Origin of the sequence: Brevundimonas sp., assembly GCF_046295595.1 — a bacterium.
GTDB lineage: Bacteria > Pseudomonadota > Alphaproteobacteria > Caulobacterales > Caulobacteraceae > Brevundimonas.
Genome location: NZ_JBKBMX010000006.1, coordinates 1 through 57048 on the forward strand (window position 1 = coordinate 1; position 57048 = coordinate 57048).

The window sequence follows — 57048 nt, forward strand, 5'->3', positions numbered from 1 at the left end:
GGCGCCCGCCGCCGCGCCGGCGGCCGCGCTCCGCGCCGGCCTGTGGATACAGGCCGGGACCTGGCCCGACGCCCGCGAGGCGCGCCGCGCCGCCGACCGGCTGGGCGGCAGCGCCACGGTCGAGGAAGCCGCCCCCGGCCGTTACCGCGTCCTTGTCGGCCCGTGGGCCGACGCCGGAACAGCCGAGCGCTCCCGCCGCGCCGTCATCTCGCGCGGTTATCCCGAAGCGACGATGATTTCCGGCGGCTAGACCCTTGCGCCCCGGGCCGGCGCCGCCATTGTGCGCCGGTGACCCAGGGCCAATTCATTACATTCGAGGGCGGCGAGGGGACGGGCAAGTCGACCCAGGTCGCCCGCCTGGTCGAACGGCTGCGCGCCCGCGACCTCGACGTCGTCCAGACCCGCGAGCCCGGCGGCTCCCCGGGCGCCGAGGAGATTCGCGCCCTCGCCCTCAACGGTGACGCTGGCCGCTGGTCGCCGATGACGGAAACCCTGCTGATGTACGCCGCCCGCTCGGACCACCTGGAGCGCACTGTGCGCCCGGCGCTCGCGGCCGGCCGCTGGGTGGTCTGCGACCGATTCGCCGACTCCAGCCGCGCCTATCAGGGCGTCGGCGGCGGCGCGCCGGCCGCGTTCATCGAGACCCTCGACGCCGCCGTGGTCGGCGCCACCCAGCCGGACCTGACCCTGATCTTCGACCTGCCGGTCGAGGTCGGGCTCAGGCGCGCCTTCGGCCGCGGCCTGTTCGAGACCCGCTTCGAGTCCAAGGGGCTGGCGTTTCACGAACGGCTTCGGCGCGGCTTCCTCGACATCGCCGCCGCCCATCCCGACCGCTGCGTCGTGATCGACGCCGACGGCGATCAGGATGCGGTCGAGGCCCGGGTCTGGGCCGCCGTCGAGGCGCGCCTGCCGTGAGCGAACACCCGCGCGACCGCTTCGACCTGGTCCCCGATGCGGCCGCCGAGGCCGCCTTCCTCGACGCCTTCGACAAGGGCCGGCTGCATCACGCCTGGCTGCTGTGCGGAGTCGAGGGCTCGGGCAAGGCGACCTTCGCCTGGCGCGCCGCCCGCCGCCTGCTGGGCGCCGCCCCCGACCCGTCGCGCGGCCTGCTCGGGACCCGGCCCGACGACCCCGTCGCCCGGCTGATCACCGCCCAGTCCCACCCCGACCTGCTGATCCTCGAACGCGCCGTCGAGGGCGGCAAGACGAAGAAGTCCATCTCCGTCGACCAGGCCCGCGACCTGCCGGAGTTCTTCTCCAAGAGCCCATCGCAGGCGAAGTATCGCGTCGCCATCATCGACGCCGCCGACGACCTGAACCTCAACGCCGCCAACGCCTTGCTGAAGGTTCTCGAGGAGCCGCCCGAGCGTGGTGTGCTGTTCCTCGTCACCCATGCCCCTGGCCGGCTGCTGGCCACCATCCGCTCGCGCTGCCGCCGGCTGGCCTTCCCGGTCTGGCCGCAGCACGCGCTGGAGGAGCTGGTCCGCAACCAGACCGGCGTCCCCTCGGCCGAGGCTGTGCGCATCGCTGGCATGGCCGCCGGCTCGCCCGGCCAGGCCCTCGCCCTCGCCTCGGGCGCGACGCTCGAGGCCGATCAGCTGGCCCAGGCCTGGGTCGCCGCGCCGGATCTCGACCGCGCCGCCGTCATGGCCGTGGCCGACAAATTCCGCGGTCCCGAAGGGCAGGAGCGGTTCGAGACCCTGATGGACCGGCTGATCGCCGCGGTGAAACTGCGCGCGCTGGAAGAGGGCAAGTCGGGCGCCCGCTGGGCCGAGCTGTGGGAGCGGCTGTCCGACCTGCCCGACCGCGCCGCCGCCATCAACCTCGACCGCGCCGACGTCCTCGCCGGGGCGCTCGCCGACCTGCAACGCACCAAGGCCCGCGCCTGATGCTGATCGACAGCCACGTCAACCTGCACGCCCCCCAGTTCGACGACGACCGCGACGCCGTCATCGCCCGCGCCCGCGCCGCCGGCGTAGGGCTGATGGTCGAGATCTCCGACAAGCTGTCGACCTTCGAGGCGACCCACGCCCTGGCCATGGCTCATGACGACATCTGGGCCACCGTCGGCGTCCATCCGCACGAGGCGAAGGATTACGCCGACCTGACCGCCGACCGGCTGGTCGAGCTCGCCGCCCGTCCCAGGATCGTCGGCATCGGCGAATGCGGCCTCGACTTTCACTACGACCTTAGCCCGCGCGACGTCCAGGCCGCCGTCTTCCGCCAGCATATCGCGGCGGCTCGGGGCGCCGGCCTGCCGCTCGTCGTCCACACCCGCGAGGCCGACGCGGTCATGGCCGACATCCTCGCCGAAGAGCAGACCAAGGGGCCCTTCCGTTTCCTGATGCACTGCTACACCAGTGGTCCCGAACTGGCGGAAAAGGCGGCGCAAATGGGCGCATGGTTCTCCGTCTCCGGAATCGCCACCTTCAAGGCCGCCGCCGACGTCCGCGAGATCATCGCCGCCATGCCGGCCGACCGCATCATCGTCGAGACCGACTGCCCCTACCTCGCCCCCGTGCCCCATCGCGGCCGCCGCAACGAGCCGGCGTACGTCGGCCACGTCCTCGACAAGCTGGCCGAGATCCGCGGCTGGTCGCGCGACGAGGCCGAGGCCCGCACCACCGACGCCTTCTTCGCCCTGTTCGACCGCATTCCGCGGCCGCCGGAAGCTGGGGGCGCCGCATGAGCGATCTGGAAGTCGTCATCCTTGGCTGCGGCTCGTCCGGCGGCGTGCCGCGCGGCGACGGCGACTGGGGCGACTGCGACCCGTCCGAGCCGAAGAACCGCCGCACCCGCTGCTCGGCCCTGATCCGCCGCCACGGCCCCGAGGGCGTCACCAGCGTCCTGATCGACACCTCGCCCGACCTGCGCCAGCAGATGCTGGCCGCCGACGTCCGTCACATCGACGCCGTCCTCTACACCCACGACCACGCCGACCAGACCCACGGCGTCGACGACCTGCGCGTCTTCGCCATGCGCACCCGCCGCCGCATCCCCGCCTTCATGGACGCCGCCACCCATGAGGCCCTGCACGGCCGCTTCCGCTACATCTTCGAGAGCGTCGAGGGCTATCCGGCCATCCTCGACGCCCGCCCGATCCCGCCGCACGGCCAGGCCTGGTCCGTCGACGGCCCCGGCGGCCCCATCCCCGTCGTCACCTTCGACCAGGCCCACGGCCCGATCCGCTCGGTCGGCTACCGCGTCGGCGGAATCGCGTACTCCAGCGACGTCTCCGACCTCGACGACGCCGCCATCGACGCCGTGCGCGGCTGCGACCTGTGGATCGTCGACGCCCTGCGCTGGACGCCCCACCCGACCCACGCCCATGTCGACAAGACGCTGGGCTGGATCGCCCGGGCGCAGGTCAGGCGCGCGGTGCTGACCAATCTGCACATCGATCTGGATTACAACGTCCTGGCGGCGGCCGTTCCGCCAAATGTCGAGGTAGCCTTCGACGGCTGGAGCGCGCGCCTGCCGCTCTGACGCGCCCCCGACCTGTCAGACGGCCTGGAGGCCGAGGTGCTCGACGAATGGCTGGAAGTCGCGATCGCTGAACAACAGGGCATGACCGCTCTCGATACAGCGCGTGGCGATCAGGCAGTCGATGGTCTTGCGCACCGTCACGCCGCGCTGACGCAGGGCGCGGAAATTTCGCGCCGCCTGAACGGCGATGTCGACGCCGCCGATGTCGATGACCGTCAGGGTGAGCAGCAGCCGATACGCTTCGTTGAACGCGCGGTCCGACCCGAACCCCTGCAACACCTCCGCCAGAATGAGGTCGCCGATCGCCACTGGCTCGACGGCCAGCAGATCGTCCAGCCGGTCGGTTTCAGGGGTCGGCGCGCCGTTGAAATAGTCGATCCAGACGCTGGAATCGACGAGGATCACGCGACGTCGGTGCGCAGGGCGTTAAGGTCGCCCTGCCAGTCGAGCTTGCCGCGGAAACGGCGGATTTCGGCCTGTTTGCGCAGACGCAGCAGAGTTTGCAGGCCCAGTTCCACGGCTTCCCGCTTGGTCTTGAGCCCGGTGACACGAAGGGTTTCGTCCATCAGGGCGTCGTCAATGACGATATTGGTGCGCATGATGTGTATCCAGTCAGACAAATGTACACATAACACAGGCCAGACGGAACGGCCAGAGGCCGGTCAGGCCCCCAGCAACCGCGCCGCCTGCGGTGCGAAATAGCTCAACACGCCCACGGCCCCGGCCCGTTTGAAGGCATGCAGGCTCTCAAGGATCGCCCGGTCCTCCTCGAGCCAGCCATTAGCGATGGAGGCCCGCATCATCGCGTATTCGCCCGACACCTGGTAGGCGAAAGTCGGGACTTTGAAGTTGTCGCTAACCCGCTGAACAATATCGAGATACAGCATTCCAGGCTTGACCATGACCGCGTCGGCCCCCTCGGCGATGTCCATCGCCACCTCGCGCAGCGCCTCGTCGGAGTTGGCGTAGTCCATCTGATAGGTCTTCTTGTCGCCCGTCAGCGCCTTCGCAGACCCCACCGCGTCGCGATACGGCCCGTAGAAGGCCGAGGCGTATTTGGCCGCATAGGCGAGGATCATCACATCCTGCAGGCCATTGGCCTCCAGCGCCTCGCGGATGGCCTGGACCCGCCCGTCCATCATGTCCGACGGCGCCACCACATCGGCCCCGGCGTGGGCGTGGATGAAGGCCTGTTCGGCCAGCCGCTCCAGCGTCGAGTCGTTGACGATCCGGCCGTCCTCCAGCACCCCGTCGTGGCCGTGGTCGGTGTAGCAGTCCAGCGCCACATCGGTGATCACCCCGACCTCCGGCGCCGCGTCCTTGATCGCCTTGATGCACTCCGGGATCAGGCCGTCGGGATCGGTCGCCCCCGTGCCGACGCAGTCCTTGATTGCCCCGTCGACATTGGGAAACAGCGCCACCGCGAGAATGCCCAGATCGCGCGCCTCGACCGCCGCCGCCGCGGCCGCCTTGGGGCTGAGCCGGAAGACGCCAGGCATCGAGGCCACCGGCAGCCGGTCGTCGGCCCCGTCGTGCACGATCAGCGGCCACACCAGATCGGCCGGCGTCAGCGTCGTCTCGGCCACCAGCCGCCGCACCCACGGCTGGCTGCGCAGCCGGCGGGGACGGGCATAGGGAAAGGCGGCGGGGGCGAAGGGCTGGGTCATGGGCGGTGCCTTATCCCACACCCACGCTTTCGTCATCCTCCGGCAAGCCGCGAAGCGGCGCAGACCGGGGGACCCAGCGGCGCGCGTGAGCGCGAACCTGTCGGGAGCTCGCGGTGTGCGGCAGCCTGCGTGAACAGATCGCCTTCGGCGCAGCTGGGTCCCCCGGTCTCGCTGCGCTCGCCGGAGGATGACGAAAGCAAGGGGGTGTGGTGACGCCAACCACTGGTCCCGATAGAAGCCCACGAAAGACTCGCAGGAAACGCTTCATGGACTTCGCCCTCACCGACGACCAGCGCGCCATCCAGGACGCCGCCCGCGCCTTCGCAGACGCCGAACTGGCCCCCCACAGCGCCGAATGGGACGAGACCAAACACTTCCCCGTCGACGTCATGAAACACGCCGCCGAAATGGGCTTCTGCGGCATCTACACCGGCGAGGAGCACGGCGGCATGGCCCTGGGCCGGGTCGAGGCCGCGGTCATCTTCGAGGAGCTGTCGCGCGGCGACGTCTCCACCGCCGCCTTCATCTCGATCCACAATATGGCGACGTGGATGATCGACAAATTCGGCTCCGACGACCTGCGCGCCCGCTATGTCCCGTCGCTGGTGTCGATGGAGCGGATCGCCTCCTACTGCCTGACCGAGCCCGGCTCCGGCTCCGACGCCGCCGCCCTGCGCGCCACGGCGAAGCTGGACGGCGATCACTGGGTCCTGAACGGCTCCAAGGCCTTCATCTCCGGCGCCGGGACTTCGGACGTCTATGTCGTCATGGCCCGCACCGGCGCCGACGGCCCCAGGGGCATCTCGACCTTCGTCGTCGACAAGGACGCGCCCGGCCTCAGCTTCGGCGCCCAGGAGAAGAAGATGGGCTGGAACAGCCAGCCCACCGCCATCGTCGCCTTCGACGACTGCCGCATCCCCGCCGCCAATCTGCTCGGCAAGGAAGGCGACGGCTTTCGCTACGCCATGATGGGCCTCGACGGCGGCCGGCTGAACATCGCCGCCTGCTCGCTGGGCGGCGCCCGCCTCGCCCTTGAAACCGCCATCGAATACGTCGCCAGCCGCAAACAGTTCGGCAAGCCGATCGCCGACTTCCAGAACACCCAGTTCAAACTGGCCGACATGGCCACCCAGCTGGAGGCGGCCCGCCTGCTGGTGCTGCGCGGCGCCTGGGCGCTCGACACCAACCACCCCGAGAAGACCAAATGGTGCGCCATGGCCAAGCGCTTCGCCACCGACGCCTGTTTCCAGATCGCCGACGAGGCCCTGCAGCTGCACGGTGGTTACGGCTATCTGAAGGACTATCCGCTGGAACGCATCGTCCGCGACCTGCGCGTCCACCGCATCCTCGAGGGCACCAACGAGATCATGCGCGTGATCACCGCGCGGGAGATGCTGCGGCAGTAGCGCCAGCAAGATCGTTCCGCTATTGTGGTCAGAACTCTGGTCAGGAGGGTGGAATGCGAACCGTGGGCGTGCTTGAGGCCAAGACCAATCTGTCGGCCCTGCTGGACGATGTTGAGCACCGGGGCGAGGTCATTGTCATTACGCGCCATGGAAGACCGGTGGCCCGGCTGGCCCCGGAGCCCACAGCGCGCCGGATCAAGGCGACGGAGCTCGCTGAGCGAACCCGCGCCTTCCGTGACCGCCAGGCGCCGGATCCCGATTGGGCCGCCCTGTCATGGGAACAGTTGAAGGCGATCGCCCGCGATGAAGACCCTGGTCGTTGACGCCTCCGCCGCGGCATCGTGGCTGCTGGCCTCGCAGGCGACCCGTCCGGCGCTTGAGCTGCTCGACCAGCTGGACGCCTGGCGTCTCGTCGCCCCCTACGTGTTTGACTGGGAGGTCGGCAATCTGTTGGTCCGGCAAGCGCGGCGGGAGGCGGCGTTCGACCTGACCGAGGCCTTTGCCCAGTTGGCGGCGTTCGAGATCGACACGGCGCCCGCCCCGGACCGCGACGAAATCAACAGGCTGGCGTCCATCGCAGCGGCGAAGCGCCTGAGCCTGTTCGACGCCAGCTATCTGTATTTGACCCTCGGGCTTGACGGCGCACTGGCGTCCCGGGACGGATCGCTTCTCGCCGTTGCGCTGGCCGCCGGCGTGGACGTGTTCGACCTGCGCGGCTAATCCCCCGTCATGACCTCCGAACCCGAAGTCCTCGTCCGCGTCCAGTCCGGCGTCGGCCGCCTGACCCTCAACCGCCCCAAGGCGCTGCACGCGCTGAACCGCGCCATGTGCGAGACGATGATCGAGGCGCTCCTCGCCTGGCGCACCGACGACGCGGTCAAATCCGTGCTGATCGACCACGCCGGCGAGCGCGGCTTCTGCGCCGGCGGCGACATCCGCATGATCGCCGAAAGCGGGGCAGGGGACGCTTCGGAGGCGAAGGCCTTCTTCGACACGGAATACAAGCTCAACCACCTGCTGTTCGACTATCCCAAGCCGGTCACCGCCCTGGTCGACGGCATCGTCATGGGCGGCGGCGTCGGCATCAGCGAGCCGGCCGTGGTCCGCATCGCCACAGAACGCACCACCTACGCCATGCCCGAGACCGGCATCGGCCTGTTCCCCGATGTCGGCGGCGGCTGGTTCCTGCCGCGCCTGCCGGGCCAGACCGGCGTCTGGCTGGCCCTGACCGGGGCCCGGCTCAAGGCCGCCGACACCGTCTTCCTCGGCATCCACAGCCACTATCTGCCGTCTGACGCCCTCGACGCCTTCCGCGCCATCCTCGCCGCCGACCCGGCCCATCCGGTCGACGTCGCCGACGGCCTCGAGACCGACGCCGGCGAGCCGCCGATCGAGCCGCACCTGCCGGCCATCGAACGTCTGTTCGCCCACGACACCGTCGAGGCGATCTTCGCCGCCCTCGAGGCCGACAGCTCCGACTGGGCCCTGACCCAGTTGGCCGCGCTGAAGACCAAGTCGCCGCAGTCGCTGAAGGTCACCCTGCGCCAGCTGCGCACTGGCGCGGCGCTGGAGTCCTTCGCCGACAACATGGCCGTGGAATACGCCCTCGGCGGCCGCGTCGTCCGTACCCACGACTTCCAGGAGGGCGTCCGCGCCGTCATCGTCGACAAGGACAACGCCCCGATATGGTCGCCCGCCGACCTGTCGGGGGTCAGCGACGCCGACCTCGACGCCCTGTTCGCGCCGGCGCCGACCGGTGAGGCATGGACGCCGCTGGCCTGATCCGAAGGGGCTTGCATCCGGGCTGAAAGCGGGGGCGTATCGGGGTCGCCAGAACAGGGGAGGCCGCCATGCGCCAGATTTCGACTATTGCACTCACGCTCGCCGCCGCCGTGGCGTTGAGCGGCTGCATCATCGTCGCCGACGGCGGGACCACGACCGTGGTCCACCACACGACGCCGGCGGAAGACACTTACGCCGCCGCCCTGGTCCACCCCGACCGGCCCGAGGCCGACCGCGCCCGCGATGGCCTGCGCCGCTCGGCCGACATGCTGGCCTTCATCCGGCTTGAGCCGGGCGACGTCATCGCCGACATCCGGCCCGAGGAGGGCTTCTTCACCCGCCTGTTCGCCCCCGTCGTCGGCCCCGCCGGCCACGTCTACGCCTTCGTGCCGAACCAGACTTCGGAGCGCGAGAACGCCTACGCGGACAGCCTCTCGGCCACCTATCCCAACGTCAGCCGCGTCACCGGCGCGCTCGAGACCATGGCCTTCGACCGCCCCCTCGACGTCGTCTTCATGGGCGAGGAATACCACGACTTCGTCATCCCCCGCTTCGGCGTCGACGTCCCGACCATGAACGCCGCCGTCTTCCGCGCCCTCAAGCCGGGCGGCCTCTATGTCCTGCTCGACCACCAGGCCGCCGCCGGCACGGGCGTATCGGTCGCCGGAACCCTGCACCGTATCGAATCGGCCGAACTGCGCCGTCAGGTCGAGGCCGCCGGCTTCGTCTTCGACGGCGAGACCCGCGTCGTCGCCAACCCCGCCGACGACCACAGCCTCAGCGTCTTCGACGAGAGCATCCGCGGCCGCACCGACCGCTTCGTCCTGCGCTTCCGCAAGCCGGGCTGAGCGAATTCCCGCGGCGCCGCTGGCGAGCGGGCGGGCGACGGGCTAACCCTCCCGAAAATCATTCGGGAGAAGACGCCATGACCCACACCATCGCCTTCATCGGCCTCGGCAACATGGGCGGCGGCATGGCGGCCAACCAGGCGAAGGCCGGTCACACGGTGCGCGCCTTCGACCTGTCGAAGGTCGCGCTCGACCGTGCCGCCGCCGCCGGCTGCACCCCGACCGGCTCGGTCGTCGAGGCGGTCAAGGCCGCCGACGTCGTCATCACCATGCTCCCGGCCGGACCGCATGTGCTCAAGGTCTATGCCGAGCAGATCATCGGCGCCGCCCCGTCCAGCGCCCTGCTGCTCGACTGCTCGACCATCGACGTCGACACCGCCCGCAAGGTCGCCGGCCTGGCCAAGGACGCCGGCTACGCCTTCGCCGACGCGCCCGTGTCCGGCGGGACCATGGCCGCCGACGCCGGGACCCTGGCCTTCATGGTCGGCTGCGACGAGCCCGACTTCGGCCGCATCGAGGCGGCGCTGGAGCCGATGAGCCGCGCGACCTTCCGCGCCGGCGACCACGGGGCGGGGCAGGCGGCCAAGATCTGCAACAACATGATCCTCGGCATCACCATGCTGGGCACCTGCGAGGCCATCGGCCTGGCCGAGAAGCTGGGCCTCGATCCGGTGAAGATGTTCGACATCGTCGCCAAGTCGTCGGGCCAGAGCTGGTCGACGACCACCTACTACCCGTGGCCCGGTCCGGTCCCGACCGCCCCCTCGAACCGCAACTACGAGGGCGGTTTCGCCGCCGCCATGATGCTCAAGGACCTCAAACTGGCCCAGGACGCCGCCGCCAAATCCGGCGCCTCGACCCCGCTGGGGGCCCAGACCGAGGCCCTGTTCCAGATGTTCAACGGCCTCGGCTACGGCGGCCGCGACTTTTCCGCCATCCTGCAGATGCTGCGCGGCAAGCTCGACGAACTGCCCCGGGACTAACCGGGCCGCGTCGGGTCGGGAGGTCCGGAAGGGCTGACGAGCGCGGCCAAAGAATCTGAGAACCATTATCAATTAAGGGTTTGCGGCGTTTTGTCCGGCCCGTTTCATGGACAAATCGGCCTGATCGGCGCATCACCCCGCAAGTTTTCGCCGCCGCAGAGCTGTTCGCTTGTACGACTACAAGGCCGCCTTCCAGACCGCCGTTGAGCAGGTCAAGAGCGAGGGACGCTACCGCGTCTTCGCCGACCTGAAGCGCGTGCGCGGCCAGTTCCCGAAGGCGATCCGCCGACGCGAGGACGGAACCTCCCAGGACGTGATCGTCTGGTGTTCGAACGACTACCTCGGCATGGGCCAGCACCCGGCCGTGCTCGAGGCCATGCAGGCCGAGATCGACCAGGTCGGCGCCGGCGCCGGCGGCACCCGCAACATCTCCGGCACCACCCGTTCGGCGGTCGACCTCGAGGCCGAGCTGGCCAGCTGGCACCGCAAGGAGGCGGCGCTGCTCTTCACCTCGGGCTATGTCGCCAATGAAGCGACCCTGACCACGCTGCAGCGCATCCTGCCCGGCCTGATCGTCTTCTCCGACAGCCTCAACCACGCCTCCATGATCGCCGGCATTCGCAACGGCGGCTGCGAGCGCCACATCTACGCCCACAACGACCTCGAACACCTCGAGACCCTGCTGGCCGACGCCCCGGCCGAGGCGCCCAAGCTGATCGCCTTCGAGAGCGTCTATTCGATGGACGGCGACATCGCCGACCTCGCCGGGACCATCGCCCTGGCCAAAAAATACGGCGCCATGACCTATCTCGACGAGGTCCACGCCGTCGGCCTGTACGGCCAGACCGGGGCGGGCGTGGCCGAGCGCGACGGCGTTCTCGACGGCATCGACATCGTCGAATGCACCCTCGGCAAGGCCATCGGCGTCATGGGCGGCTATATCGCCGCCGACGCGGTCATCGTCGACGCCGTGCGCAGCTGGGCCTCGGGCTTCATCTTCACCACCAGCCTGCCGCCGGCCCTGACCGCCGGAGCCCTCGCCTCGGTGCGCCATCTCAAGGCCCACCCGGAGCTGCGCGAGGCCCACCAGGAGCGCGCCGCCGCCCTCAAGGCCCGCTTCCGCGCCGCCGGCATCCCGGTGATGGAGTCGGTCAGCCACATCGTCCCGGTGTTCGTCGGCGATCCGGTCCACGCCAAGATGATCTCCGACATGCTGCTGGAAGACCACGGCGTCTATGTCCAGCCGATCAACTATCCGACCGTGCCCAAGGGCACCGAACGGCTGCGCTTCACCCCGTCGCCCAACCACACCGACGCCATGATGGACGACCTCGTCCGGGCCATGGACAAGCTGTGGACCCACTGCAACGTGGCGCGTCTCCCTGCCGTCGCCTGAGGCGTTCCGCCAGCCGCGGATTCGCGATATGCTGACCGCATGAACGTCCAGCAGCCGATCGCCAGCGCGCCGGCCGGGGAAGAAGATCTCTTTCTCATGTCGAACCTGCGCCCGAAGCACACCGGCCTGCCCATGACCGTCTGGGTCAGCCATCGCGGCCACGCCCGGCACGACGCCCGGGTCAAGGTGTGCCGCACGCCCGGCGACCGGATCGACATCGACGACATGGCCGTCGTCGGCATCCGCCCGACACCCACCCTGATCGAAGGCCCGCTGGACGGGGCCAGTCTGAAGCTGGTCCAGCAGTGGATCGCGCTCAACGAGGCGGCCCTGATCGGTCACTGGAACGGCGAGCTGGATACGGTCGAGTTGCTGCAGACGTTGAAGCGCCTGTGACGACCGACGATCTCGGCGAGGTCATCGTCGAACTGACCCGCAACGGCCCCTACCTCAAATGCTCGGCCATCCACGTCGCCACGGGCGTGGAGGTCTCCGCCGTCGGCCCCGTCGCCGAGCCGAAAGGGCTGGAGCGCATCGCCCTGGCCAAGCTGCGGCGGGCGTTGGCGTCGCGCTGACCCACAAGATGTTGTGGCCGGGCCCGCACAGGCCTAAATGAAGCGCCGCAGTTTTCGGGGACTTCACGTGACCGCCTTCACCCACGACGCCTATTTCTCGAAATCCCTCGCCGAGGCCGATCCTGACATCTTTGGCGGCATCCAGGGCGAACTGGGCCGTCAGCGGGAGCAGATCGAGCTGATCGCCTCCGAAAACATCGTCTCGAAGGCGGTGCTGGAGGCGCAGGGCTCCGTCCTGACCAACAAATACGCCGAGGGCTACCCCGGCCGCCGCTACTACGGCGGCTGCGAATATGTCGACGTCACCGAAAACCTCGCCCGCGAGCGCGCCAAACAGCTGTTCGGCTGCGCCTTCGCCAACGTCCAGCCCCACTCGGGAGCCCAGGCCAACCAGGCCGTCTTCCAGGCCCTGCTGACCCCCGGCGACACCTTCCTCGGCATGGATCTGGCCGCCGGCGGTCACCTGACCCACGGCTCGCCCGCCAATCAGTCCGGCAAATGGTTCCGCCCGGTGACCTATACGGTGCGTCAGGGCGACTGCCTGATCGACTATGACAACGTCGCTGAAATGGCCGAACGCGAAAAGCCGAAGCTGATCATCGCCGGGGCCAGCGCCTACAGCCGTCACATCGACTTCAAACGCTTCCGCGAGATCGCCGACAGCGTCGGGGCGTATCTGATGGTCGACATGGCCCACTACGCCGGCCTGATCGCCGGCGGCGTCTATCCCGACCCGCTGCCGCACGCCCACGTCGTCACCACCACCACGCACAAGACCCTGCGCGGCCCGCGCGGCGGCATGGTGCTGTCGAACGACCTCGAACTGGGCAAGAAGATCAACTCGGCCGTCTTCCCCGGCCTGCAGGGCGGCCCGCTGGAGCATGTCATCGCCGCCAAGGCCGTGGCCTTCGGCGAGGCGCTCAAGCCCGAGTTCAAACTCTACGCCCAGCAGGTGGTCGACAACGCCCGGGCGCTCGCCGCTGTTCTGGTCGAGCGCGGCGCCGCCATCGTCTCGGGCGGCACCGACAGCCATCTGATGCTGGTCGACCTGCGGCCCAAGGGCGTCACCGGCAAGGCCACCGAGGCCGCCCTCGAACACGCCCTGATGACCTGCAACAAGAACGGCGTCCCGTTCGACACCGCCCCCTTCACCATCACCTCGGGCGTCCGTCTCGGTACCCCGGCCGGCACCACCCGCGGCTTCGGCGTCGGCGAGTTCCAGCAGGTCGGTCACTGGATCGCCGACGTCATCGACTCGATGAAGGGGACCGACGAGGCCGACGCCGGCGTGTCGCAGCGGGTCGCCAGCGAGGTGCGCGAGCTGACGCGTCGCTTCCCCATTTACGGATAAGCCTCTGATGAAATGCCCCTTCTGCGGACATCAGGACACCCAGGTGAAGGACAGCCGCCCGTCGGACGACGGCGCCGCCATCCGCCGCCGTCGGTCCTGCCCGCAGTGCAGCGGGCGGTTCACCACCTTCGAGCGGGTGCAGCTGCGCGAGCTGATGATCCTCAAGCGCAACGGCCGCCGCACCCCGTTCGACCGCGACAAGCTGGAGCGGTCGCTGAACGTCGCCCTGCGCAAGCGGCCGGTCCAGGCCGAACAGGTCGAACAGCTGGTCAGCCGCATCACCCGCCAGCTGGAAAGCCTCGGCGAGACCGAGATCCCGTCCTCGACCGTCGGCGACTTCATCATGAAGGCGCTCAAGTCGGTCGATGAGGTCGCCTATGTCCGCTACGCCTCGGTCTACAAGGACTTCCGCCACACCGGCGACTTCGCCAAATTCCTCGGCGCCGAGGGGCTGGGCGACGCGGACCCGGACGACGGCTCCGGCGCCCGCTGATGCGCGGCCCCGCCACAGCGATGCGCGTGACGCTGAAGCTGGCCACCTCGCTCGACGGCCGCATCGCCACCGCCGCCGGCGAGTCGAAATGGATCACCGGCGAGGCCGCCCGGCTCGAGGGCCACCGCCTGCGCGCCGCCCATGACGCCATCCTTGTCGGCGTCGAGACGGTGCTGGCCGACGATCCCGAACTGACCGTCCGCCTGCCGGGCCGCCCTGTCGACCAGCCGCTGCGCGTGGTCATGGACAGCCGGCTGCGGACCCCGCCGACGGCAAAGGTCGCCCAAGGCGACAGCCTCATCCTCACCGCCACGACGCCCGCGACCCTCGGCGCCGCCTTCGTCGAACAGATCGACAGCGAGGACGGCCGCCCGACCCCGGCCGCGGCCCTCGCCGCCATCCGCCGCAAGGGCGCGGCCTCGGTGCTGATCGAGGGCGGCGGCCAGGTGGCGGCGTCCTTCCTCCGGGCTGGACTGGTCGATCGCATCGAATGGTTCCGCGCCCCGATCCTTCTGGGCGGGGAGGGAAGGCCGTGCATCGCCGCGCTCGGTCTTGCAAAGCTGGCCGACGCCCCCACCTTCCGGCGTCTGTCGGCCGAGCCCGTGGGCGACGATCTGTGGGAACGCTATGACGCCGTCCGCTAGCCCGTCCCCGCCTGCGTCCGGTTTTGACGCAGGCGTCCGCCATGATGGACCAGCGGTGTCGGCCGGCGGCGCCGGGCCGCTCCATCCGCACGGTTCGCACGGTTCGGACGGTGCTTTCGTGTATTTTACCCGGGTGAAATGGTCGTCCCCCGCGGGGAGGGTCTGAATGTTCACCGGCATCGTCACCGACATCGGCCGCGTCCGCTCGGTCCGCCAGACCGCCCGCGACCGCCGCTATGAGATCGAGACCGGCTTCGACACCGCCGGCATCGACCTCGGCGCCTCGATCAGCCACTCGGGCTGCTGTCTGACCGTGACCGAAAAGGGCCCCGGTTGGTTCGCCGTCGAGGTCTCGGGCGAGACCCTGTCGAAGACCACCCTCGGCGACTGGGCCGAGGGCGATCGCGTCAATCTGGAGCGCGCCGCCCGGCTCGGCGACGAAATGGGCGGCCACGTCGTCTCCGGCCACGTCGACGGCCTCGGCCGGGTCGTCTCGATCACCCCCGATGGCGGCTCGCACCGCATCGAGATCGAGGCCCCGGCCCCGCTGCACCGCTATATCGCGCCCAAGGCCTCGATCACCGTCGACGGCGTGTCCCTGACCGTCAACGGCGTCGATGGCCAGACGTTTGGCCTCAACATCATCCCCCACACCTGGGAAGCGACCACCCTCGGGGCCCTGAAACCGGGCGACGCGGTCAATCTCGAGATCGACATGCTGGCGCGATACCTCGCGCGGTGGCAGGAGACGGCGTGATGCAACTGGCCGCCAACATGAACGACAGCCCGATCAGCCCCATCGAGGACATCCTCGAGGACGCCCGCAACGGCAAGCCCTACATCCTCGTCGACGCCGAGGATCGCGAGAACGAGGGCGATATCATCATCCCGGCCCAGTTCGCCACGCCGGACCAGATCAACTTCATGGCCCGCCACGCCCGCGGCCTGATCTGCCTCGCCATTACCGCCGACCGGGCCCGCCAGCTGCGCCTGCCGCCGATGGCCGCCGAGAACCGCGAGAGCATGGGCACCGCCTTCACCGTCTCGATCGAGGCGAAGGAGGGGGTCACCACCGGCATCTCCGCCGCCGACCGCGCCCGCACGGTGCAGGTCGCCGCCGATCCGACCCGCGGCGCCGACGACATCGTCTCGCCCGGCCACGTCTTCCCGCTCGTCGCCCGCGACGGCGGGGTTCTGGTCCGCACCGGCCACACCGAGGCCGCCGTCGACATCAGCCGCATGGCCGGCCTGACGCCCGCCGGGGTCATCTGCGAGATCATGAACGACGACGGCTCGATGGCCCGGATGCCGGATCTCGTCGCCTTCGCCCAGCTGCACGGCCTCAAGATCGGCACCATCGCCGACCTGATCGCCTACCGCCGCCGCACCGAGCGGCTGGTCGAGCGGGTCATGGACACCCCGTTCGACAGCGTCCACGGCGGGCCCTTCCGCCTGATGCTGTACCGCAACGCCATCGAGGGCGTCGAACACGTCGCCCTCGTCAAAGGCAAGATCGAGCCGGGCAAGCCGACCCTCGTGCGCATGCACCAGGTCGATTTCGCCGCCGACCTGCTGGGCCATGTCGAGGCGCGCCAGAACTATGTGCCGCGCGCCCTTCAGGCGATCAGCGACCACGACGGCGCCGGCGTCACCGTCTTCCTGCGTGATCCCGAGCTGCACGGCCTCGCCGAACGGCTCTCCGGAGTCGAGAAACCGACCGCCGTCGACCGGTCGATCCGCAACTACGGCGTGGGGGCCCAGATCCTGCTCGACCTCGGCGTCCGCGACATGATCGTCATGAGCGCGACCCGCCCCAATCCCACCGCGCTGGAAGGCTACGGCCTGCGCATCGTCGGCTGGCGCGACATGGCCGGTTCCCGGGACGGAGAAGACCCATCGTGAAAGATCCCTACCGCGTTCTCATCGTCGAGGCGCGCTTCTACGACGCCCTCGCCGACGCCCTGCTGGACGGGGCGAAGGACGCCCTGCGCGCCCAGGGGGCCGATTTCGACGTCGTTTCGGTGCCCGGCGCGCTCGAGATCGCGACGGCCATCGCCATGGCCGAGGAGGCCGGCCGCTTCCCCACCGCGCCGCGCTACGACGGCTATGTCGCTTTGGGCTGCGTCATCCGCGGCGAGACTTATCATTTCGAGATCGTCGCCGACCAGTCGGCCGCCGGCCTGCGCAATCTCGGCCTCAAGGGCCTGGCCATCGGCAACGGCATTCTGACGACCGAGGACGAGGACCAGGCCTGGGCCCGCGCCCGCCTCAGCGAGGGCGACAAGGGCGGCGGCGCGGCCCGCGCCTGTCTGGACCTGATTGCCTTGCGCAAGCGGCTGCGCGTAGGACTGGCCTCGTGACCGAACCCGCCAGCCTCAAATCCGTGCTCGAACAACTCGCCGAGGCCGAGAAGCAGCGCGCCGAGCCGCAGCTGACCAGCCGCCAGCGCCGCGCCCGCACCGTCGCCCGCCTCGCCGCCGTCCAGGCCCTGTACCAGATGGAACTGGCCGGGGAGGGGGTTGAGACCGTGATCACCGAATTCTCGAACCACCGCTTCGACGCCGACATCGAGGGGGAGCCCCTGGCCGAGGCTGACGAGGAGTATTTCGCCGAGATCGTCCGCGGCGTGGTCGCCGGCCAGAAGGACATCGACGGCGCGGTCAAGGCGCGGCTGGCCTCCAACTGGCGGCTGGAGCGGCTCGATTCGACCCTGCGGGCCCTGCTGCGCGCCGGGGCTTGGGAGCTGCGCCAGCGCAAGGACGTGCCGAAGGAGATCGTGATCGACGAATACGTCGAACTGGCCAAGGCCTTCTTCGACGACGCCGAGGCCAAATTTGTCAACGCCGCCCTCGACGGCGTGGCGCGGGATGCCCGCGCCAGCTGATGGCCGCGGTCGACGTCGCCGGTGAGTTCGAAACCATCCGCCGGCTGCTCGCGCCCCTCGCCCATCCCGAATGGGCCCGGGGCCTGAAGGACGACGTCGCCGTCGTCCCGTCCCGGCCCGGCCACGACCTGGTCCTGACCAAGGACGTCATCGTCGAGGGCGTCCACTTCCTGCCCGACGATCCGCTGGATGCCGTGGCCCGCAAGCTGATGCGGGTGAACCTGTCGGACCTGGCCGCCAAGGGGGCCGAGCCGTTCGGCTATCTGCTGGCCTGTCACTGGTCGGGCCGCTGCGGATGGCCCGAGCGGATGACCTTCGTCGACGGCCTGCGGGCCGACCAGAAGACGTTCGGGGTCGCCCTGCTGGGCGGCGACACCGTGGTCACGCCGGGCCCCGCCAGCTTCTCCATGACGCTGCTGGGCTGGACGCCGAAGGGCCGCACCGTCGGTCGCGACGGGGCCCGGCCGGGTGATCTGGTGTACGTCACCGGCGCCATCGGCGACGGCTGGCTGGGCCTGCAGGCCGCGACGGACAAGCTGTCGCTCGCGCCCGACCGCCTCGCCGCCCTGATCGACCACTATCGCGCGCCAACGCCCCGGCTGGAGTTCGCCGCCGCCATCCGCGACCACGCCAGCGCCGCTCTCGACGTCTCCGACGGCCTGGTCGCCGATCTCGGCCACGTCGCCGACGCCAGCGGGGTGCGCATCGAGATCGATCTCGAACTGACGCCCCGCTCGGCCGCGGCCCAGGCCTGGTACGACGGCCGCGTCGACGAACAGGCGGCGCTGGAGGCGCTGGTCACCGGCGGCGACGACTATGAGATCGCCTTCACCGCCCGCCCCGGCGACGAGGCCGCCCTGCGCCGCGAAGCGGACAGACATCACCTGCGCGTGACCCGCCTCGGCCGGGTCGTGGCGGGGCAGGGGATCGAGGCCCGGTTCGCCGGCCAGCCGGTCGCCATCGCCCGGCCCGGCTTCACCCACGGCTGACAACGAAATCTCAAGGCGTCCGCGCCATGATCACACCATGCTCCGTCGTGACCTGATCGCCGCCGCCGTCGCCCTTCCGTCCGTCGCCGCCGCGACCATGGCCGAGGCCGACGACGCTCCGTCCTCGTCCGGGGCCAGCTTCGGCATCGCCGGGGTCGGCCTGCCGATCATCTCGGGCGGACGGGTCCGCAACTATGTCTTCGTCTCGCTGCGGCTGCATCTCGGCGGCGCGGCGACGCCCGAATCGATGCGGCCCAAGGCGGCCTTTCTGCGCGACGCCCTGGTCCGCGCCGGCCATCGCACCCCCTTCGTGGTCGAGAACGACTGGACCCGCATCGACGCCGCCGCCCTGTCCGCCAGCCTGATGCGCTCGGCCGCGACCATCGCCGGACGCGGCGCCGTCACCCGGGTCGAGGTCCTCAGCCAGGCGCCGCGCCGCCGCACCGGCGTCCGGGCCGGCTGAACCGCGTTCACCAACCCTGTTGCGTCACACCGACGCATGCGGCACGTTTCCTCCGCAATCCCCAGGGACGCAACACGCGTCCGGTGCGCACGGGGGGACCGGAAGGCGGACAGAGGCGAATAACGCCCGCCGCGCCAAGGGTCCGGGCGCCGCTACACAGGGTATGGAAACGCCATGAGTAACTATCTGTGGCTGGTCATCGCCGCGGGCGCGCTGGGAGTCCTCTACGGACTCGTCCAGACGGCCTCGCTGATGAAGGCCTCGACCGGCAACGACAAGATGCGCGAGATCGCCGCCGCGATCCAGGAAGGCGCCTCGGCCTATCTGCGGCGGCAGTACACCACCATCGCCATGGTCGGGGTCCTCATCCTGATCGCCGCCTGGCTGCTGATCGGCCCGTGGGCCGCAATCGGCTTCGTCATCGGCGCGGTCCTGTCGGGCCTGGCCGGATTCGCCGGCATGCTGATCTCGGTGCGGGCCAACGTCCGCACCGCCCAGGCGGCCTCCGAGAGCCTGTCGAAAGGCCTCGACCTCGCCTTCCGCTCCGGCGCCATCACCGGCATGTTCGTCGCCGGCGGAGCCCTGCTGGGCGTGGCCGGCTACTACGCCGTCCTGACCGGGGGCATGGGCTTCGAAAGCACCAGCCGCGAGGTCATCGACGGCCTGGTGGCGCTGGGCTTCGGCGCCTCGCTGATCTCCATCTTCGCCCGTCTCGGCGGCGGCATCTTCACCAAGGGCGCCGACGTCGGCGGCGACATGGTCGGCAAGGTCGAGGCCGGCATTCCCGAGGACGACCCCCGCAACGCCGCGACCATCGCCGACAACGTGGGCGACAACGTCGGCGACTGCGCCGGCATGGCCGCCGACCTGTTCGAGACCTATGCGGTGACCACGGTCGCCACCATGGTGCTGGCGGCGATCTTCTTCCGCGACCAGCCCTATGTCGAAACCATGATGCTGCTGCCGCTGGCGATCTGCGCCGTCTGCATCGTCACCTCGATCATCGGCAGCTTCTTCGTCCGCCTCGGCAAGTCGCAGAACATCATGGGCGCCCTCTATCAGGGCCTGATCGTCACCGGCGTCCTGTCCGTCGGCGCCCTGTATCTGGTGATCAGCCAGCTGATGCCGGACAACGCCGTGGTCACCCCCATCGGCGGCGATCCGATCACCGCCATGAACCTGTTCTGGTCTGGCCTCGTCGGTCTGGCCGTCACCGCCGCCATCGTGGTGATCACCGAATACTACACCGGCTCCAACTTCCGTCCGGTGCGCTCGGTCGCCAACGCCTCGGTCTCCGGCCACGGCACCAATGTCATCCAGGGCCTGGCCGTCTCGCTCGAGTCGACCGCGCTTCCGGCCCTGACCATCATCGCCGGCATCGTCGTCAGCTTCCAGCTGGCCGGTCTGTTCGGCATCGCCATCGCCACCACCACCATGCTCGGCGTCGCCGGCATGATCGTGGCGCTGGACGCCTTCGGCCCGGTCACCGACAACGCCGGCGGCATCGCCGAAATGGCCGGGCTTCCCTCCGAGGTCCGTCATTCGACCGACGCCCTCGACGCCGTCGGCAACACCACCAAGGCCGTGACCAAGGGCTACGCCATCGGTTCGGCCGGCCTCGGCGCCCTGGTGCTGTTCGCCGCCTACACCTCCGACCTCGACTATTTCGCGGCCAATGCGGAGGCCTATCCCTTCTTCGCCAACATGGGCCCGATCGACTTCGCCCTGACCAATCCCTACGTCGTCGTCGGCCTGCTGTTCGGCGGGCTGCTGCCGTTCCTGTTCGGCGGCATGTCGATGATGGCGGTCGGTCGCGCCGCCGAATCGGTCGTCGAGGAGGTCCGTCGCCAGTTCCGCGAGAACCCCGGCATCATGACCTGGGAGGTCAAGCCGGAGTACGGGCGGGCGGTCGACATCCTGACCCGGGCGGCGATCCGCGAGATGATCGTGCCGTCGCTGCTGCCGGTGCTCTCGCCGATCGTCCTGTTCGTCGCCGTGCTGGCCATCTCGGACAAGGCCACGGCCTTCGCCGCGCTCGGGGCCATGCTGATGGGCGTCATCGTCACCGGCCTGTTCGTGGCCATTTCGATGACCTCGGGCGGCGGCGCCTGGGACAACGCCAAGAAGGTGATCGAGGAGGGCTTCACCGACAAGAACGGCGTCGTCCACGGCAAGGGCTCCGAGGCGCACAAGGCCGCGGTGACCGGCGACACGGTCGGGGATCCCTACAAGGACACCTCCGGTCCGGCGGTGAACCCGATGATCAAGATCACCAACATCGTCGCCCTGCTGCTGCTGGCCGTTCTGGCCAGCGGCAACATCGGCTGATCCCTGCCTCCGCCGCGGCCTCCGGGCCGCGCGGACCGCAAACGAAAGACGCCCCGGAGAGCGATCTCCGGGGCGTTTGCGTGTCTGGCGTCGACGGCGGTTGTCTAGTCGGGGCGGCGCTGGCCCGGGACGTCCTCGTCGGTGCGCGGCAGCTGACCGCGGCCGACGTTGCCGAGCAGCTGCTCCAGAATGGTCATCTGGCGCCCGCGGGTCGGGGTTTCGCGCCCGTTCATGGCGATCTGCTGGCCGTCGTCGAGGCCGAGGGTGCGGACTTCCGCCACCTGGCCGGCGTCGTTGAATGTGATCTCGGTCACCGACCGCTGGGTCACACGGGCGGGGTTGTAGGTGTATTTCTCGGTCACCTGGCTGATGTAGTACCAGATATTGTCCCGCTCGAAGGTCGAGGTCGTGGACGGCGTGCCCAGCTTGGTCAGCACGGTCTGTTTGGTGTCCGTCCCGGCCATGATTTCATTGGGCTTGGCGTCGATCGCCTGGAAGCCGTTCTGGCCCACCGTGGGGGCGCAGGCGGCGGTCAGGGCGGCGGCCGACAGGGCGGCCAGAAGGAGCTTGGTACGGAGCATGGACGGCGCCTGCGAGAGAACAAGGTCTTTGACCTAACCGGAGCCGAGCCTTAGTTCAACGGCGCGGCGGAAAAGGGGCCGCATGATCATGCTTCAGAATCTGTTCCGATCCCGACCCGGCAAGCGAAACGGCGAGCCGCTGTATGAACTGGCGGTGCGGCAGGCGCGCGAGCCGGGCTTTTATACCCGCCTCGGGGTGTCCGACCGGATCGACGCCCGTTTCGAGCTCTACACCCTGCACGTTCTGCTGCTGATCATGCGGTTGCGCGACGAGGGCGAGCGCGGCGCCGAGGCGGCCCAGGGCCTGTTCGACGTCTATGTCTCGGCGCTGGACTACGCCCTGCGCGAGCTCGGCGTCGGCGACATTTCGGTCGGCAAGAAGATGCGCAGACTGGGCGAGGCGATGTATGGCCGGATGACGGCGTGGGAGCCGCCGCTGCGCGCGGCCGACGCGGCCGCCCTGTCCGTCAGCCTGGCCCGCAATGTGTATGAGAGCGACGATGCGGCCGTGGGCGAGGCCCTGGCGGCCTATGCCGTGGCCAGCCGCGCCCGTCTGGCGGCGCAGGATTTCGCGGCCGTGACCACGCGGCCGGAATGGGCGGAGATCGGCAAATGAGCGGCGTGACCCTGCCATACAGCGAGCCGGTGCGGCTGCATCAGGTCGGCGCCGGCGTGACCCGGCGGCTGGAGCCGGACGCGGCGGCCCGAACCCGCATCGCCAAGGCGCTCGACCTCGCATCGCTGGACAGCTTCGTGGCCGAGGTGACGCTGGCGCCGGCCCCGGCCGGCTGGCGGCTGTCGGGCCGGGTGCGGGCCAGCCTCGCCCAGACCTGCGGCATCACCCTGGAGCCGTTGCCGGTCGAGGTCGACGCCCCCTTCGCCCTGTCCCTCGCCGAGGCGGTCGATGAGGAGTCCGATGAGATCGTCATCACCCTCGACGACGAATCGCCCGATCCGATCGAGGGCGGCCAGGTGGATCTGGGGCAGTATGCGGTCGAGCAACTGGCCCTGCAGCTGGATCCCTTCCCGCGCAAGCCCGGGGCCGAGTTCGTGCAGCCGCCGGAGCCGGCGGAGATCTCGCCCTTCGCGGTCCTGAAGCAACTTCGTCCCGACGACGAAGGTTGACGCAACGGCGGCGCGGTTGCATCCCCCCGGTGCGACGCTATCGTCCCCCAAACCGGCGCCGGGCTGACGGCGCGACGGAGTCGAAACGGCTTGCCATCCCCAGTACTGATTTCGCTCGACGCCATGGGCGGGGACCACGGCCCGCCCGTCGTGGTGGCGGGCGTGCGCGACTATCGCCAGCGCCACGGCGGCGAGGGCGTTCGTTTTCTGCTGCACGGCGACGAAACCGCTATCCGCGCTGAAATGGCGAAGCTCGCCCTCGGCGACGATGTCTGCGAGGTCCGGCACACCGACAAGGTCGTGGCCATGACTGAAAAGCCCGCCCAGGCGATGCGCCGCGGCAAGGGCTCCAGCCTTTGGAACGCCATCGAGGCGGTCAAGCTGGGCGAGGCCGGGGCGGTCGTCTCGGCCGGCAACACCGGCGCCCTGATGGCGATCTCGAAACTGCTGCTGCGCATGTCGGCTCACGGTCTGGAGCGTCCGGCCATCGTCGCCAGCTGGCCGACCCTGCGCGGCGTCACCGCCGTGCTGGACGTCGGCGCCAATATCGAGAGCGACGCCGAACAACTGGTCGAGTTCGCCATCATGGGCGAGGCCTTCCATGCCGCCGTGCACGGCGCGGAACGGCCGACCATCGGCCTTCTCAACGTCGGTTCCGAGGACATGAAGGGCCATGAGGAGGTGCGCGAGGCCGCGCGCATCCTGCGCGAAGGCGGCTTCGGGCTCGACTACAAGGGCTTCGTCGAGGGCGACGACATCGCCAAGGGCACGGTCGACGTGGTCGTCACGGACGGCTTCACCGGCAATATCGCGCTGAAGACCGCCGAGGGCGTGGCGCGGTTCATCTCGGCCCTGCTCAAGGAGGCGCTGACATCCAGCGTCTCGGCCAAGGCGGGCGCCCTGCTGGCCCTGCCGGCGCTGAAGCGGATGCGCCAGCGGATCGATCCCAGCGCCATCAATGGCGGACCGTTGCTGGGCCTGAACGGCATCGTCGTGAAAAGCCACGGCGGCGCCGACGCGGTGGGTTATGGCAACGCCATCCGCATCGCGGTCGATCTGGCCCGCAGCGACTATCTTCAGAAGGTCAGTGACAGCCTGAGCCGTCTGACCCTCGTGCTCGAACAGCCGCCCGCCGAGGGTGCGGCCATGGAGACCCCCCAGTGAGCGTCATTCGCAGCGCCGTGACCGGCGTCGGCTCCTATCTGCCGGAACAGGTCGTCACCAACGCCGATCTGTCGAAGATCGTCGACACCTCGGACGAATGGATCGTCGAGCGCACCGGCATCCGCCAGCGTCACAAGGCGCGTGACGATCAGCCGACCAGTGACCTGGCGGTCGAGGCGGCGAAGCGGGCCCTGATCGACGCCGGCCGCGAGGTCGGCGACATCGACCTGATCATCGTCGCCACGACCACGCCCGACATGACCTTCCCCTCGGTCGCCTCGATCGTGCAACGCAAGCTGGGCGTCCCGACCTGTATCGCCTTTGACATCCAGGCGGTCTGTTCGGGCTTCGTCTACGCCCTGAGCGTCGCCGACGGCTTCGTCGCCCGCGGCAACGCCCGCTGCGCCCTCGTCATCGGCGCCGAGGAGATGACCCGGTTGATGGACTGGACCGATCGCTCGACCTGCGTCCTGTTCGGCGACGGCGCCGGCGCCGCGGTGGTCGAGCCGCGCGAAGGGCAGGGGACCAAGGCCGATCAGGGCCTGCTCGGCTTCGCCCTGCGCTGCGACGGGACCAAGACCGACCTGCTGTACGTCGACGGCGGGCCCGCGACGACGGGCACCGTCGGCCATCTGCGCATGGCCGGCAACCAGGTGTTCCGAAACGCCGTGGTCAATATCGCCGAGGCGATCACCGCCTGCTGCGCCGCCTCGGACATCGAGGTCGCCGATGTCGACTGGTTCGTGCCGCACCAGGCCAACCAGCGCATCATCAAGGGCGTCGGCGATCGTCTGGGACTGGACGAAAACAAGGTCATCTCGACCGTCGCCACCCACGCCAACACCTCGGCCGCCTCGATTCCGCTGGCCCTCGACGCGGCCATCCGGGACGGACGGATCAAGCGCGGCGACCTGATTCTGGCCGAGGCCATGGGCGGCGGTCTGACCTGGGGCGCCTGCGCCTTTCGTCTGTAGGGCGTATTTCGCCTTTCCATTTGAAGGCGCTTGCTCTTTTATGGCGCCGACGGACTTTTCGAGGGGAGCGGACCATTGGCTCAGCACCAGACCCTGACGCGGGCGGACCTGTGTGAGGCGGTCCATGAGGAGGTCGGCCTGTCGCGCCAGGAGTGTTCGGCCATGGTCGAACGCACGCTGGAGCTGATCATCGAGTCGCTCGAGCGCGGCGAGACGGTCAAGCTGTCGGGCTTCGGCGTCTTTCAGGTCCGCGACAAGCGCGCCCGCATGGGCCGGAACCCCAAGACCGGCGAGCCGGCGGCGATCCATCCGCGCCGGGTCATCAGCTTCCGCGCCTCGCAGATCATGAAGGGCCGGGTTCACGACGCCGTCGTGACCGCCTGACGCCCTGTGGCCAAGAGTCCGAACGCCTTCCGCACCATCTCCGAAGCCGCCGACGAAGTCGGGTCGCCGCAGCATGTTCTGCGCTTCTGGGAGACCAAATTCGCCTTCATCACCCCGCTCAAACGCGCCGGTGGCCGGCGTTTCTACCGTCCCCAGGACGTGGTCGTGCTCAAGGCGGTCAAGCGGCTGCTGCACGAGGACGGCCTGACCATCAAGGGCGTCCAGCGCCTGCACCGCGAACAGGGGCTGAAGCGACTGGCCCTCTATGGCGACCCCGACGGCCTCGTCGCGTTCGAGCCCGAAAACGGGGCCGCGACGCCGGCCTCCGCCCCAACCCCCGCACCGGCCCCGGCGGCCGTTTCAACGGAAGGCTCGGCCCTGCGGCTGCGCCAGCTGCTCCCCGAACTGGAGGGCGCCCGGGCCCGGCTGGAGGCCGTTCTTTCGAGAACCGCCTGACCGGTCGCTTTTGGGTTTGCGGGCCGACGGCGCCCCGTCTATAGGGAGCCCCTCTCGGAGCGTGGCGCAGCCTGGTAGCGCACTTGACTGGGGGTCAAGGGGTCGCAGGTTCGAATCCTGTCGCTCCGACCATCTTCCCTTGACCCGGTCCCCATCCCGTTGATTTCACGACCCCCGGGTCAGCCCTTGCGGCCGCCTTCGGCCCAGCGGAACAGCGGATAGAGCGGCACGCCCCAGCCGATTCCGGCGACGGCGTAGACCAGCAGGTCGATCATCGGCCCCGGCGGCAAAACACCCCGCAGCGCAATGGCGCCCCAGATCCAGAAGACGAGGAAGGCGATCACGCCCAGCATGGCGACGAAACGGCGCGTCCGCGGGCCCATCAGCGCTTGCTCCGGAACAGGAAGAAGGCCGCCAGGGCGATGACCGAGGCGGCCAGCGACCAACCGACCCAGGTCCACTGGTCCATGGTCGAGACGGCGAACACCCGCACGGCCAGGAACCAGCCGGCCAGACCCGCGACGCCGGACACCAGCGAGGTGGCGAACAGGCCGCGCCGGCCGGTTAGCTGGTCCGCCGTCCAGGCCAGGGCGAAGGCGCCGAGAACGGCGATGGCGATGTCGGCATAGGGCAACCGGGTTCTCCAGACCTGCGACGCTCCGGCGCCGAAAAGCGACTCGATCTCGCCACCGGGGGCGGGCATACCGCTCCGGCGGGCGTCGGACCAGCGGCGCCACCCAGTGTAACGGTCGGGATGGCGGGCGTCGAATGAAGCGTTTCATCGGGGACGATCAGAGTCGGGCCGTCGCCCTCTGGCTGTTCGCCACGGCCGTCCTCGTCTTCGCCATGGTCGTCGTCGGCGGCGTCACCCGCCTGACCGGCTCGGGCCTGTCGATCACCGAATGGAAGCCGATCATGGGCGCCCTGCCGCCGATGAACGCCGCCGACTGGGCCGAGGCGTTCGAGAAATATCGCGCCATCCCCCAGTACCGCGAGGTCAACGCCGGCATGAGCCTGGCCGAATTCCAGGGCATCTTCTGGTGGGAGTGGGCCCACCGCCTGCTGGGCCGGCTGATCGGCCTCGTCTTCGCCGTGCCCTTCTTCGTCTTCCTGCTGATGCGCCGGCTGCCGCGGCGGCTGATCGTCCGCTGCGCCGTCCTGCTGGCCCTCGGCGGGCTGCAGGGGCTGATCGGCTGGTGGATGGTCTCCAGCGGCCTGAGCGAGCGCATCGACGTCGCCCCCGAGCGGCTCGCCGTCCACCTCGGCCTCGCCCTGCTGATCTTCATGGGCCTGATCTGGACCGGGCTGGAGGCGTGGAACGGCGCCGAGCGCTCGCGCCATCCGGTCGGCTGGAGTCGCGGCGCGGCGATCCTGCTCGGCGCCGTCTTCCTGCAGTGCCTGCTGGGCGGCCTCGTCGCCGGGGCCAAGGCAGGCTACGTCTATACCGACTGGCCGCTGATGAACGGCGCGGTCCTGCCGCCGGTCGAGTGGGGCATGGGCGCCCTGGCCTTCCTGCACGATCAGGGCCTGGTCCAGTTCAACCACCGGATCATGGCCTACGTCCTGCTGATCGGCGGAACCCTCTACGCCGTCCAGGCGTGGCGCTGGCGGCTGGCCGAGGGCCTCGGCCTCGCCGCCTTCACCGTGGCCGCCGTGCTGTGGCTGCAGGCGGCGCTCGGCGTCGTCACCCTGATCCATGCCGTGCCGCTATGGCTCGGCGCCCTGCACCAGGCCGGCGCCGCGCTGGTGCTGGCGGTCGCGACCATCAACCTGTGGCTGGTCCGCCGCTCGCAGCCGCGCCTGTTTACGTCCGGACCGAGGTCCACGGGCCTCTGATCGCGAAGGTCACGCCCGGATACATGATGTTGACGAACATCACCTGACCGTCCGGCGAGAAACAGGCCCCGGCGAACTCGGAATTGCCGGTGAAGACGTTGCGGGCGATCGTATAGCTCTTGCCCTCCGGGGTGACGCCCTTGATGTGGTTGCGGGTGTCGCTGGAATAGTTGTCCTCGCACAGGATCAGGTGGCCCCAGGGCGCGACGGCCAGGTTGTCGACCATGTTCATCACCCGCTTGTCGGCGCTCTCGGCGAACAGCTGCAGCCGGCCCGGGCGGCGGGCCTCGCCGCGACCGCCCTCGGCCGGCGACGGGACATAGCGGAACACCTGACCGGCGCGCAGCGGCCCGCCCGAGGTCGCCGTCATATACAGCTCGCCGTCGCCCCAGTAGATGCCCTCGCCGCGCGCCACCAGCGCGGCGCCGGCGGCGTGACCGCGGATGCGCAGGTCGCCGGCCGGATCCTCGACGTCGTCCATGTCGATCCACGTCACCTCGCGCCAGTCGCCGGTCGACCAGGCGCGGGCGTCGTGGTTGCGGGTGTCGGCCCCCGGCGCGTCGCGCCACGCCATGGCCTGCAGCCGGCCCTTCGACAGGTCGCCCGGGGTGTCGGGAATGAAGCGGTAGAACAGGCCGTCGCCCTCGTCCTCGGTCTGGTAGGCGATGCCGGTGAGCGGATCGATGCAGACCGCCTCGTGCTTGAACCGCCCCATGGCCTTCAGCGGAACCGGATCGACCAGACCGGTCGCCGCGGCGGGCACGTCGAACACCCAGCCGTGCGCCTTCGTCACATCGGCGTCGGCGGCGGTTTCCAGCGTCTCCTCGCAGGTCAGCCAGCTGTTCCACGGCGTATGGCCGCCCGAGCAGTTGGTCGAGGTCCCGGCCAGCGACAGATGCTGGCTGACGGTGCGCCGGCTCTCCAGATCATAGACCACGGTCGTGGTGCCGCCCGGCAGGGCGCGGCCGTCCTTGTAGGTGTCGAACCCCTTCGACGCATCCAGCTGGCCGATCCGCTCCTGATGGAAGCCGCCCGGGCCCATGTTGCGGTGCAGGCCGCTGGAGCCCTTGAGCTCGTGGTTGCGGACCAGGGCGACCTTGCCGCCGCCGAGATCGAAACAGCCCATGCCGTCCGGTTGGCCGGGGACGAACAGGCCGTCGTCCATGGTGTCGCCGCTCTGCGAGATGACCTGGTAGGTGAAGCCCTCGGGCAGGTCGAGCAGCCGGTTGGGGTCGCGCACCAGCGGGCCATAGCCCTCGACCTCGTTGACATAGGTCTCTTCCGTCGCGGCCGTCTGGGCCTGGACGCTGCTGGCGAGGCCGGCGAAGGCGACGGCGGCGGCCGAGCCGGTGAGAAGATCGCGACGTTGCAGGCGCATGGAACACTCCGAAAGGACGCGGAACTTATGGCGACGCCGCCGGCGCCGGTCATCAGGGATTTGTGACGAATCCCGCACGGGGCGCTTGGCCGCACCCGCAAGGACGCTGGCGCCGTCCTGCCCCGCGTTCTAGGTCTCGCGCATGGATTTCATCGACGACGCCTTCGTCCTCTCCGCCCGCGCCCATGGCGACACCGGCGTGGTCGTCGAGCTGCTGACCGCCGAACACGGCCGCCGCGCCGCCTATGTCGCCGGCGGCGCCTCGCGCAAGATGAAACCCTTCCTCCAGGCCGGCGCCCGCGTCGTCGCCGACTATCGCGCCCGCACCTCGGACCATCTCGGCTCGGCCCGGCTGGAGCCGGTCGGGGAGGGGCCCAGCGCCCTGTTCGACGACCCGCTGGCCCTGACCGGCCTCGCCGCCGCCGCCTCGGTGGCCCAGGGCTCCCTGCCCGAGCGCGAGCCCCACCCCGGCGCCTTCCTCGCCTTCGAGGCGCTGATGGGCGCCTTCATCCTGCCCGACGTCTGGCCAGCCATCTTCGTTCGCTTCGAGGCGGGCCTGCTGGAGGATCTCGGCTTCGGCCTCGATCTGTCGCGCTGCGCCGTCACCGGGTCCATGGAGGACCTGATCTGGGTCAGCCCGCGCACCGGCCGCGCCGTCAGCCGCGAGGCCGGCGCTCCCTATGCCGACAAGCTGCTGACCCTGCCGCCCTTCATGCTCGGCGCCCAGGCCGGACTGGGCGAGGGGGACGTCGGCGCCGGCCTCGCCCTGACCGGCCATTTCCTCGAACAGTTCGTCTTCCACCCGCAGAACAAACCCATCCCCCCGGCGCGGGTGTGGATGATCGACAAGCTGGCCGAGGCGGGGCGGCTCTAGGCGTGACACTGACCCGTGACGCTGTGCTTACAATCCGCGAAAACATGTACGGGTTGTCAGCAAAATGGCGCGCCCGATCAACGACATGACCCGCTAGAATAACTGAATCATTAGCCTAGGAAGAAACGGGGGGATAATGCTGGGATGAAACAGCACCACCCACCCCCCCACAGCCGCCGCCCGCTCCAGGACTGGGCCGCCGCCCGCGCCGATTATGAAGCCGGCTGCTCCATGCGCATCGTCGCCGAGCGACACGGCTTGAACATCCGCACCGTCTCACGCCACGCCGCCGCGGAAGGCTGGCGATCGCCGCGCGTCGAGGCCGCCGAGGCCTGGGCGATGGCCAACGACCGGTCGGTGTACGACCCGTCAGCCCTCAGCGAGTCGCTGGCCGTCGGCCACATCGCCGATCGGGACGACGAACTGCTGCTGCTGCGGCCTGACAGCGTCGGCCTTTGCCGGCTCGCCTTCCGGCGCGCCGCCGAATGCGCAGCCGTCAGCGGCCCGACCGAGGCCCTCGCCTGGATCCGCCTGGCGGAAGCCACGGCCCGACTGCGTCGTAAGGTCGATGTCGATGTCCGGGCGATGGGCGAGGCCGACTATCGCCGCGTCGCTGCGCTGGCCCGCGAGGAGACCGGCGCCTGCCTCGACGCCATCCGCGACGCCCCGGCTGGGGATCGTCATCCGGAAGTGTCCGAAAGTGTCCCATGAATTTCCACGGACACGGACACATGGTCGCTAGACTTCCCACTCCAGACCGCCGATTCGAAGGCCCATGACCGTTCACACCCCGCCGCCGGAAGGTGGTCGCATCGTCGACGAACCGATGAGCGAGGCGCTCTCGCGCCGCTACCTCGCCTATGCGCTGTCGACCATCACCAACCGCGCCCTGCCGGACGTGCGCGACGGCTTCAAGCCGGTGCACCGGCGCATCATGTACGCCATGCACCAGATGCGGCTGAACCCGCAGGCGGCGGCGCGCAAATGCGCCAAGGTCGTCGGCGAGGTCATGGGCGGCTATCACCCGCACGGCGACGCCTCGATCTATGACGCCTTGGTCCGCCTCGCCCAGGACTTCTCGCAGCGCTATCCGCTGGTCGACGGCCAGGGCAATTTCGGCAATATCGACGGCGATAACGCCGCCGCCATGCGCTACACCGAGTGCAAGCTGACCGCCGCCGCCGTCCTGCTGATGGAGGGCATCGACCAGGACTCGGTGGACTTCAAGGCCACCTATGACGATCAGGACGAGGAGCCGATCGTCCTGCCGGCCGGCTTCCCCAACCTTCTCGCCAACGGCTCCTCCGGCATCGCCGTCGGCATGGCCACCTCGATTCCGCCGCACAATGTCGGCGAGCTGATCGACGCCTGCCACCTGCTGCTGGAACGCCCTGACGCCACCACCGAAGAACTGGCGACCATCGTCCCGGGGCCCGACTTCCCCACCGGCGGCGTCGCCGTCGAGGGCCACGCCTCCATCCTCGACGCCTATGAGACCGGCCGGGGCGGGGTGCGGCTGCGCGCTCGCTGGGAGACCGAGGACCTCGGCCGCGGCGTCTGGCGCATCGTCGTCACCGAGATGCCCTATCAGGTGCAGAAGTCGAAGCTGATCGCCGACCTCGCCGACCTGATCGAACTCAAGAAGGCGCCCCTGCTGGGCGATGTGCGCGACGAGTCGGCCGAGGACATCCGGCTGGTCATCGAACCCAAATCGCGCACGGTCGAGCCCGAAGTGCTGATGGAGAGTCTGTTCAAGCTCTCCGATCTCGAGGTCCGCTTCCCGGTCAACATGAACGTTCTGGACGCCACCGGCACGCCGCGCGTCATGGGGCTGAAGGCCTGTCTGCAGGCCTTCCTCGATCACCGCCGCGAGGTGCTGGTGCGCCGTGCCCAGTGGCGCATCGAGCGGGTCGAGAAGCGCCTGCACCTGCTGGAAGGCCTGAGGATCGTCTTCCTCAACCTCGACGAGGTCATCCGCATCGTCCGGGAGGAGGAACAGCCCAAGGCCGTCCTGATCGCCCGCTTCGGTCTCAGCGAACTCCAGGCCGACTTCATCCTCGACACCCGCCTGCGCCAGCTGGCGCGGATCGAGGAAATGACGATCGAGAACGAATACAAGGCGCTGGCCGACGAACTTGCTGCGCTGCAGTCGCTCTCGTCCTCCCCGGCCAAACAGTGGAAACAGGTCGGCAAGGACCTTGAGGCCGTGCGCAAGGCGATGGTCTCGCCGCGCCGCACCACCATCGCCGAAGCCGTCGACTCCTCGGCCATCGCCTCGATCGAGGCCTTCATCCCGCGCGAGGCGATCACCGTCATCCTGTCCGAACGCGGCTGGATTCGCGCCGCGAAGGGCAAGGTCGAGGACCCGTCCGAGCTCAAATTCAAGGAGGGCGACAGCCTCGCCTTCCTCGTGCCCGGCTACACCACGGACAAGCTGCTGGTCGCCGCCTCCGATGGTCGCATCTTCACCGTCGGCGCCGACAAGTTGGCCTCGGGCCGCGGCCATGGCGAACCGCTGCGGCTGATGATCGACCTCGACGAGAAGGCCGACATCGTCAATCTGCTGATGCACCAGCCGGGCGGCAAGCTGCTGGTCGCCTCGAAGGCCGGCTATGGCTTCATCGCGCCCGAGGACGAGCTGCTGGCCCAGAAGCGCGGCGGCAAACAGGTGCTGAATGGCGAGATGCTGGCCGCCCTGCGCGTCACCGGCGACCACGTCGCCGCCATCGGCGACAACATCAAGGCCCTGATCTTCCCGCTCGCCGAACTGCCCGAGATGGGCCGCGGCAAGGGCGTCAAGCTGCAGAGCTACAAACAGGGCGGCCTCGCCGATGTCACGGTCTTCGACAGCGCCCACGGCCCCGAATGGGTCGACGGCGGCGCCCGCCGCCGCAACTGGCCCGACTGGAAGGACTGGCTGGGCAAACGCGCCGGGGCGGGGCGGCAGGGGCCGAGGGGGTTGAGGAAGTTCAGATGACCTCGGCGCCGCCCCCTCCGTCTCTCCGGCTTCGCCGTCGAGCCACCTCCCCACTTCGTGGAGAGGTGAGGGGTCCGCTCACCTCCCCATCTCCGATGGGGAGGGGGACCGCCCGCAGGGCGGTGGAGGGGGCGGCGCGGACCTTGACCGCCTGCGCCGCAGGGATTGCGCCGATTTCACTATCGAGCCGCCCCCCCGGCGCCCGATAATCGCTGAACGGTCGATCATCGACCGAGGTTGGAGACCGCCATGCTGACCACCCTGATCGTCATCGCCGTCATCGTCGCCGTCGTCCTGTTCGTCGTCGTCGGCGCCTACAACAAGCTCGTCGCCCTCGACCAGCGCGCCGACCAGTCGTTCGCCGACATCGACGTCCAGCTGAAGCAACGCCAGGACCTGATCCCCAATCTGGTCGAGACGGTGAAGGGCTATGCCTCGCACGAGCGGGGCACGCTCGACGCCGTCACCCAGGCCCGGGCGGCCGCCGCCGGCGCGACCTCGGTCAACGACAAGGTCCAGGCCGAGAACATGCTGACCGCCTCGCTGGGTCGCCTGTTCGCCGTCGCCGAGGCCTATCCCGACCTCAAGGCCAACACCAACTACCTCGAACTGCAGCGCGAGCTGTCGGATATCGAGAACAAGCTGGCCGCCGCCCGCCGCTTCTTCAACAACGCCGTCAGCGAGTTCAACGCCGTCCGCCGTCAGTTCCCGACCGTCCTGTTCGCCGGGATGGTCGGCTTTGGCTCGGACAAGCCCTTCTTCGACGTCGGCGAGGGCGATCGCGCCGCCATGACCGCGGCGCCGCCCCAGGTCAGCTTCTCGGCGTAAGGAGCTGATTTAATGGCCGCCGTCGGGCTCCAGACCCACATCTGGGCGAACAATACGCGGTCGATCCTGCTGCTCGCCGGCTTCCCCGTGCTGATGGTCGGCATCATCTACGGCGTCCAGGTGATCCTCATGGGCATCGGCTTCCTGCCGGGGACGGGCAGGGGGCTGGGCGACGACATGGCGCTCGCCGCCTCCTGGCTGGGCGGCACCGTGCCCCTGGCGCTCGGCGTCGCCGCCATCTGGTTCGCCATCTCCTACTTCGGCAGCCAGGCCATGATCGACATGATGACCGGGGCCCGGAAGGTTGAGAGGAAGTCTGAGCCCGACCTCTACAATCTGCTGGAAAACCTCGCCATCTCGCGCGGCCTGCGCACCCCGACCCTGCGCGTGATCGACAACGACAGCCTCAACGCCTACGCCACCGGCCTGCACGAGGGCCAGTACAGCGTCACCGTCACCCGCGGCCTCGTGAACACCCTGACCCGCGACGAGCTCGAGGCGGTGCTGGCCCACGAGCTGACCCACGTCATCAACAAGGACGTGCGGACCATGGTGATCGCCTCGATCTTCGCCGGTATCATCAGCGTCATCGCCGAACTGGTCTTTCGCGGCCTGCTCTATTCCGGGCGAGGCGGTCGGCGCGACAACAAGAACGCCCTGCCTCTGATCCTGATCGGCGTCGGCTTCGCCGCCGTCGGCTTCGCCCTCGCCATCGTCATCCGCATGATGCTGTCGCGGACCCGCGAATATGTCGCCGACGCCGGCGCGGTCGAGCTGACCAAGAACCCCGACGCCATGATCTCGGCCCTGCGCAAGGTCGAGGGCCGGTCGTCGCTCAAGGGCCCGGACGAGCTGCAGCAGCTGTTCCTCGACAACCAGCCGAACGGCGTCGGCCTCGAAGGCCTGTTCGCCACCCACCCCTCGATCCAGAAACGCGTCGACGCCCTGGTCAAGTTCGGGGGAGGGGTCGATCCGGGGCCGTGGACGGCCATCGAGACAGCCTCGCCCTACGCTGCCTCAGTGCCCATGACTGGCTAGGGCAGCCGCTCCCAGCCCATCCGGGTCAGCTGCTCCAGCGGCCGGAACCCGGCCTTGTAATCCATCTTCTTCGACCCCCGGACCCAGTAGCCCAGATAGACAAACGGCAGCCGCACCATCGCCGCCTGCCGGATATGATCCAGAATGGCGAACCGCCCCAGGCTGCGCCCCTCCAGCGCCGGATCGAAGAAGCTGTAGACCATCGACAGCCCGTCCGAGAGCAGGTCGGTCAGGCAGACCCCCACCAGATCCCCCGGCCCGCCGTCGGGCGAGGGCAGGCGGTATTCGATCAGATGGGTCCGCACCGCCGTATCCTCGACCATGGCGACATAGTCGAGCCAACCCATGGCGCTCATGCCGCCGCCCGGGTGTCGGCCCTGCAGATAGCACCGCAGCAGCGCGAACTGCTCCATCGTCGCCTCGGCCTCGACCAGGTCGCGCGTCAGGTCGGCGTTGCGCTTCAGCACCTTGCGCTCGGACCGCGAGAACAGGAACTCGGGCACCGGCAGCCGCACCGAGACGCAGGCGTCACAGCCCTCGCAGGCCGGGCGGTAGGCGATGTTCTGGCTGCGCCGGAACCCCGCCTGGGTCAGCTCATCGTTGACGTGCGCCCCCTCGCTGAACGGCAGGTTGGCGAACACCTTCCGCTCCGTCTGTCCCGGCAGATAGGGGCAGGGCGCGACCGAGGTCATGTAGAAGCGAAGCTGACGCGTGGGGACGAACTGGGTCACAGGGGACAGCTCCCTCCCCAATTCCGACGACAGTTGGGCGTCCGCTTCGACATTCGCTGATCTGGCCCCGCGTCGGGTCGCGCCGCAAGCCCCTTCGCCCGACGCATGTGCGACGGGCCCGCGGTCACAGGCTGGTGTCCGTCGGCAGCACCGGCGCCTCGCGCAGCAGCACGATGGCGATCCGCCGGTTGCCGGCCAGCGACGGGTCGTCCGGATACAGCGGGTCCGACCCCGCCTTGCCCGACACCTGGTAGACGCGGTCCGGATCGACGCCGGCCGCCTGCAGCACCAGTCGCGAGGCGTTCGCCCGCTCCGAGGACAGGCTCCAGTCGTTCGGCCCGCTGGCCCGGTTCGACCCCGCCGCCGCCGATGTGTGGCCGGTCACCGAGATCCGATTCGGCAGCTGCGTGATCACCCGCGACACGGCCCGCAGCAGCAACTGGGCGCGGGCGTTCGGACGAGCCGAATTCTGCTCGAACATCGACCGCCCCTCCTGGTCGACCAGCTGGATGCGCAGGCCCTCCGGGGTCTGGTCGATGATCAGTTGCTTCGACAGTTCCGCCAGCTCCGGCATGGACTGCATCGCCTGACGCAACGATTCCGCCGCCGACGAGAACTCGGCCGCCTCGCGCCGTGCGATCTCGTCACGCAGGGCTTTTTCGCTGGCGGCGGCGAGGTTCTGGCTCTGGCCGGCGTCTTCCGGTGCATCAGGCGGAGCCTCCGGGGCCAGCTCGCTGATGATGGACTGGGAGCCTGAACCCTTGGACCCGTCGTCCCCCAGCGAGGTTCCGCCCAGAATGCCGCCTGAGCCCGAGGTCGTCGCCGAGACGCTGGCCGGGGCGAAATATTCGGCGATGCCCCGCTTCTGTTCCGGATCAGTCGTGTTGATCAGCCACATCAGCAGGAAGAAGGCCATCATGGCGGTGACGAAGTCGGCATAGGCCACCTTCCACGCGCCGCCGTGGTGGCCGCCGCCAACGACCTTCTTGACCTTCTTGATGAGGACCGGACGATCGCTCATGGACATGGGGGGACTCGCCAGACGTCTACGTTCGCCCCCAGAGTCGTCAGTCGGCGTTAAGAACCCGTTTGCGATAACCCGCCGGCCGGCGCCCGCCCGGATGGGCGTCATGCGGATTCCGAACTTGCCGGGCGTCCGACCCTCGCCTAGTCGTGCCGGGTGACCCGTTCCCATGCGCCCGACGCCTTTGACATTCCCGCCTATCGGCGGGCTCTAGGCGGCTTCGCGACCGGGGTCTGCGTCATCACGGCCCATACGGAAGAGGGCCCGTTCGGCATCACCGTCAATTCCTTCACCTCTGTTTCCCTTGAGCCGCCGCTGATCTTGTGGTGCCTCGACCGCGCCTCATGGCGGCACGACGCCTTCGCCAGGGCCGACCGATTCGCCGTCCATGTGCTGCCGGTCGAGGACCGCGAGATGTCGGACCGCTTCGCCTGGGGCGTCTGCCGGCTGTCCTCGGAGGAGTTCGACAGCTCCAGCCCCGAGCCGCCGCGCCTCAAGAACGCCCTGACGCGGCTGGACTGCCTCGCCAGCGAACGCATCGTCATGGGCGACCATCTGACCATCGTCGGCGCGGTCGAGCGCTTCGAGACCCGACCCGGCGACGCCCTGACCTACTACCGCGGCCGCTACGGCGCCGCGACCGAACCCGCGCCCGCACTGGCGACTGAGGACAAGACATGAAGATCGGCTTCGCGGGCCTCGGCGTCATGGGCGGCCCGATGGCGCGTCATCTGGTCGAGGCCGGTCACGACGTCTCCGGCTTCAACCGTTCGCCCGACAAGGCCCGCGCCTGGGCCGATGCAACCGGCGGACGGTTCGCCGCGACGGTGGAGCAGGCGGCCGCCGACGCGGAGCTGTTCATCCTGTGTGTCGGCAATGACGATGACGTACGCGAGGTCGTCGCCGCAGCTTTGCCGTCCCTCGCCGGCGGGGCCGTGATCGTTGATCACACCACAACCTCGGCCCGCGTCGCCCGCGAGATGGCGGATCGGGCGACGGGGCAAGGGGCCTTCTTCATCGACGCTCCGGTCTCCGGCGGCCAGGCGGGGGCCGAGACCGGCCAGCTCAGCGTCATGGCGGGCGGCGACGCCGACGCCCTGGCCAGGGTCGAGCCGGTCCTGATGCACTACGCGAAGGCGGTGAAACTCATGGGCCCCCCGGGTGCGGGCCAGTTGACCAAGATGGTCAACCAGATCGCCATCGCCGGCGTGGTCCAGGGCCTCGCCGAGGCCGTTCATTTCGCCCAGTCGGCGGGGCTCGACACCGACGCGGTCTATGAGGCGATATCAAAGGGCGCTGCTCAGTCGTGGCAGATGGACAACCGCTGGAAGACCGCCGCCGCCGGTCAGTTCGATTTTGGTTTCGCCGTGGACTGGATGCGCAAGGACCTGGGCCTGGTACTGGACGAGGCCCGGTCAAACGGCGCGCGCCTTGATCTGACCACCTTGGTCGACGGCTTCTACGCCGAGGTCCAGACCATGGGTGGAGCCCGCTGGGACACGTCCAGTCTGGCGGCCCGGCTTCAGCGACACTGACCCCATCGCGCAAAGCGGGGTCGCCGAACAACCACGGGATCGAATCTTTCAGTGGCGCACAACCGCGTCTCGCGTTAACCTTTACTTAAGGGGTGCGCGCGGGGGATTTTCGGGGCTGGTTTCGCGGAGAGGTTCAACTCGAACGCGAAACGTCTTGCCTCCTGTTTTCGACTGCGCCGACTGTGGTTCGAATCCGGGGGCAGATCATGTACGCGCGCAGCAACAAAGGCTCGAGGTTCGCCCGGGTCGCGGTCCTCGTGGACCATCTGACATCGGCTCTGGACCCGGAACGGCTTCCCAGGACCCAGGCGGAGGCGGCCCGCGCCCAGATCGACGAGATGGTTGCGTTGCTGGCGGTCCGGAAGGACGCTGAGGCGCGCGCCCTGGCTTCCGCCCTGCGCAGGCTCTCCAACCGTCTGGCCCAGGTTGATGGCCGTCGGCGCGCGCGCAAGTCCGACGAAGTCCGCAACCGCCGACTGCTCCGGGCGCTGCGACGGATCGCCCTGATCCTGGTCACCAGCGCGGCGGTGTCCGCGCCGCTCGCGGCGGCGGCGGCTCCGAGCCTGTCGGCGGCGCCGGCCGTCCTGGTCGCGATTCCCGTCCTCAATGTCGGCGACCCGGTGCTCAATCCCGCCACCGGGTTGAACGAGCAGGTTGTCGAGGTCATCAGCCCGGCTGTCGTTCGCACCAATCTTGGCAATTTCATCCTGCTCGCCACGACCGTGGGCGACGTCTTCACCGACCCCGAGACGGGGGAAACCTATGAAGTGACGGTCGTTGGCGTGAACGGGGCGGGCGATCCCGTCACCGTGACCGTCGAGGACAGCGGCGGTGCCGCGACCGTGCTCGGCGTGGTGACCGACCAGTCCGGACAGATCGCGGGCGTGACCCCCGATCCGGACGGAGCGAATGGTTCGGGCGCCAGCGACTTCACCTTCCCCACCGCTGCGGGCGACAACAATAATTTTGATCGGGCCCGCCGCGGCGACGACGGCGGCGACGGCTCCGACGGCGGCGGGGTCAGGATCTGCGTGCCCGTGCTGGGCTGCGCGACCATAGGGGTTTCGCCCAGCAACGGCGGCAACGGCGCCACCGGACCGGCGGTCAACGAGGTTGTGGATAGCGGCTGGGGGGACATCGAGACCGTTTCGGCGGGCTTGCCGGGCATCGTCGTGTCCAGCGTCGGCGGCAATGGCGGGCAGGGCGGCGACGGCTACGGGATCGACATCCCTGGCGCCCGCGGCGGCCAGGCCGGCCAGGGCGGCTCAGTCACTCTCGACGCGTCGGTGACGGTCACCACGACCGGCGCCGAGTCCCACGGCATCTTCGCCCAGAGCCGGAGCGGTCGCGGCGGGGACGGGGGCACGGGCTACATCGCCAGCGGCGGCGGCGGCGGCGGCACGTCCGGCCAGGGCGGGACGGTCCATGTCACCCATTCGGGCCAGATCTCCACGTCCGGCGACGGCGCCATGGGCATTCTGGCGCAGAGCCTGGGCGGCGCGGCCGGCGGCGGCGGGGACAGCTATGGCATCATCGGCTCCGGCGGCGGCGGCAGCTCCGGCGGCAATGGGGGGAACGTCACCGTCGACCACAGCGGCGTCATCGAGACCGCGGGCGACACCGCCCACGGCATCCTCGCCCAGTCCATCGGCGGCTCGGGCGGCAACGCCGGCAATTCTGGCGGCATCGTCACCTTCGGCGACTCCGGCGACGCCGGCGGCAACGGCGGGTCGGCCTCGATCATCGCCCGCGACGGCTCCAGCACCGTGACGACCGGCGAGGGCTCCCACGGGCTGTTCGCCCAGTCGGTGGGCGGCGGCGGCGGCAACGGCGGCTTCGCCGCCGGCCTGGTCACGCTCGGGTCCGGCGGCGGCGCGGGCGGTACGGGCGGCTCGGCGACCATCCAGCTGGAGACCGGCGGCTTCGTCGGCACCAGCGGCGACTATTCCTACGGCCTGTTCGCCCAGTCGGTCGGCGGCGGCGGCGGCGACTCCGGCTCTTCGGGCGGTCTGGTCACCCTGGGCGCGTCGGGTGATGCGGGCGGCGCCGGCGGCGGGGTGCAGATCACCACCGGCGGCGAGGTCACCACCGACGGCCTGGATTCCCGGGGCGTGTTCGCCCAGTCCGTCGGCGGCGGCGGCGGCGCGGCGCGCGGGGTCGGCGGCGTCGTCTCTCTCGGCGGCGGCGGCGCGGCGGGCGGCGCGGGGGGCGCCGTCACCGTGACGGCGACCGACTCGAGCTCCGTGGTCACCAGCGGCGACGGCAGCGACGGCCTGTTCGCCCAGTCGGTCGGCGGCGGCGGCGGCTCGGGGTCCAGCTCCGGGGGCGTCGTGTCCCTGGGCGGCACGGGCGGCGGCGGCGGAGCCGGCGGCGAGGTCTCGGTCACTCACGGCGGCGAGATCGAAACCGGCGGGCTGAATTCGCGCGGCATTTTCGCCCAGTCGGTGGGCGGCGGCGGCGGTTCGGGCGGCCACAGCGGCGGTCTCGTCTCGATCGGCGGCGCTGGCGGCGCGGCCAGCCATGGCGGCGACGTGGACGTGATCAACACCGGCTCCATCACCACCGCCGGGAATCTGTCCAGCGCGATCCAGGCCCAGTCGATCGGCGGCGGCGGCGGAGACGGCGGCACCACGGGCGGAGTCTTTCTCACCATCGGCGGCAGCGGCGGCGGCGGCGGCGATTCCGGGATCATCACGGTCGAGCACAGCGGCGGCCTGTTCACCAGCGGCGACGATTCCCACGGCATCTTCGCCCAGGCCGTGGGGGGCGGCGGCGGCAACGGCGGCGCCAGCGTCTCGGTCAGCGCCTTCGCCGGCGCGGCCGTGGGCGGCGCGGGCGGCGACGGCGGCGACGGCGGCGTCGTCAACGTCAATCTCTCGCAAAGCCTGGTCAATGTCGGCGGGACGCCGACCCTCGTCGATCCGCTGATCGTCACCCGGGGCGACCGCGCGCGCGGCATTTTCGCCCAGTCGGTCGGCGGCGGCGGCGGCAACGGCGGCTTCGCGGCGCAGGTCTCGGCCGGTTACGGCATCGGCGCGAGCGTCGCCATCGGCGGCTCCGGCGGCCTCGGCGGCCTCGGCGGCGAGGTCGATCTGGACGGCGACGCGGTCATCCTCACCGAAGGCGACTTTTCGCAGGGGGTGTTCGCCCAGAGCGTGGGCGGCGGCGGCGGCAACGGCGGCTTCGCGACGGCCTTCTCCTTCGCCATCGGCGAAACCGCGGCGGCGGCCTTCTCGGTCGGGCTCGGCGGCAGCGGCGGCACGGGCGGCCAGGGGGGGCTGGTCGAGGTTAGCTCAGGCGGCGCCATCGAGACCCGGGGCGACTTCTCGACTGGATTCCTGACCCAGAGCGTGGGCGGCGGCGGCGGCAATGGCGGATTCTCGGTCGCGTTCGCCGGGTCGGGCGCGGGCGTGGCCTCGGCTGCGGCGGCCGTGGGCGTCGGCGGTTCCGGCGGCTCCGGCGGGGTCGGCGGAACGGTCGACGCCCTGTTCGACGGGACGATTCTGACCGGTGGCGACGATTCCCGCGCGGCCCTGATCCAGTCGGTCGGCGGCGGCGGCGGCAATGGCGGCTTCAACGTCGCCGGCGCGGTCTCGATCTCGGGCACCGTCGGCCTCGCCGCGGCCGTGGGCGTCGGCGGCGCCGCCGGGGATGGCGGCGCAGGCGGCACGGTCACGGGCCGTGTGGGCGGCGCGGTGCAGACCGGGGGCGATCGATCGGCCGGCGTGACGATCCAGTCGGTCGGCGGCGGCGGCGGCTCGGGCGGCTTCAACATTTCCGGCTCCATTGGCGGCGGCGGCAACGTCGGGGGCGCGGTTTCGGTCGGCATCGGCGGCGCTGGCGGCGGCGGCGGCGCGGGCGGTGACGTCACCGGATCGGCCGGCTCGACCATCCTGACCACGGGCGACCAGTCCGGCGGCCTGATCGTGCAGAGCGTGGGCGGCGGCGGCGGCGACGGGGGCTTCAATGTCGCCGGCTCCATCGGCGGCTCCGGAACGGTCGGCGCGGCCCTGTCGGTCGGCGTCGGCGGGGCCGGCGGCGGCGGCGGCGGCGGCGGCACGGTCATCGGCCACGCCGAGGGCGTGGCTCAGACCACGGGCGAGCAGTCCACGGCCGTGATGGTGCAGAGCATCGGCGGCGGCGGCGGCTCGGGCGCCTTCAACATCTCGGGCAGCATCGGCGGCGGGGGCACGGTCGGCGCGGGCCTGTCGGTCGGGGTCGGCGGGGCCGGCGGCGGCGGCGGCGACGGCGGGACGGTGACCGCCTCGGCGGTCGGCGTCAGCACCAGCGGCGACCAGTCCGGCGGCTTCCTCGCCCAGAGCGTCGGCGGCGGCGGCGGCAACGGCGGCTTTGACATCACGGGCTCGATCGGCGGCGGCGGCACGGTTGGGGCCGGCGTCTCGGTCGGCATTGGTGGTTCGGGCGGCGGCGGCGGTCTCGGCGGCGCGGTCGGCGCGACGGTCACGGGCGACGCCACCACCCTGGGCGACGAGGCGGACGCCATCGTCGCCCAGAGTATCGGCGGCGGCGGCGGCAACGGCGGCTTCACTGTCGCCGGCTCGATCGGCGCGAGCGGCGGCGCCTCCGGTGCGGTCAGCGTCGGCATCGGCGGCTCGGGCGGCGTGGGCGGCCGATCGGGCGCGGTCACGCTCGACGTCATCGGCGCAGCCCGGACCGCGGGCCTGAACAGCGACGGCATGGTCGCCCAGTCCATCGGCGGCGGCGGCGGCAACGGGGGCTTCGCCGTGACCGGCAATATCGCCGGCGCGGCGGGCGGGGCCGGCACGGTCGGGATCGGGGTCGGCGGCTTCGGCGGCGGCGGCGGCGACGCCGGCGGCGCTGCGCTGCGCGTCAACACCGGCGTGGCCGACGCTGGCAACGCTCTGCTGGCGGCGCACACCACCGGCGACAGCGCGCGCGCCATCCTGGCCCAGAGCGTGGGCGGCGGCGGCGGCAACGGGGCCTTCGCTGTCACCGGAGGGATCTCCGGCGCCAAGGGCGCTGCGGGCAATGTCGGCGTCGGGGTCGGCGGCGGCGGCGGAGACGGCGGCGACGGCGGCGTGGTCATCGCCGATGTCAACGGCGACGTGCTGACAACCGGCGACGACTCCACCGGCATCTTCGCCCAGAGCCTGGGCGGCGGCGGCGGCAACGGCGGCTTCAGCGTCGCCGGCGGCATCGCCGGCTCCAAGGGCGGCGCGGGCAATCTGATGATCGGCGTCGGCGGCTTCGGCGGCGGCGGCGGCGAGGGCGGCGACATCAGCGGTCTGGTGACCTCCGACATCACCACCCTGGGCGACCGGTCGACGGCGGTGACCTACCAGTCGGTCGGCGGCGGCGGCGGCAACGGCGGCTTCACCGTCTCCGGCGGCATTGCCGGCAGCGCGGGCGGCTCCGGCTCCGTCAGCCTCGGTGTCGGCGGCCGCGGCGGCGATGGCGGGTCCAGCGGGGCGGTCGATGTCGACCTCACCGGCCTGATCCAGACCGCGGGTGGCAGCAGCGACGGCGTCCTGGCCCAGAGCGTCGGCGGCGGCGGCGGCAATGGCAGCTTCGCGATCACCGGCAATGTGGCCTTCTCGGCAGCCGGGGCGGGGACCCTGGGCGTCGGCATCGGCGGCATGGGCGGCGGCGGCGGCGATTCCGGCGCGGTCACCTTGCAGCTCAACGACGGTGTGCTGGACCCCACGGACACCCTGATCGCGGCCCTGACCACGGGCGACGGCTCCCGCGCGGTAGTCGCCCAGTCGATCGGCGGCGGCGGCGGCAATGGCGGCTTCTCGATCACTGCGGGCCTGTCCCTGGCCAAGGGCGCGGCCGGCAATATGGGCGTCGGCGTCGGCGGCGGCGGCGGCGACGGCGGCCATTCCGGGGCCGTGTCCGGCGAGATCACGGGCGACGTCCGGACCGGCGGCGATGACGCCTCGGCCGTGCTGGTTCAGAGCGTCGGCGGTGGCGGCGGCAATGGCGGCTTCAACATCACCGGCGGCATCACCGGGGCCAAGGCGGCGGCCGGCAATCTGATGGTCGGGGTCGGCGGCTTCGGCGGTCTCGGCGGGAACGCCGGTGACGTCACCGGCGGCGTCGCGGGCGACATCCTGACGCTCGGCGACAGCGCCTTTGGCGCGACCTATCAAAGCCTTGGCGGCGGCGGCGGCAACGGCGCCTTCAACATCACCGGCGGAATCAGCCTGTCGATCGCCAGCGGCGCGGCCGGCAACCTGGGCGTCGGCGTGGGCGGCTTCGGCGGCGACGGCGGCGATTCCGGTGCGGTCGACGCCTACCTCACCGGCGATATCGATACCTTCGGCCGGGAGTCCTACGGGGCCCTGCTACAGAGCGTGGGCGGCGGCGGCGGCAATGGCGGCTTCAACGTCACCGGGGGCCTCAGCGCCTCGACCGGCGGCGCCGGCACGCTCGGCTTCGGCCTCGGCGGCTTCGGCGGCGGCGGCGGCAATGCCGGCGCTGTCACCGGCGTGCTGACGGGCGATGTCACCACCTCGGGCGACGAATCCTACGGCGCCATGCTCCAGAGCCTCGGCGGCGCCGGCGGCAACGGCGGCCTGAATGTCACCGGCGTCGCGTCCTTCGCGGTCAACAACAGCGCCGCCGCCAGCATCGGCATCGGCATCGGCGGCTTCGCCGGCGGCGGCGGCAACGCCAGCGCCGTCGACGCCACGGTGATCGGCCAGTATGCGACCACGGGCGTCAATTCCGACGCGGTCATCGCCCAGAGCCTGGGCGGCGGCGGCGGCAACGGCGGGTTGAACGTCACGGGCGCCCTGTCGCTCAGCACCGGGACCGCCGGAACCGGCTCGATCGGCATCGGCGGCTTCGGCGGCGTCGGCGGCGACGCCGGCGACGTCTCCCTGATCCGCACCGGCGACACAGAGACCGACGGCCTCAACTCCGACGGCGTCATGGCCCAGAGCGTGGGCGGCGGCGGCGGCAATGGCGGGATCAATGTGTCCGGCGGTCTGACGGCGTCGTCGGGCGGAACCGCCGGCTCGCTGGGCTTCGGCCTCGGCGGCTTCGGCGGCGGCGGCGGCGACGCCGGCGACGTGACGGCGGTCGTGACCGGCAATGTCCATGCTCGCGGCGCGGGGCCCGTGGTTCTCATTCCGGCGGTCTCGCAGACCACCATCCTGCCGGCCGCGATCGTCGATATCGTCGACCAGATCGTGCCCGGGTCGTTCGAGACCATCGAACGACCGGCCTATGAATCCATGGCCGACGGCTCGCACGGGGTCGTGGCCCAGAGCATCGGCGGCGGCGGCGGCTCGGGCGGGCTGAACGTCACCGGCCAGGTCTCACTGGTCGTGCCGGGCGGCTCCCACGCGTCGCGATCGGTCTCGATCGGCGTCGGCGGCTTCGGCGGCTCCGGCGGCGACGCGGGCAATGTCGATCTCACCATCCAGGCCCCGGGCGTCGACCGGGTGCAGGTCAGCGCCATTGGCGACGACCGCTCGGCGGTGATCGCCCAGTCGGTTGGCGGCGGGGGCGGCGTCGGCGGCATCAACATCTCCGGCGGCCTGGCCATGGACGGCGTCCTGACCGCGGGCGTTGGCGGCTTCGGCGGCGCCGGGGGCGTGGGCCGCGATGTCCATGCGGATGACGACGCCGACCTGTTCGCCACCGGAGCCCGGTCGCGCGGCATGATGGTCCAGTCGGTCGGCGGCGGCGGCGGGTCCGGCGCCATCAACATCTCAGGCGGCGTCAGCGGCGATCCGGCCGGCCAGGAGCCTTCCCTGACCTTCGGCCTCGGCGGCTTCGGCGGCTCGGGCAACATCAGCGGCGACGTGACCGCGCGCCACAACGGCCAGATCATGGTCCAGGGCTTCGAATCGGTCGGCCTGCTGGCCCAGAGCGTGGCGGGCGGCGGCGGCTCGGGCGGCCTGAACGTTTCGGCCGACGTGCACCTCGGACGCAGCAGCAGCCGGGCCCATGGTATCGCTATCGGCGTCGGCGTAGGCGGCTCGGGCGGCGATGGCGCCGACGCCGGCGACGTCGCGGTGGACAGCGTCGGCGACATCTTCATCAACGCCCAGCCCAAGGTGGGCGCCCTCCCGGGCGAGGACACCTGGGAATCGGTCGAATACGCCGGCGGCTCCGTGGGACTGCTGGCCCAGAGCGTCGGCGGCGGCGGCGGCGTCGGCGGCATCAACATCACCGGCGTGGTCGCGCCCCTCGGCCAGCCGGCTTCGATCGGCGTCGGCGGGTCGGGCGGTTCGGGCGGCCACGGCGGCGCGGTCGAGGTGTTGCGCGGCTATGAGATGGTGGGCGGGGTCGAGACCCCGGCATCGGGTCTGATCCGCACCTTCGGCGACAACTCCGACGCCCTGATGGCTCAGAGCGTCGGCGGCGGCGGCGGCCGGGCCGGCATGAATTTCACCTTCGCCCTGACCGCCAAGACCCCTCACAACAACGCCCTGGCGGCGCTGATCACGGTCGGCGGCAGCGGCGCCGGCGCCGGCAGCGGCGACGAGGTTTCGGTCCGCCACTATGGTGACCTCGTCACCGCGGGCTCCAACAGCGCCGGACTGGTGGCGCAATCGGTCGGCGGCGGCGGCGGCGACGCCAATTTCAACATCGGCTTCGGCGTGCTGCGTAACGCCACGGCCCTGAACCTCGCGGTCGGCGGCGACGTCGGTGCGGGCGGCTCGGGCGGCGATGTGTCGGTCGACCACGTCGGCACCATCGTCACTTCCGGTCGCGCGTCGAACGGGGTGCGGGCGCAAAGCATCGGCGGCGGCGGCGGCAATACGTCGCTCGACATGGCCGTCGGCATCCTCGCCACCAATTCGCTCAGCATCACCCTCGGGCGGCAAGGCGGAACCGGCGGAACCGGCGGAAACGTCGATGTCGACGTCGACGGGATCATCGACACCAGCGGCGACGACTCCACCGCCGTCTTCGCCCAGTCGGTCGGCGGCGGCGGCGGTGCCAGCAGCGCCATCATCGTCGGCGCGTCCGGCACCCGGAGTCCCAATACGGCCGATGCGGCCTCCTATGGAGGCTCCATCGCGGTCGGCCTCGACGGCGGCGTCGGCGCCACCAGCGGCGAGGTCTCGGTCATCGCCGACGGCGACATCACCACCCGTGGCAATGACGCCCGCGGCATCCACGCCCAGTCCATCGGCGGCGGCGGCGGCACCGGCGGCAGCGCCGGCAATGTCATCTTCCGCGCCGCCGGGGCGGCCACCGTCTCGGTGGGCGGCACGGGCGGCGTCGGCGCCACCTCGGGGCAGGTCGAGGTCGACAACGCCTCGCAGATCGCTACCCTCGGCGCCCGGGCCGACGGCATCCTCGCCCAGTCCATCGGCGGCGGCGGCGGCCTCGCCGGCAGCGCCCGGACGATCGCCATCCAGGTCGGCGGCGTGCCCTCCGGCACGACGACCCGGACCGCATCGGTCAATGTCGGCGGCTCCGGCGGCACGGGCGCGGTGGGCAATCTCGTCGACGTCGCCAACACGGGCGTCATCGCCACCCAGGGCGAGCTGTCGCACGGCATACGGGCCCAGAGCATCGGCGGCGGCGGCGGCGTCGGCGGCGCGGCGATCAATTTCCGCGCCCAAGGCACGCGCAGCAATGACTCGTTCGACGTCAATATCGGCGGCTCGGGCGGGACCGGCGGCGCCGGCGGCGCGGTCAATGTGCTGAACGAGGGCCTGATCTACACCCAGGGCCGGGCGGCCACGGGCATCAGCGCCAACAGCATCGGCGGCGGCGGCGGCGACGCGGGCGTGGTGCTCGATGTCGTGGCCGGCGGCACCGGCGCCTCCCAGCAAAGCCACCGGGTCGTCATGAACATCGGCGGCTCGGGCGGCACGGGCGGCGTGGGCGGCGAGGTGACGGTCACCAACCACACCACTGGCCCGGCCGACACCGGCCAGATCGTGACCAAGGGCGCGGACGCTTACGGCATCTTCGCCCAGAGCCTCGGCGGCGGCGGAGGCAATGGCTCGTCGATCATCTCGATCACCGGCCTGCGCAGCGGGTCCGACAGCTTCGTCGCCGGCCTGACGGTCGGCGGCTCGGGCGGCTCGGGCGACACGGGCGGCCTGGTCACGGTCAACAACGACGGCCTGATCGACACCGCCGGCGCCGGCGCTCACGGCATCCTCGCCCAGTCGATCGGCGGCGGCGGCGGCAATGGCGGACTGGCCATCACGGCCGCCGGTCTGATCGGCGCGGCCTCGAGCACGCCGCTGATCACCATCGGCGGAACCGGCGGCGACGGCGGCGACAGCGACCGGGTGACGGTCAACAACTCGGGCCGCATCATCACGCGCGGCGCGGCGGCCCACGGCATCGTGGCCCAAAGCATCGGCGGCGGCGGCGGCAACGCCCAGATGGGCTTCAGCGTCGGCGGCGAGACCACCACCCTGGCCCTGTCCACGACCCTGTCGGCCCTGATCGGCGTGCTCGGCGGCGGAACCGGCGGCGCCGGCGGCGAGGTGGTGGTCAACCACTCCGGCGACATCACCGTGCTGGGCGACGGCTCGATGGCCATCAAAGCCGAGAGTCTCAACGGCGGCGGCGGCACGCTGACGCTGGATCTCAGCGGCATCACCGGCCTGCCGGGGATTCCCTTCATCGACATCCATGGCGACACGGTCACCGCGGATCCGCTCGTCGCCGCCCGCGCGGGCGGGGAGGGGGCCTCCGGCATGAACGCCGGCTCGGTGACGGTGAACACCACCGGCACCCTCGGCGTCCTCGGCGCGAATGGGGTTGGCAATTTCAACCAGGCGGTCGGCGGCGGCGGCGGTTCGCTGATCATCAAGACCGTTCTGGCCAATCCGGGCTCGGCCCCGGCCGCGCCGCTCGGCATCGAGGCCGTGCTGGGCGGCGTCGACGGCATCGACAACAACGGCGGCGACATCGACAGCCTGCACTCCGGCGACATCGTCACCACCGGACGCAACACCCCCGGGGCCCTGTTCCAGTCGATCGGCGGCGGCGGCGGTCGCGGCGTCATCGACATCACCGTCCCGCAGGACGCCGTGCCCGGTCCGGTCAACGCCAGCCTCGGTGGCGAGAACGGGCAGGACGAAGCCGGCGGCGAGGTCACGCTCAGCCACATCGGCTCGATCACCACCACCGGCGGCTTCGCCCCCGGCGCCATCCTGCAGAGCATCGGCGGCGGCGGCGGCTCGCTCAGCATCATCCTGCAGGACGGGACCCCGGAGGCGGCGGCGTCCACGACTGCCTTCGTGGCGGCGCCCCAGGCGCTTCCCGTGGCCGTGCCCGTGCTGGTCAGCTTCGGAGCCAACGGCGGCGCCGGCCTCGATGGCGGCGCCGTCAACGCCCTGTTCAGCGGCGGGATCGCCACTGCGGGCGACAGCGCGATCGGCCTGATCGTCCAGTCGATCGGCGCCGGCGGCGGTGAAGCCCGCCTGTCCGGCGCCGCGGATCCCGACATCACCCTGGGCGGGTTCAACGGGGCCTCGGGCGCCGGCGGGGCGGTTTCGCTGGACAACACCGGCGAGGTCTTCACCTCGGGCGCGCGGGCCCATGGCGTCTTCCTGCAATCGATCGGCGGCGGCGGCGGCGCCGTGTTCGGCGACTTCACGGCGCCGACCGTGGCGCTCAACGCGGACAATGTCGGCGACGGCGGAGCCATCGCCTTCGACCAGACGGGCGACATCCATGTGCTCGGCGACGGGGCCTTCGGTGTTGTCGCCCAGAGCATCGGCGGCGGCGGCGGCTGGGTCGACGGCGTCTTCGCCGGAACGGGCGGCGGCGCGGGGCAGGGGGGCGCCATCGACCTCGGGCTCAGCGGCCAGGTCTTCGCGGCCGGCGACGGCGGCGTGGCCATCCTCGCCCAGAGCCTCGGCGCCAGCGGCGGCGGAGACATCACCCTGGTGTCCGACGGCCTCGTCCGCGGCGGCGCCGGAACCGGTGCGGGCGTGGTGTTCGACGGCGGCGATCAAAACCTGATCCAGACCACCGGCTCTATTTCGGCGGTCTCGGGTCTGGCGATCCAGACAGGCGCCGGCGACGAGCGGGTCGAGAACGACGGTCTGGTCATTGGCGACATCGATCTGGGCGGCGGCGACAACGTCTTCCACAACGGCGTCGACGGCACGTTCATCGCCTTCGATACCATCGACCTGCGCGACCAGCCGGCCGCCCAGGGCGAGTTCGTCAACGACGGCGAATTCCAGGTGGGTCTCGGCGCCCCGGCCTTCCCGCTGGATCTGGCGGCGGGCGACGTCTTCGGCGACCTCGACGGGTCCGGTGATCCGGCGGGCAATCTGCTCTACGGGGCACGGGTCATCAACACGGTCGCCCTTGATGGTGACTTCGTCCAGACCGCCAACGGCCACCTCGAATTCGACGTCGCCTTCGGCCCATACGCCTCGGACCGGGTCGATGTCACCGGCGACGCCAAGGTCGACGGAACCGGCGACATCACCCTGACCTGGCTCGAGAACAACGACGAGGTGACGCTCTTCGCCACGGGCGGGACAGGGGTCGACAACGGGCTCTTGATCTCGGACACCCTGGCGCTGGACTACAGCATCCGCGCCGATACGGCCGGCGTCCACCTCGGCTTCGTCAGCGACTTCGGCCAGGACTTCCTGAACGAGAACGGCCAGGCGCTGGGCGGCAGCATTGACTCGGCGCTGATCGCCGGCGGGTCATCGGGCATCGGACGGCTGGCGGCGCTTCTCGGCAATCTCCGCACGGGCGATGAGGACATCTACGCGGCCATCTTCACCGAGCTGGACCCCAGCCCCCATCTGGAGCCGCTTCAGCTGCAGTTCGCCACCGCCAACAGCTTCTCGAACGAACTGTTCGGCTGCACCAACCCCGTCGTCCAGTCCGGCGAGCAATGCGTGTGGACCAGCTTCGCGTTGACCCGCCGCGAGAGCGGGGCGGACTTCCAGCATTTCAGCGCCATCAGCGATGGCGTGCGTCTGCGCGCCGGCTTCGAGCAACCGGCGAAGGGGCTATGGTCGGTGGCCGCGGCCGTCGGGTACGACGAGATCGACCATATGCAGGTCGACAATTACCGCGCGATCTCCGACGGCAAATCCCTCAACCTCGGGCTCGGCCTGCGCCGCATCCAGGACGACGGCCTCGAGGCTGGAGTGGCGGTCTCGGGCGGGTGGCAGTGGGTCGACACCAGCCGCAACATGAACATCTTCGGCGCCGCCACCGGTGCGTCGGCGCCGGAAAGCCGGTACGCCCAGCTTTCGGCCCACCTTGCCCGGCAGCTCCGTCAGGGTGACTTCTTCGTCCGTCCGGCCATCCAGGCCTCCGTCACCGCCCTTCGTGGGGATGGCTTCTCTGAGCAAGGCCTGGGCGGGAACGGGGTCGAACGGCTTGCCGACACCCAATACCTGACGACGGTGAATCCGGAGCTGGAGTTCGGCTTTATCTTCGCCGACACTCCGGGCGCGCAGGGCGTGCTCAGCTTCACCGTCGGCGGCGTGTTCCAGTCCGAGGACCGGATTGAATCGCCGTTCCGCATGGTGGGGGCCAATCCGCTGTCCGATCCGGCGGTGATCAGTACGCCGCTTGACCGCGAGACGTTGCGCCTTGGAGCGGATTTCAGCATCGTCGCCGACAACGGCGTGTCCATGCGCCTGCGGTATGAGAACGAGTCCGGCGACCGGACCGACAGCCACAGCGCCGGCTTCGACCTGCGGTTCCGGTTCTAGGCTCCGCACCTCGGTGACGGCCCTGGTCAAGTGGCGGCCCGTACAGCGACGTACGGGCCGCCAGAAGAACGCCGGGAGGTCGTCCGTTTCGCATAATATATCTTAGGCGCAACATAGGTCTGGTTTCCGACCTCGCCATCCGGGGGCCCTCGGTCTAGGGATTGGCCTGGACAAGGAGCGACCCATGGCGGGCCTGAAGGACAAGCGTGGCTTCATCGACAAGGACCGGCTCGACCTGTCAGAGCGTCAGGCCGTCGAATACTGGATGAAGCGCTGGGGCGTCACCCGCGACCAGATCACCGCTGCGCACCGCAAGGCCGGTCGCATGGTCAAGGACATCGCCGCGGAGCTCGGCAAGAAGCGCTAGCGAGCCGCAGCCGCCGCCCTGCCTGCACTACAGGTGCAGCACCCGCCCGTAGGCGTCCAGCGATGCCTCATGCATGGCTTCCGACATCGTCGGGTGCGGATAGACGATGCCGTGGATGTCCTCCTCCGTTGCCTCCATGGCGATGGCGGTGACGAATCCCTGGATCATCTCGGTGACCTCGGCGCCAATCATATGGGCCCCGATCAGGGCCCCGGTCTTCGCATCGAAGATCACCTTGACGAAGCCTTCGATCTCGCCGGCGGCCACGGCTTTTCCGTTCACCCGGAACGGGAACCGGCCAATCCTGACCTCGCGTTTCGCCTCGCGGGCCCCCTGCTCTGTGATCCCGACCGAGGCCACCTGCGGCTGGGCGTAGGTGCAGCCGGCGATCGGCGAATGGACGTTCGGGGTCTTGTAGGCGGCGATGTGCTCGGCGGCGTGGATGCCCTCGTGCGAGGCCTTGTGCGCCAGCCACGGCGCGCCGGCGCAGTCACCGATGGCGTACAGCCCCTTCACATTGGTCTGGCAGTGACCGTCGATGGTGATGTGGCCGCGCTCCATGTTGACACCCAGCGCCTCGAGACCGATGCCGTCGGTGTTGGCGGTGATGCCGACCGCCGAGATGCAGACTTCAGCCTCCAGGGTCTCGGCCTTGCCGCCGGCCTCGATGGCGACCTGGACCCCCTTCCCGCCCCTGGACACCTTGGTGACCTTGCAGCCGGTGCGGAATTTCAGACCACGCTTCTCAAACGCCTTCTGGGCGGCCTTTGAGACCTCTTCGTCCTCGACCGGCATGATCCTGTCGACCGCTTCCACGATCGTAACATCCGCTCCCAACGCACGGTAAAAACTTCCGAATTCGACGCCGATGGCGCCCGATCCGATGACCACGATCGACTCCGGCATCCGCTTCGGCGCCATGGCCTCGCGATAGGCCCAGATGCGATCGCCGTCGGCCTCGAGCCCGATCTGCGGGATGGCTTTGGCGCGCGCGCCCACCGCCAGAATGACCGCCCGGGCCTCCACTGTCCGCGTGCCGCCCGCCCTCAGGTCGACGACCACCTTGGGGGCCTGGGCGCCCTTCTCCAGCTTCGCGGTCCCCTCGATCACCTCGATCTTGTTCTTCTTCATCAGGAAGGTGACGCCCTTGTTCATGGTGGCGGCGACGCCCCGGGAACGCTGGATGATGGCGTCGAAGTCAAAGCCGGCGTTGTCGGCCGACAGGCCGTACTCCTTGAGGTGCGACAGGCTCTCGTACTTCTCGCCCGACTTCAGCAGGGCCTTGGTCGGGATACAACCCCAGTTCAGGCAGATGCCGCCGAGGCTCTCGCGCTCGACGATGGCGACCTTCTGGCCCAGTTGGCTGGCGCGGATGGCGGCCACATAGCCGCCGGGCCCGGAACCGATAACGACCAGATCGAACTCAGCCATGGGTCACTCCTCAAACCAGTAGGACAGCGGCACGTGCTCCGACGCCTGCCACATGGCGAAAGCGATGATGAGCGGCAGCCAGAGCAGAAATAGATAGGCCAGATTGAGCGCGGCGCCCTTGAGCACCGCCCCTTTCCAGGAGGAGCCGTAATAGCCCCGCAAGCCACGGGTGATCCACACCTGATACAGCGCGAACGCCAGCAACAGCCCGTGGCCGACGCCGAGGAAGTTCCAGATCGCGCCGAGCACCAGCAGGATGAACATCAGGCTGTGCGCCCACAACGAGAAGATCACATGCTCGATCAACAACCGCCCGCGTGCATACAGAGGCCACAGCAACAGGGCGTAGACCGGCATCAGCAGCCAGAGCGCGCGCGGCATCCAGGTGGCGATTTCGTTGTTTACGGACGCCGGGTTCTGGATGAACTCGCGCAAGACAATGACGGATGACCGGTCGAAGTCATCCGCGCCCTCCTGCTGTCGCGACGCGGCCTCGAGTGCAGCGAGTATCTCGGAATCCGGCGCTTCGTTCGTTGGCCGCTGCAGCCAGTAGGGCAGGCCATGGAAACCACCGGCGAAGATTTCGTCGTTGGCGATCCGGACCCAGGGGTCGCCGGTCTTCTCGATCCGCACCTGCAACATGACGACGCCCGTCAGGCCCATGAACAGGAAGAAGATCAGCGAGGCCGTGACGTACAGTTTGACCGGGGAAAGGAAGCGGGACCGGTCTCCGTCCATGTGCGCGCGCGGCACTGCCCCGGGCGTCAGCAGCATGGATTTCAGCGTCACCGGCAGCGCCGTGGTGAACGAGAAGACGTTGTCCAGCAGGTCATCGGCAAGATCGCGCAGCCGCCGCGGCGGCGGGCGGCTGTCGTGGCCGCACAGGTGACAGAAGCGCCCGTGCAGGGAGGCGCTGCAATCCGCACAGCGATCAGCGCCCTCCCCCGTCATGGCGTCAGGCCAGCATCGTCACCGGGTCTTCGATCATCGCCTTGAACACCTGCAGGAAGCGCGCGCCGATGGCGCCGTCGACCACGCGGTGATCGCAGGTCAGGGTGACGGTCATCACCGTCGCGACGGCCAGCTGGCCATCCTTGACCACGGGGCGGGGGCCCCCTGCCCCGACGCTCATGATCGCGCCCTGGGGCTCGTTGATGATCGAGGCGAAGGACTCGATCCCGAACATGCCCAGATTGGAGACCGAGAAGGTGCCGCCCTGGAACTCCTCGGGCTTCAGCTTGCGGTCGCGGGCGCGTTTGGCCAGGTCCTTGGACTCGGTGGCGATCTGCGACAGGGACTTGGTCTCGGCCTTACGGATGATCGGGGTGATGAGACCACCGTCGATGGCCACCGCCATGGCCACGTCGGCATTGTGGTGCAGGGCGATGCCCTCCGGCGAATAGCTGGCGTTGGCCTCCGGCACGGCCTTCAGGGCCATGGCCGAGGCCTTGATGATGAAATCGTTGACCGAGACCTTGATCCCGTCCTTCTCCAGCATGGCGTTGACGCGGGCGCGCGAGGCCAGCAGGCCGTCGATCTCGCAGTCGATGTTGAGCGGGAAATGCGGCACGTCGCGGAAGCTGTCGGTCAGGCGCCGGGCGATGGCCTTACGCATGCCGTCCAGCGGCACGAGATCGTAGCTGCCGTCCGGGATGCCCATCTGGGCCAGCGACTGGACCTTGCGCGGCTCGCCCGCGGCCGTCGGGGCGGCGGCGGGTTTGGCCACGCCCTTCTCCGCGCCTTCGACATCGCGCCTGACGATCCGGCCGTGCGGGCCCGTGCCCTTGACCGTGGACAGGTCGATACCGCTCTGGGCCGCGATGCGGCGGGCCAGCGGCGAGGCGAAGACACGGGAGCCGCCCGAGACGGCGCGTGCCGGGGCGTCGGGCAGGATGGCCTCGACCGACTTCACGCCGTCAGGTGTCGCCACGCCCTGACCGCTGGCATGTCCACCGGGTGGCGGCGTGTCGGCGCGCGCCCCTCCAGCAGCCCTCGGCTGGTCCCCCGCCCCGCTGGCGGGGGGAGAAGACTTGGCCGCGGGAGCGGCGGTCGCCGCGCCGCCCTCGTCCTTCAGTCGGGCGATCGGCGTGTTGACCTTCACGCCCTCGGAGCCCTCGGCAACGAGGATGTCGGTGACCTCGCCCTCGTCGACCGCCTCGACCTCCATGGTCGCCTTGTCGGTCTCGATCTCGGCGATCACGTCGCCGGCCTTGACCACGTCGCCGACCTTGACGTGCCATTTGGTGAGGACGCCCTCTTCCATGGTGGGCGACAGGGCGGGCATCAAAATATCGGTCATCGGGCGGTCCCCTGCTGCTCCGCGGCGTCGCCGTTGGCATGGCCCTCGAGCCAGCCGCGCTTGAGGGCTTCAAGCGCCTGACGCTGGGTCAGGCCGCCCTTCTGTTCGTAGGCATAGGCGAAATGCCAGCACAGTTCAGCCAGCATCATCCCCATGGCCCGGGGGTCGTCATAGGCCGCGCGCACCATGATCGCCGGCCCGTTGGGCGACAGCCAGACCCGGGCGAGCTCGAGAACCGAGCCGTCAGCGGGGGCCGTTTCAACTCCAGCCGGCTCCGGCAGGGCGTATGGATGGCTCATGCCATCACCCGCTTCACCGCCTTGACGATCTTGTCCACGCCGGGAAGCGACAGGGCTTCCAGATTGGCTGCGTAAGGGAGCGGCACGTCCTCCTGGTGCACCCGCAGGGGCGGCGCATCGAGGTAGTCGAAGGCGTGTTCGATGACCCGGGCCACAACCTCGGCGCCGACGCCCATCGGGCCCCAGCCTTCCTCGGCCGAGACCAGACGGCTGGTCTTCTTCACGCTCTCGACGATGGTCTCGTGGTCAAGGGGACGCAAGGTCCGCAGGTCGACGACCTCGCAGCTGATCCCCTCCCCGGCCAGCTGCTCCGCGGCTTGCAGGGCGAAACCGACCAAGCGGCTGTGGGCGGTGATGGTGACGTCGGTCCCCTCGCGGCGGACCTTGGCCTTGCCGATCGGCACCAGATAGTCCTCGACCTCGGGCACATCGAACTCCAGCCCGTACATCATCTCGTGCTCGAGGAAGACGACGGGGTTAGGGTCGCGGATGGCCGACTTCAGCAGTCCCTTGGCATCGGCCGCGTCATAGGGGGCGATGACCTTCAGGCCGGGAACCTGGGCGTACCAGGCCGAATAGTCCTGGCTGTGCTGGGCCCCGACGCGGCTGGCGGCGCCGTTGGGGCCGCGGAAGACAATGCCGGCGCGGATTTGGCCGCCCGACATGTACAGGGTCTTGGCCGCCGAGTTGATGATGTGGTCGATCGCCTGCATGGCGAAGTTGAAGGTCATGAACTCGACGATCGGCTTCAGGCCCGACATGGCGGCGCCGACGCCGAGGCC

Annotated in this window: 54 protein-coding genes and 1 tRNA gene (1 of these 55 only partly in view); 41 read left to right on the forward strand and 14 right to left on the reverse strand. The window is 70.1% G+C overall.

Features of this window, described 5'->3' with window-relative positions; genetic code table 11:
* The 5 genes from ACK4JY_RS05680 to ACK4JY_RS05700 form a co-directional block, all read left to right on the forward strand.
* Positions 1–250, forward strand: a 250-nt coding sequence (locus tag ACK4JY_RS05680) for an SPOR domain-containing protein (protein ID WP_409603677.1), incomplete at its 5' end; no start/stop codon positions are given.
* Positions 251–288: 38 nt separating this feature from the next.
* Positions 289–915, forward strand: coding sequence for a dTMP kinase (gene tmk, locus ACK4JY_RS05685; RefSeq protein ID WP_409603679.1), 627 nt, complete (start codon positions 289–291; stop codon positions 913–915).
* Positions 912–1889 carry a DNA polymerase III subunit delta' gene (locus tag ACK4JY_RS05690; RefSeq protein WP_409603681.1) on the forward strand — a complete coding sequence of 326 codons (978 nt, stop codon included), beginning with the start codon at positions 912–914 and terminating at the stop codon, positions 1887–1889. Before tmk ends, ACK4JY_RS05690 begins: the two co-directional genes overlap by 4 nt.
* Positions 1889–2689, forward strand: a complete 801-nt coding sequence (locus ACK4JY_RS05695; RefSeq protein WP_409603683.1) for a TatD family hydrolase — start codon at positions 1889–1891, stop codon at positions 2687–2689. Before ACK4JY_RS05690 ends, ACK4JY_RS05695 begins: the two co-directional genes overlap by 1 nt.
* Positions 2686–3486 carry an MBL fold metallo-hydrolase gene (locus ACK4JY_RS05700; protein ID WP_409603685.1) on the forward strand — a complete coding sequence of 267 codons (801 nt, stop codon included), beginning with the start codon at positions 2686–2688 and terminating at the stop codon, positions 3484–3486. The genes ACK4JY_RS05695 and ACK4JY_RS05700 overlap by 4 nt, the downstream gene beginning before the upstream one ends.
* 15 nt (positions 3487–3501) lie before the next feature.
* Here the strand turns inward: ACK4JY_RS05700 and ACK4JY_RS05705 are convergent, their stop codons facing one another.
* From ACK4JY_RS05705 to hemB, 3 genes are all read right to left on the reverse strand, one after another.
* On the reverse strand, positions 3502–3891 hold the full coding sequence (locus ACK4JY_RS05705) for a PIN domain nuclease (RefSeq protein ID WP_409603687.1): 390 nt from the start codon (positions 3889–3891) through the stop codon (positions 3502–3504).
* The gene (locus tag ACK4JY_RS05710) at positions 3888–4085 is read right to left on the reverse strand and encodes a type II toxin-antitoxin system VapB family antitoxin (protein ID WP_409603689.1); all 198 of its coding nucleotides are present in this window, start codon (positions 4083–4085) and stop codon (positions 3888–3890) included. The genes ACK4JY_RS05705 and ACK4JY_RS05710 overlap by 4 nt, the downstream gene beginning before the upstream one ends.
* Before the next feature lie 63 nt (positions 4086–4148).
* Entirely contained in the window at positions 4149–5153 is a 1005-nt protein-coding gene (gene hemB, locus ACK4JY_RS05715) for a porphobilinogen synthase (protein ID WP_409603691.1), read from the reverse strand.
* A gap of 266 nt (positions 5154–5419) precedes the next feature.
* Between hemB and ACK4JY_RS05720 the strand changes: the two genes are divergently transcribed.
* The 19 genes from ACK4JY_RS05720 (at position 5420) to ACK4JY_RS05810 (ending at position 21295) form a co-directional block, all read left to right on the forward strand.
* Positions 5420–6559, forward strand: a complete 1140-nt coding sequence (locus ACK4JY_RS05720) for an isobutyryl-CoA dehydrogenase (RefSeq protein WP_409603693.1) — start codon at positions 5420–5422, stop codon at positions 6557–6559.
* A 53-nt stretch (positions 6560–6612) separates the two neighbouring features.
* On the forward strand, positions 6613–6882 hold the full coding sequence (locus tag ACK4JY_RS05725) for a type II toxin-antitoxin system Phd/YefM family antitoxin (protein WP_409603695.1): 270 nt from the start codon (positions 6613–6615) through the stop codon (positions 6880–6882).
* Entirely contained in the window at positions 6863–7279 is a 417-nt protein-coding gene (locus ACK4JY_RS05730; RefSeq protein WP_409603697.1) for a type II toxin-antitoxin system VapC family toxin, read from the forward strand. Before ACK4JY_RS05725 ends, ACK4JY_RS05730 begins: the two co-directional genes overlap by 20 nt.
* Before the next feature lie 9 nt (positions 7280–7288).
* A complete protein-coding gene (locus ACK4JY_RS05735; protein WP_409603699.1) occupies positions 7289–8341 on the forward strand; it encodes an enoyl-CoA hydratase/isomerase family protein in 1053 nt (350 codons plus the stop codon).
* 68 nt (positions 8342–8409) lie between these two features.
* A complete protein-coding gene (locus ACK4JY_RS05740; protein WP_409603701.1) occupies positions 8410–9189 on the forward strand; it encodes a class I SAM-dependent methyltransferase in 780 nt (259 codons plus the stop codon).
* Positions 9186–10172, forward strand: coding sequence for a 3-hydroxyisobutyrate dehydrogenase (gene mmsB / locus ACK4JY_RS05745; RefSeq protein ID WP_409603970.1), 987 nt, complete (start codon positions 9186–9188; stop codon positions 10170–10172). Before ACK4JY_RS05740 ends, mmsB begins: the two co-directional genes overlap by 4 nt.
* A gap of 169 nt (positions 10173–10341) precedes the next feature.
* Complete coding sequence (gene hemA, locus ACK4JY_RS05750) at positions 10342–11568, forward strand: 5-aminolevulinate synthase (protein ID WP_409603703.1); 1227 nt, start codon at positions 10342–10344, stop codon at positions 11566–11568.
* Positions 11569–11664: 96 nt separating this feature from the next.
* Positions 11665–11964 carry a hypothetical protein gene (locus ACK4JY_RS05755; RefSeq protein ID WP_409603705.1) on the forward strand — a complete coding sequence of 100 codons (300 nt, stop codon included), beginning with the start codon at positions 11665–11667 and terminating at the stop codon, positions 11962–11964.
* Positions 11961–12143 (forward strand): DUF6898 family protein, encoded by a 183-nt coding sequence (locus tag ACK4JY_RS05760; protein WP_409603707.1) that lies wholly within the window; start codon positions 11961–11963, stop codon positions 12141–12143. Before ACK4JY_RS05755 ends, ACK4JY_RS05760 begins: the two co-directional genes overlap by 4 nt.
* Before the next feature lie 37 nt (positions 12144–12180).
* Positions 12181–13494 carry a serine hydroxymethyltransferase gene (glyA, locus tag ACK4JY_RS05765; protein ID WP_409603709.1) on the forward strand — a complete coding sequence of 438 codons (1314 nt, stop codon included), beginning with the start codon at positions 12181–12183 and terminating at the stop codon, positions 13492–13494.
* A 7-nt stretch (positions 13495–13501) separates the two neighbouring features.
* Positions 13502–13987: a transcriptional regulator NrdR gene (gene nrdR / locus ACK4JY_RS05770; RefSeq protein ID WP_409603711.1), complete on the forward strand. Its 486-nt coding sequence runs from the start codon at positions 13502–13504 to the stop codon at positions 13985–13987.
* On the forward strand, positions 13987–14631 hold the full coding sequence (locus tag ACK4JY_RS05775) for a RibD family protein (RefSeq protein ID WP_409603713.1): 645 nt from the start codon (positions 13987–13989) through the stop codon (positions 14629–14631). Before nrdR ends, ACK4JY_RS05775 begins: the two co-directional genes overlap by 1 nt.
* 166 nt (positions 14632–14797) lie before the next feature.
* Entirely contained in the window at positions 14798–15388 is a 591-nt protein-coding gene (locus tag ACK4JY_RS05780) for a riboflavin synthase (protein ID WP_409603714.1), read from the forward strand.
* The gene (ribB, locus tag ACK4JY_RS05785; protein WP_409603716.1) at positions 15388–16533 is read left to right on the forward strand and encodes a 3,4-dihydroxy-2-butanone-4-phosphate synthase; all 1146 of its coding nucleotides are present in this window, start codon (positions 15388–15390) and stop codon (positions 16531–16533) included. Before ACK4JY_RS05780 ends, ribB begins: the two co-directional genes overlap by 1 nt.
* Positions 16527–16991, forward strand: coding sequence for a 6,7-dimethyl-8-ribityllumazine synthase (gene ribH, locus ACK4JY_RS05790; protein ID WP_409603972.1), 465 nt, complete (start codon positions 16527–16529; stop codon positions 16989–16991). The genes ribB and ribH overlap by 7 nt, the downstream gene beginning before the upstream one ends.
* Positions 16988–17515, forward strand: a complete 528-nt coding sequence (gene nusB / locus ACK4JY_RS05795; protein ID WP_409603718.1) for a transcription antitermination factor NusB — start codon at positions 16988–16990, stop codon at positions 17513–17515. The genes ribH and nusB overlap by 4 nt, the downstream gene beginning before the upstream one ends.
* Complete coding sequence (gene thiL / locus ACK4JY_RS05800; protein ID WP_409603720.1) at positions 17515–18504, forward strand: thiamine-phosphate kinase; 990 nt, start codon at positions 17515–17517, stop codon at positions 18502–18504. Before nusB ends, thiL begins: the two co-directional genes overlap by 1 nt.
* 37 nt (positions 18505–18541) lie before the next feature.
* Positions 18542–18967 (forward strand): hypothetical protein, encoded by a 426-nt coding sequence (locus ACK4JY_RS05805; RefSeq protein WP_409603722.1) that lies wholly within the window; start codon positions 18542–18544, stop codon positions 18965–18967.
* A 174-nt stretch (positions 18968–19141) separates the two neighbouring features.
* Entirely contained in the window at positions 19142–21295 is a 2154-nt protein-coding gene (locus tag ACK4JY_RS05810; protein WP_409603723.1) for a sodium-translocating pyrophosphatase, read from the forward strand.
* Between the two features lie 104 nt (positions 21296–21399).
* Here the strand turns inward: ACK4JY_RS05810 and ACK4JY_RS05815 are convergent, their stop codons facing one another.
* On the reverse strand, positions 21400–21876 hold the full coding sequence (locus tag ACK4JY_RS05815; RefSeq protein ID WP_409603725.1) for an outer membrane protein assembly factor BamE: 477 nt from the start codon (positions 21874–21876) through the stop codon (positions 21400–21402).
* Positions 21877–21958: 82 nt separating this feature from the next.
* Between ACK4JY_RS05815 and ACK4JY_RS05820 the strand changes: the two genes are divergently transcribed.
* The 7 genes from ACK4JY_RS05820 to ACK4JY_RS05850 all read left to right on the forward strand — a co-directional run bounded on the left by ACK4JY_RS05820 (position 21959) and on the right by ACK4JY_RS05850 (position 26111).
* Entirely contained in the window at positions 21959–22492 is a 534-nt protein-coding gene (locus tag ACK4JY_RS05820; RefSeq protein ID WP_409603727.1) for a ubiquinol-cytochrome C chaperone family protein, read from the forward strand.
* Positions 22489–23001, forward strand: a complete 513-nt coding sequence (locus tag ACK4JY_RS05825; RefSeq protein ID WP_409603728.1) for a YceD family protein — start codon at positions 22489–22491, stop codon at positions 22999–23001. Before ACK4JY_RS05820 ends, ACK4JY_RS05825 begins: the two co-directional genes overlap by 4 nt.
* 90 nt (positions 23002–23091) lie before the next feature.
* Positions 23092–24165 carry a phosphate acyltransferase PlsX gene (plsX, locus tag ACK4JY_RS05830; protein WP_409603730.1) on the forward strand — a complete coding sequence of 358 codons (1074 nt, stop codon included), beginning with the start codon at positions 23092–23094 and terminating at the stop codon, positions 24163–24165.
* Positions 24162–25139 (forward strand): beta-ketoacyl-ACP synthase III, encoded by a 978-nt coding sequence (locus tag ACK4JY_RS05835; RefSeq protein WP_409603732.1) that lies wholly within the window; start codon positions 24162–24164, stop codon positions 25137–25139. The genes plsX and ACK4JY_RS05835 overlap by 4 nt, the downstream gene beginning before the upstream one ends.
* Positions 25140–25214: 75 nt before the next feature.
* A complete protein-coding gene (locus ACK4JY_RS05840) occupies positions 25215–25523 on the forward strand; it encodes an integration host factor subunit alpha (RefSeq protein ID WP_409603733.1) in 309 nt (102 codons plus the stop codon).
* A gap of 6 nt (positions 25524–25529) precedes the next feature.
* A complete protein-coding gene (locus ACK4JY_RS05845; protein WP_409603734.1) occupies positions 25530–25979 on the forward strand; it encodes a MerR family transcriptional regulator in 450 nt (149 codons plus the stop codon).
* Between the two features lie 55 nt (positions 25980–26034).
* A tRNA-Pro gene (locus ACK4JY_RS05850) sits at positions 26035–26111 on the forward strand.
* A 47-nt stretch (positions 26112–26158) separates the two neighbouring features.
* On the opposite strand, the gene ACK4JY_RS05855 is transcribed toward ACK4JY_RS05850, so the two are convergent.
* Positions 26159–26362, reverse strand: a complete 204-nt coding sequence (locus ACK4JY_RS05855) for a DUF2842 domain-containing protein (protein ID WP_409603736.1) — start codon at positions 26360–26362, stop codon at positions 26159–26161.
* Entirely contained in the window at positions 26362–26682 is a 321-nt protein-coding gene (locus ACK4JY_RS05860) for a transglycosylase (protein WP_409603738.1), read from the reverse strand. The genes ACK4JY_RS05855 and ACK4JY_RS05860 overlap by 1 nt, the downstream gene beginning before the upstream one ends.
* Before the next feature lie 65 nt (positions 26683–26747).
* On the opposite strand from ACK4JY_RS05860, the gene ACK4JY_RS05865 reads away from it, so the two are divergent.
* Positions 26748–27815: a COX15/CtaA family protein gene (locus ACK4JY_RS05865; protein WP_409603740.1), complete on the forward strand. Its 1068-nt coding sequence runs from the start codon at positions 26748–26750 to the stop codon at positions 27813–27815.
* On the opposite strand, the gene ACK4JY_RS05870 is transcribed toward ACK4JY_RS05865, so the two are convergent.
* The gene (locus ACK4JY_RS05870) at positions 27784–29193 is read right to left on the reverse strand and encodes an alkaline phosphatase PhoX (protein ID WP_409603742.1); all 1410 of its coding nucleotides are present in this window, start codon (positions 29191–29193) and stop codon (positions 27784–27786) included. The genes ACK4JY_RS05865 and ACK4JY_RS05870 overlap by 32 nt on opposite strands.
* A gap of 142 nt (positions 29194–29335) precedes the next feature.
* Here ACK4JY_RS05870 and recO point away from each other — a divergent pair, with 142 nt between their 5' ends.
* The 5 genes from recO (at position 29336) to ACK4JY_RS05895 (ending at position 34910) form a co-directional block, all read left to right on the forward strand.
* Complete coding sequence (gene recO, locus ACK4JY_RS05875; protein WP_409603744.1) at positions 29336–30067, forward strand: DNA repair protein RecO; 732 nt, start codon at positions 29336–29338, stop codon at positions 30065–30067.
* Positions 30068–30211: 144 nt separating this feature from the next.
* Positions 30212–30778, forward strand: a complete 567-nt coding sequence (locus ACK4JY_RS05880; protein WP_409603746.1) for a hypothetical protein — start codon at positions 30212–30214, stop codon at positions 30776–30778.
* 64 nt (positions 30779–30842) lie between these two features.
* Positions 30843–33044, forward strand: a complete 2202-nt coding sequence (gene parC, locus ACK4JY_RS05885) for a DNA topoisomerase IV subunit A (RefSeq protein WP_409603748.1) — start codon at positions 30843–30845, stop codon at positions 33042–33044.
* A gap of 249 nt (positions 33045–33293) precedes the next feature.
* Complete coding sequence (locus tag ACK4JY_RS05890; RefSeq protein WP_409603749.1) at positions 33294–33872, forward strand: LemA family protein; 579 nt, start codon at positions 33294–33296, stop codon at positions 33870–33872.
* A gap of 12 nt (positions 33873–33884) precedes the next feature.
* Positions 33885–34910 (forward strand): M48 family metallopeptidase, encoded by a 1026-nt coding sequence (locus ACK4JY_RS05895; RefSeq protein WP_409603751.1) that lies wholly within the window; start codon positions 33885–33887, stop codon positions 34908–34910.
* Here the strand turns inward: ACK4JY_RS05895 and ACK4JY_RS05900 are convergent.
* On the reverse strand, positions 34907–35641 hold the full coding sequence (locus ACK4JY_RS05900; protein WP_409603753.1) for an arginyltransferase: 735 nt from the start codon (positions 35639–35641) through the stop codon (positions 34907–34909). The two genes, ACK4JY_RS05895 and ACK4JY_RS05900, sit on opposite strands and share 4 nt — an antisense overlap.
* Before the next feature lie 124 nt (positions 35642–35765).
* Positions 35766–36668, reverse strand: coding sequence for a flagellar motor protein MotB (locus ACK4JY_RS05905; protein ID WP_409603754.1), 903 nt, complete (start codon positions 36666–36668; stop codon positions 35766–35768).
* A 153-nt stretch (positions 36669–36821) separates the two neighbouring features.
* On the opposite strand from ACK4JY_RS05905, the gene ACK4JY_RS05910 reads away from it, so the two are divergent.
* The 4 genes from ACK4JY_RS05910 (at position 36822) to ACK4JY_RS05925 (ending at position 52237) form a co-directional block, all read left to right on the forward strand.
* Complete coding sequence (locus ACK4JY_RS05910) at positions 36822–37346, forward strand: flavin reductase family protein (protein ID WP_409603756.1); 525 nt, start codon at positions 36822–36824, stop codon at positions 37344–37346.
* Positions 37343–38200: an NAD(P)-dependent oxidoreductase gene (locus ACK4JY_RS05915; protein ID WP_409603758.1), complete on the forward strand. Its 858-nt coding sequence runs from the start codon at positions 37343–37345 to the stop codon at positions 38198–38200. The genes ACK4JY_RS05910 and ACK4JY_RS05915 overlap by 4 nt, the downstream gene beginning before the upstream one ends.
* Before the next feature lie 257 nt (positions 38201–38457).
* Positions 38458–51870, forward strand: a complete 13413-nt coding sequence (locus ACK4JY_RS05920; RefSeq protein ID WP_409603760.1) for a hypothetical protein — start codon at positions 38458–38460, stop codon at positions 51868–51870.
* Positions 51871–52054: 184 nt separating this feature from the next.
* A complete protein-coding gene (locus ACK4JY_RS05925) occupies positions 52055–52237 on the forward strand; it encodes a DUF3606 domain-containing protein (RefSeq protein ID WP_013269402.1) in 183 nt (60 codons plus the stop codon).
* 27 nt (positions 52238–52264) lie between these two features.
* Here ACK4JY_RS05925 and lpdA read toward each other — a convergent pair whose 3' ends face one another.
* The 5 genes in view from lpdA to ACK4JY_RS05950 are tightly spaced (at most 4 nt apart) and all read right to left on the reverse strand, a layout consistent with a single transcriptional unit that may run on beyond the window.
* Complete coding sequence (lpdA, locus tag ACK4JY_RS05930) at positions 52265–53668, reverse strand: dihydrolipoyl dehydrogenase (protein WP_409603763.1); 1404 nt, start codon at positions 53666–53668, stop codon at positions 52265–52267.
* Between the two features lie 3 nt (positions 53669–53671).
* Positions 53672–54619, reverse strand: coding sequence for a DUF3667 domain-containing protein (locus tag ACK4JY_RS05935; RefSeq protein ID WP_409603765.1), 948 nt, complete (start codon positions 54617–54619; stop codon positions 53672–53674).
* A gap of 4 nt (positions 54620–54623) precedes the next feature.
* Positions 54624–55967: a pyruvate dehydrogenase complex dihydrolipoamide acetyltransferase gene (locus ACK4JY_RS05940; protein ID WP_409603767.1), complete on the reverse strand. Its 1344-nt coding sequence runs from the start codon at positions 55965–55967 to the stop codon at positions 54624–54626.
* Positions 55964–56266 (reverse strand): DUF5076 domain-containing protein, encoded by a 303-nt coding sequence (locus ACK4JY_RS05945; protein WP_409603769.1) that lies wholly within the window; start codon positions 56264–56266, stop codon positions 55964–55966. The genes ACK4JY_RS05940 and ACK4JY_RS05945 overlap by 4 nt, the downstream gene beginning before the upstream one ends.
* A protein-coding gene (locus ACK4JY_RS05950; protein WP_409603771.1) for a pyruvate dehydrogenase complex E1 component subunit beta crosses the window boundary here: on the reverse strand, positions 56263–57048 show its 3' portion. 600 nt of this gene lie beyond the right edge of the window; 786 of the gene's 1386 nt are visible here — the last part of the coding sequence; the start codon falls outside the window, past its right edge — the gene reads right to left on this strand; it ends in the stop codon at positions 56263–56265. The genes ACK4JY_RS05945 and ACK4JY_RS05950 overlap by 4 nt, the downstream gene beginning before the upstream one ends.

What these genes read in the sequence shown, in the direction of transcription:
- ACK4JY_RS05860 (WP_409603738.1), bottom strand. Translation starts at nt 26,682, where the DNA reads ATGCCCGCCCCCGGTGGCGAGATCGAGTCGCTTTTCGGCGCCGGAGCG.
- ACK4JY_RS05780 (WP_409603714.1), top strand. Translation starts at nt 14,798, where the DNA reads ATGTTCACCGGCATCGTCACCGACATCGGCCGCGTCCGCTCGGTCCGC.
- lpdA (WP_409603763.1), bottom strand. Translation starts at nt 53,668, where the DNA reads ATGGCTGAGTTCGATCTGGTCGTTATCGGTTCCGGGCCCGGCGGCTAT.
- ACK4JY_RS05725 (WP_409603695.1), top strand. Translation starts at nt 6,613, where the DNA reads ATGCGAACCGTGGGCGTGCTTGAGGCCAAGACCAATCTGTCGGCCCTG.
- recO (WP_409603744.1), top strand. Translation starts at nt 29,336, where the DNA reads ATGGATTTCATCGACGACGCCTTCGTCCTCTCCGCCCGCGCCCATGGC.
- ACK4JY_RS05755 (WP_409603705.1), top strand. Translation starts at nt 11,665, where the DNA reads ATGTCGAACCTGCGCCCGAAGCACACCGGCCTGCCCATGACCGTCTGG.
- ACK4JY_RS05700 (WP_409603685.1), top strand. Translation starts at nt 2,686, where the DNA reads ATGAGCGATCTGGAAGTCGTCATCCTTGGCTGCGGCTCGTCCGGCGGC.
- ACK4JY_RS05735 (WP_409603699.1), top strand. Translation starts at nt 7,289, where the DNA reads ATGACCTCCGAACCCGAAGTCCTCGTCCGCGTCCAGTCCGGCGTCGGC.
- parC (WP_409603748.1), top strand. Translation starts at nt 30,843, where the DNA reads ATGACCGTTCACACCCCGCCGCCGGAAGGTGGTCGCATCGTCGACGAA.
- ACK4JY_RS05805 (WP_409603722.1), top strand. Translation starts at nt 18,542, where the DNA reads ATGCTCCGTCGTGACCTGATCGCCGCCGCCGTCGCCCTTCCGTCCGTC.
- ACK4JY_RS05855 (WP_409603736.1), bottom strand. Translation starts at nt 26,362, where the DNA reads ATGGGCCCGCGGACGCGCCGTTTCGTCGCCATGCTGGGCGTGATCGCC.
- ACK4JY_RS05740 (WP_409603701.1), top strand. Translation starts at nt 8,410, where the DNA reads ATGCGCCAGATTTCGACTATTGCACTCACGCTCGCCGCCGCCGTGGCG.
- ACK4JY_RS05775 (WP_409603713.1), top strand. Translation starts at nt 13,987, where the DNA reads ATGCGCGGCCCCGCCACAGCGATGCGCGTGACGCTGAAGCTGGCCACC.
- ACK4JY_RS05720 (WP_409603693.1), top strand. Translation starts at nt 5,420, where the DNA reads ATGGACTTCGCCCTCACCGACGACCAGCGCGCCATCCAGGACGCCGCC.
- ACK4JY_RS05935 (WP_409603765.1), bottom strand. Translation starts at nt 54,619, where the DNA reads ATGACGGGGGAGGGCGCTGATCGCTGTGCGGATTGCAGCGCCTCCCTG.
- ACK4JY_RS05815 (WP_409603725.1), bottom strand. Translation starts at nt 21,876, where the DNA reads ATGCTCCGTACCAAGCTCCTTCTGGCCGCCCTGTCGGCCGCCGCCCTG.
- ACK4JY_RS05730 (WP_409603697.1), top strand. Translation starts at nt 6,863, where the DNA reads ATGAAGACCCTGGTCGTTGACGCCTCCGCCGCGGCATCGTGGCTGCTG.
- thiL (WP_409603720.1), top strand. Translation starts at nt 17,515, where the DNA reads ATGGCCGCGGTCGACGTCGCCGGTGAGTTCGAAACCATCCGCCGGCTG.
- ACK4JY_RS05940 (WP_409603767.1), bottom strand. Translation starts at nt 55,967, where the DNA reads ATGACCGATATTTTGATGCCCGCCCTGTCGCCCACCATGGAAGAGGGC.
- ACK4JY_RS05870 (WP_409603742.1), bottom strand. Translation starts at nt 29,193, where the DNA reads ATGCGCCTGCAACGTCGCGATCTTCTCACCGGCTCGGCCGCCGCCGTC.
- hemB (WP_409603691.1), bottom strand. Translation starts at nt 5,153, where the DNA reads ATGACCCAGCCCTTCGCCCCCGCCGCCTTTCCCTATGCCCGTCCCCGC.
- ACK4JY_RS05695 (WP_409603683.1), top strand. Translation starts at nt 1,889, where the DNA reads ATGCTGATCGACAGCCACGTCAACCTGCACGCCCCCCAGTTCGACGAC.
- ACK4JY_RS05710 (WP_409603689.1), bottom strand. Translation starts at nt 4,085, where the DNA reads ATGCGCACCAATATCGTCATTGACGACGCCCTGATGGACGAAACCCTT.
- ACK4JY_RS05945 (WP_409603769.1), bottom strand. Translation starts at nt 56,266, where the DNA reads ATGAGCCATCCATACGCCCTGCCGGAGCCGGCTGGAGTTGAAACGGCC.
- ACK4JY_RS05880 (WP_409603746.1), top strand. Translation starts at nt 30,212, where the DNA reads ATGAAACAGCACCACCCACCCCCCCACAGCCGCCGCCCGCTCCAGGAC.
- ACK4JY_RS05865 (WP_409603740.1), top strand. Translation starts at nt 26,748, where the DNA reads ATGAAGCGTTTCATCGGGGACGATCAGAGTCGGGCCGTCGCCCTCTGG.
- ACK4JY_RS05890 (WP_409603749.1), top strand. Translation starts at nt 33,294, where the DNA reads ATGCTGACCACCCTGATCGTCATCGCCGTCATCGTCGCCGTCGTCCTG.
- ACK4JY_RS05925 (WP_013269402.1), top strand. Translation starts at nt 52,055, where the DNA reads ATGGCGGGCCTGAAGGACAAGCGTGGCTTCATCGACAAGGACCGGCTC.
- ACK4JY_RS05905 (WP_409603754.1), bottom strand. Translation starts at nt 36,668, where the DNA reads ATGTCCATGAGCGATCGTCCGGTCCTCATCAAGAAGGTCAAGAAGGTC.
- ACK4JY_RS05820 (WP_409603727.1), top strand. Translation starts at nt 21,959, where the DNA reads ATGATCATGCTTCAGAATCTGTTCCGATCCCGACCCGGCAAGCGAAAC.
- ACK4JY_RS05810 (WP_409603723.1), top strand. Translation starts at nt 19,142, where the DNA reads ATGAGTAACTATCTGTGGCTGGTCATCGCCGCGGGCGCGCTGGGAGTC.
- glyA (WP_409603709.1), top strand. Translation starts at nt 12,181, where the DNA reads ATGAAGCGCCGCAGTTTTCGGGGACTTCACGTGACCGCCTTCACCCAC.
- ACK4JY_RS05895 (WP_409603751.1), top strand. Translation starts at nt 33,885, where the DNA reads ATGGCCGCCGTCGGGCTCCAGACCCACATCTGGGCGAACAATACGCGG.
- ACK4JY_RS05915 (WP_409603758.1), top strand. Translation starts at nt 37,343, where the DNA reads ATGAAGATCGGCTTCGCGGGCCTCGGCGTCATGGGCGGCCCGATGGCG.
- ribB (WP_409603716.1), top strand. Translation starts at nt 15,388, where the DNA reads ATGCAACTGGCCGCCAACATGAACGACAGCCCGATCAGCCCCATCGAG.
- ACK4JY_RS05825 (WP_409603728.1), top strand. Translation starts at nt 22,489, where the DNA reads ATGAGCGGCGTGACCCTGCCATACAGCGAGCCGGTGCGGCTGCATCAG.
- nrdR (WP_409603711.1), top strand. Translation starts at nt 13,502, where the DNA reads ATGAAATGCCCCTTCTGCGGACATCAGGACACCCAGGTGAAGGACAGC.